Annotated in this window: 42 protein-coding genes and 1 tRNA gene; 28 read left to right on the top strand and 15 right to left on the bottom strand. The window is 62.9% G+C overall.

From position 1 onward, the window contains the following. Positions 1-249: 249 nt before the first annotated feature. On the bottom strand, positions 250-576 hold the full coding sequence (locus tag LDN95_RS19230; protein WP_226019190.1) for a GIY-YIG nuclease family protein: 327 nt from the start codon (positions 574-576) through the stop codon (positions 250-252). 160 nt (positions 577-736) lie between these two features. On the opposite strand from LDN95_RS19230, the gene LDN95_RS19235 reads away from it, so the two are divergent. Further along, positions 737-946, top strand: coding sequence for a hypothetical protein (locus LDN95_RS19235; RefSeq protein WP_226019191.1), 210 nt, complete (start codon positions 737-739; stop codon positions 944-946). A 169-nt stretch (positions 947-1,115) separates the two neighbouring features. On the opposite strand, the gene LDN95_RS19240 is transcribed toward LDN95_RS19235, so the two are convergent. Further along, positions 1,116-1,197 (bottom strand) — tRNA-Lys (locus LDN95_RS19240). Positions 1,198-1,291: 94 nt separating this feature from the next. Between LDN95_RS19240 and LDN95_RS19245 the strand changes: the two genes are divergently transcribed. Then, positions 1,292-2,566, top strand: a complete 1,275-nt coding sequence (locus LDN95_RS19245; RefSeq protein ID WP_226019192.1) for a site-specific integrase — start codon at positions 1,292-1,294, stop codon at positions 2,564-2,566. Here the strand turns inward: LDN95_RS19245 and LDN95_RS19250 are convergent. Both LDN95_RS19250 and LDN95_RS19255 read right to left on the bottom strand, forming a co-directional pair. Next, on the bottom strand, positions 2,554-2,775 hold the full coding sequence (locus tag LDN95_RS19250; RefSeq protein ID WP_226019193.1) for a DUF5818 domain-containing protein: 222 nt from the start codon (positions 2,773-2,775) through the stop codon (positions 2,554-2,556). The two genes, LDN95_RS19245 and LDN95_RS19250, sit on opposite strands and share 13 nt — an antisense overlap. Then, complete coding sequence (locus LDN95_RS19255; RefSeq protein WP_226019194.1) at positions 2,776-3,423, bottom strand: lytic transglycosylase domain-containing protein; 648 nt, start codon at positions 3,421-3,423, stop codon at positions 2,776-2,778. A gap of 124 nt (positions 3,424-3,547) precedes the next feature. On the opposite strand from LDN95_RS19255, the gene LDN95_RS19260 reads away from it, so the two are divergent. The 6 genes from LDN95_RS19260 (at position 3,548) to LDN95_RS19285 (ending at position 12,484) form a co-directional block, all read left to right on the top strand. Then, a complete protein-coding gene (locus LDN95_RS19260; protein WP_226019195.1) occupies positions 3,548-4,444 on the top strand; it encodes a toprim domain-containing protein in 897 nt (298 codons plus the stop codon). 73 nt (positions 4,445-4,517) lie between these two features. Then, positions 4,518-6,983, top strand: a complete 2,466-nt coding sequence (locus LDN95_RS19265) for a strawberry notch-like NTP hydrolase domain-containing protein (protein WP_370631718.1) — start codon at positions 4,518-4,520, stop codon at positions 6,981-6,983. Between the two features lie 145 nt (positions 6,984-7,128). Next, a complete protein-coding gene (locus tag LDN95_RS19270) occupies positions 7,129-8,676 on the top strand; it encodes a tyrosine-type recombinase/integrase (protein ID WP_226019196.1) in 1,548 nt (515 codons plus the stop codon). Beyond that, positions 8,670-9,584, top strand: a complete 915-nt coding sequence (locus LDN95_RS19275) for a tyrosine-type recombinase/integrase (protein WP_226019197.1) — start codon at positions 8,670-8,672, stop codon at positions 9,582-9,584. Before LDN95_RS19270 ends, LDN95_RS19275 begins: the two co-directional genes overlap by 7 nt. After that, positions 9,581-10,585, top strand: a complete 1,005-nt coding sequence (locus LDN95_RS19280) for a tyrosine-type recombinase/integrase (RefSeq protein ID WP_226019198.1) — start codon at positions 9,581-9,583, stop codon at positions 10,583-10,585. Before LDN95_RS19275 ends, LDN95_RS19280 begins: the two co-directional genes overlap by 4 nt. Positions 10,586-10,786: 201 nt before the next feature. Then, a complete protein-coding gene (locus tag LDN95_RS19285; protein WP_370631719.1) occupies positions 10,787-12,484 on the top strand; it encodes a strawberry notch C-terminal domain-containing protein in 1,698 nt (565 codons plus the stop codon). Here LDN95_RS19285 and LDN95_RS19290 read toward each other — a convergent pair whose 3' ends face one another. Next, the gene (locus LDN95_RS19290) at positions 12,485-13,075 is read right to left on the bottom strand and encodes a PIN domain-containing protein (protein ID WP_226019200.1); all 591 of its coding nucleotides are present in this window, start codon (positions 13,073-13,075) and stop codon (positions 12,485-12,487) included. Between the two features lie 6 nt (positions 13,076-13,081). Beyond that, positions 13,082-13,705: a helix-turn-helix domain-containing protein gene (locus LDN95_RS19295; protein WP_226019201.1), complete on the bottom strand. Its 624-nt coding sequence runs from the start codon at positions 13,703-13,705 to the stop codon at positions 13,082-13,084. 25 nt (positions 13,706-13,730) lie between these two features. Here LDN95_RS19295 and LDN95_RS19300 point away from each other — a divergent pair, with 25 nt between their 5' ends. From LDN95_RS19300 to LDN95_RS19355, 12 genes are all read left to right on the top strand, one after another. Continuing rightward, positions 13,731-15,749: a ParB/RepB/Spo0J family partition protein gene (locus tag LDN95_RS19300; protein ID WP_226019202.1), complete on the top strand. Its 2,019-nt coding sequence runs from the start codon at positions 13,731-13,733 to the stop codon at positions 15,747-15,749. A gap of 159 nt (positions 15,750-15,908) precedes the next feature. Continuing rightward, positions 15,909-16,661 (top strand): ArdC family protein, encoded by a 753-nt coding sequence (locus LDN95_RS19305; RefSeq protein ID WP_226019203.1) that lies wholly within the window; start codon positions 15,909-15,911, stop codon positions 16,659-16,661. A gap of 153 nt (positions 16,662-16,814) precedes the next feature. Next, complete coding sequence (locus LDN95_RS19310) at positions 16,815-18,206, top strand: site-specific integrase (RefSeq protein WP_226019204.1); 1,392 nt, start codon at positions 16,815-16,817, stop codon at positions 18,204-18,206. After that, positions 18,203-19,993, top strand: a complete 1,791-nt coding sequence (locus tag LDN95_RS19315; protein WP_053556576.1) for a hypothetical protein — start codon at positions 18,203-18,205, stop codon at positions 19,991-19,993. Before LDN95_RS19310 ends, LDN95_RS19315 begins: the two co-directional genes overlap by 4 nt. Next, positions 19,990-22,215, top strand: coding sequence for an integrase (locus tag LDN95_RS19320; protein ID WP_053556575.1), 2,226 nt, complete (start codon positions 19,990-19,992; stop codon positions 22,213-22,215). The genes LDN95_RS19315 and LDN95_RS19320 overlap by 4 nt, the downstream gene beginning before the upstream one ends. Positions 22,216-22,259: 44 nt before the next feature. Then, positions 22,260-23,162, top strand: coding sequence for an ArdC family protein (locus LDN95_RS19325; protein ID WP_053556574.1), 903 nt, complete (start codon positions 22,260-22,262; stop codon positions 23,160-23,162). Further along, positions 23,159-23,470: a zincin-like metallopeptidase domain-containing protein gene (locus LDN95_RS19330; RefSeq protein ID WP_226019205.1), complete on the top strand. Its 312-nt coding sequence runs from the start codon at positions 23,159-23,161 to the stop codon at positions 23,468-23,470. Before LDN95_RS19325 ends, LDN95_RS19330 begins: the two co-directional genes overlap by 4 nt. A 13-nt stretch (positions 23,471-23,483) precedes the next feature. Further along, complete coding sequence (locus tag LDN95_RS19335; protein ID WP_226019206.1) at positions 23,484-23,906, top strand: hypothetical protein; 423 nt, start codon at positions 23,484-23,486, stop codon at positions 23,904-23,906. Between the two features lie 282 nt (positions 23,907-24,188). Then, the gene (locus tag LDN95_RS19340; RefSeq protein WP_226019207.1) at positions 24,189-25,145 is read left to right on the top strand and encodes a DUF2493 domain-containing protein; all 957 of its coding nucleotides are present in this window, start codon (positions 24,189-24,191) and stop codon (positions 25,143-25,145) included. A gap of 10 nt (positions 25,146-25,155) precedes the next feature. Then, positions 25,156-25,524 carry an AbrB/MazE/SpoVT family DNA-binding domain-containing protein gene (locus LDN95_RS19345; protein ID WP_226019208.1) on the top strand — a complete coding sequence of 123 codons (369 nt, stop codon included), beginning with the start codon at positions 25,156-25,158 and terminating at the stop codon, positions 25,522-25,524. Continuing rightward, a complete protein-coding gene (locus LDN95_RS19350; protein WP_226019209.1) occupies positions 25,481-25,900 on the top strand; it encodes a type II toxin-antitoxin system VapC family toxin in 420 nt (139 codons plus the stop codon). The genes LDN95_RS19345 and LDN95_RS19350 overlap by 44 nt, the downstream gene beginning before the upstream one ends. A gap of 469 nt (positions 25,901-26,369) precedes the next feature. Further along, the gene (locus tag LDN95_RS19355) at positions 26,370-26,759 is read left to right on the top strand and encodes a single-stranded DNA-binding protein (RefSeq protein ID WP_067914395.1); all 390 of its coding nucleotides are present in this window, start codon (positions 26,370-26,372) and stop codon (positions 26,757-26,759) included. 218 nt (positions 26,760-26,977) lie between these two features. Here LDN95_RS19355 and LDN95_RS19360 read toward each other — a convergent pair whose 3' ends face one another. Then, positions 26,978-27,262 (bottom strand): DUF6437 family protein, encoded by a 285-nt coding sequence (locus LDN95_RS19360; protein ID WP_226019210.1) that lies wholly within the window; start codon positions 27,260-27,262, stop codon positions 26,978-26,980. Positions 27,263-27,536: 274 nt separating this feature from the next. Between LDN95_RS19360 and LDN95_RS19365 the strand changes: the two genes are divergently transcribed. From LDN95_RS19365 to mobF, 4 genes are all read left to right on the top strand, one after another. Further along, positions 27,537-27,770 carry a hypothetical protein gene (locus LDN95_RS19365; RefSeq protein WP_226019211.1) on the top strand — a complete coding sequence of 78 codons (234 nt, stop codon included), beginning with the start codon at positions 27,537-27,539 and terminating at the stop codon, positions 27,768-27,770. 707 nt (positions 27,771-28,477) lie between these two features. Next, entirely contained in the window at positions 28,478-28,810 is a 333-nt protein-coding gene (locus LDN95_RS19370; protein ID WP_226019212.1) for a hypothetical protein, read from the top strand. Then, positions 28,800-31,169 (top strand): type IV secretion system DNA-binding domain-containing protein, encoded by a 2,370-nt coding sequence (locus LDN95_RS19375; RefSeq protein ID WP_226019213.1) that lies wholly within the window; start codon positions 28,800-28,802, stop codon positions 31,167-31,169. Before LDN95_RS19370 ends, LDN95_RS19375 begins: the two co-directional genes overlap by 11 nt. A 33-nt stretch (positions 31,170-31,202) precedes the next feature. Then, positions 31,203-34,148: a MobF family relaxase gene (mobF, locus tag LDN95_RS19380; protein WP_226019214.1), complete on the top strand. Its 2,946-nt coding sequence runs from the start codon at positions 31,203-31,205 to the stop codon at positions 34,146-34,148. A gap of 10 nt (positions 34,149-34,158) precedes the next feature. Here the strand turns inward: mobF and LDN95_RS19385 are convergent, their stop codons facing one another. The 8 genes from LDN95_RS19385 to LDN95_RS19420 all read right to left on the bottom strand — a co-directional run bounded on the left by LDN95_RS19385 (position 34,159) and on the right by LDN95_RS19420 (position 40,338). After that, positions 34,159-34,800, bottom strand: coding sequence for a S24 family peptidase (locus LDN95_RS19385; RefSeq protein ID WP_226019215.1), 642 nt, complete (start codon positions 34,798-34,800; stop codon positions 34,159-34,161). 209 nt (positions 34,801-35,009) lie between these two features. Beyond that, the gene (locus LDN95_RS19390; protein ID WP_226019216.1) at positions 35,010-35,207 is read right to left on the bottom strand and encodes a hypothetical protein; all 198 of its coding nucleotides are present in this window, start codon (positions 35,205-35,207) and stop codon (positions 35,010-35,012) included. Next, the gene (locus LDN95_RS19395) at positions 35,207-35,512 is read right to left on the bottom strand and encodes a DUF5818 domain-containing protein (protein ID WP_226019217.1); all 306 of its coding nucleotides are present in this window, start codon (positions 35,510-35,512) and stop codon (positions 35,207-35,209) included. The genes LDN95_RS19390 and LDN95_RS19395 overlap by 1 nt, the downstream gene beginning before the upstream one ends. Beyond that, a complete protein-coding gene (locus tag LDN95_RS19400) occupies positions 35,509-35,934 on the bottom strand; it encodes a hypothetical protein (protein WP_226019218.1) in 426 nt (141 codons plus the stop codon). Before LDN95_RS19400 ends, LDN95_RS19395 begins: the two co-directional genes overlap by 4 nt. 91 nt (positions 35,935-36,025) lie before the next feature. After that, positions 36,026-36,631 (bottom strand): hypothetical protein, encoded by a 606-nt coding sequence (locus LDN95_RS19405; RefSeq protein WP_226019219.1) that lies wholly within the window; start codon positions 36,629-36,631, stop codon positions 36,026-36,028. 368 nt (positions 36,632-36,999) lie between these two features. Next, positions 37,000-37,728: an IS21-like element helper ATPase IstB gene (gene istB / locus LDN95_RS19410; protein WP_054123598.1), complete on the bottom strand. Its 729-nt coding sequence runs from the start codon at positions 37,726-37,728 to the stop codon at positions 37,000-37,002. After that, the gene (gene istA / locus LDN95_RS19415; protein WP_226019220.1) at positions 37,715-39,229 is read right to left on the bottom strand and encodes an IS21 family transposase; all 1,515 of its coding nucleotides are present in this window, start codon (positions 39,227-39,229) and stop codon (positions 37,715-37,717) included. The genes istB and istA overlap by 14 nt, the downstream gene beginning before the upstream one ends. A gap of 80 nt (positions 39,230-39,309) precedes the next feature. Next, positions 39,310-40,338: a recombinase family protein gene (locus tag LDN95_RS19420; RefSeq protein WP_226019221.1), complete on the bottom strand. Its 1,029-nt coding sequence runs from the start codon at positions 40,336-40,338 to the stop codon at positions 39,310-39,312. Between the two features lie 292 nt (positions 40,339-40,630). Between LDN95_RS19420 and LDN95_RS19425 the strand changes: the two genes are divergently transcribed. Genes LDN95_RS19425 through hxsC form a run of 4 tightly spaced genes read left to right on the top strand, consistent with a single transcriptional unit; the run spans position 40,631 to position 43,831 of the window. Beyond that, complete coding sequence (locus LDN95_RS19425) at positions 40,631-40,897, top strand: hypothetical protein (RefSeq protein WP_226019222.1); 267 nt, start codon at positions 40,631-40,633, stop codon at positions 40,895-40,897. Positions 40,898-40,900: 3 nt separating this feature from the next. Next, positions 40,901-41,224, top strand: a complete 324-nt coding sequence (locus LDN95_RS19430) for a hypothetical protein (protein WP_226019223.1) — start codon at positions 40,901-40,903, stop codon at positions 41,222-41,224. Beyond that, complete coding sequence (gene hxsB / locus LDN95_RS19435; RefSeq protein WP_226019224.1) at positions 41,217-42,683, top strand: His-Xaa-Ser system radical SAM maturase HxsB; 1,467 nt, start codon at positions 41,217-41,219, stop codon at positions 42,681-42,683. Before LDN95_RS19430 ends, hxsB begins: the two co-directional genes overlap by 8 nt. Continuing rightward, complete coding sequence (hxsC, locus tag LDN95_RS19440) at positions 42,680-43,831, top strand: His-Xaa-Ser system radical SAM maturase HxsC (protein ID WP_226019225.1); 1,152 nt, start codon at positions 42,680-42,682, stop codon at positions 43,829-43,831. Before hxsB ends, hxsC begins: the two co-directional genes overlap by 4 nt. Positions 43,832-44,105: the final 274 nt, after the last annotated feature.

The following is a 44,105-nucleotide window of genomic DNA, read 5'->3' on the forward strand; positions in this document are numbered from 1 at the left end:
GTCGGGCTACGCCCTCCCTACGCCGCCAGCAGCGCGAAACCTGCGCCCAGCATCAACCGATCCTCGCAACGCAAAGGGGGTCCCTTTTGCGCGCCGATAGGGGGTCCCGATTGGACGCCGATTGACACGCTGACGGTGAACCAGCGTGGCGGGACAAGCAGAGTCAGTATGTCTGCAAACGCCCGGTTGCGGACGTCAACGCACCAAAACGCAACACCTTCGTCGCCCCGTGCTTGACACGGGGCTTGGCTACTTTTTCACGTCGCCGCGCAGCGCATTCGCCGCCGGATACCACTGGTCCCAAAGGTCCAACCAATCGGGATTGTCGGCTTCGATCAGCGCGAATTTCCATTCCCGCCGCCACTTCTTGACCAGTTTCTCACGAGCGATGGCGGGTTCGATCTCTTCGTGGCGCTCGGCGTAAACCAGCCTCGCCTTGCCAAAGTCGTCTACGTGGCTTGAGCCCATACCTTCACGATGCTGCCACACGCGCCGCATCAGATCGGCGGTGACGCCAACGTACATCCCGCCACGATAGCGGTTCGCCATGATATAGACCCAGCCGCCCTTTTCCATCGGGCAGTCATGCCAAACGCGAGGCCGCAAGGAAAGCCAAGCCCCGTGTCAAGCACGGGGCGACGGGGGTTTGGAGGAGGAAACGTCCGCTTCCCACCAGAACGAGACAGGCAGCCTCCGCCCAGTTGTAGACCTTCCCGCGCCTTGATTAGGGATCGGCATGCCGGTGGTAGAAGCCTTTGACCACGTAGACGCCTTGGAACCGCTGTTTATGGCGGAGTTCGAGTTTTTGCCCCGCATCGGCGAATATCTCTCAATCGATACCCCGCCCGGCTATTTCAGATACTACAAGGTCGTTGAGATTTGGCACCGGCAAGACAAAGAGGGTGGTGCTTTCCGCGCTTGCATACGCCTTGAAGAGGACGATTGAAAAACGTCCGCTTCCCACCCACTTTCGGACATTGCGCAGCGCCTCGCGCCCTCGGGTGCGGGGCGTTGCTGTGAGCCGCTGCCGCTAGAAATGCGCTAGAGCGCAAAACGTAGCGCCGCGTAGGCCTAGCAAAGGTGCTGCGTAAGCGGCTGTTATTGTTATTGAAAAATGGTGGACGCACTTGGGCTCGAACCAAGGACCCGCTGATTAAGAGCCATGATCAGAGGGTCCTAGCACATCCGTACGTGTCCAAGAATGGCGGAATTCTGCGATTCAGAGTCCGCATTGTTCTTGAAATGTTCGCGGGTATCCACTACAAAAAGCTACCTAAGGTAGCAGGTACATATGGCGAACAAAGTAGGTTTGACGGATGCTAAGATCGCAGGGCTGAAGGCGCCGACTGCGGGTCAGATTGAGCTCGCCGATGGCATCGTCTCCGGCCTTAGGCTCCGCATGGGTGCCAGTGGTATCAAGACGTACATTCTGCGCAAGCGGGTGCAGGGCAAATGGTTGAATGTGACGATCGGACGCCATGGCCCGAGCTTTACACTGGCTCATGCCCGCAAGAAGGCCCGCGATCTGCTCGTGGATGTCGAGCAAGGTAAGAGCATCGCCAGAAAAGCGGGTGCAAAGAGGAAGGGGTCAAAAGGCGTCGGGACAGTCGCTGAGCTCTACGAGACGTACCTTGCGCAGCAGATCGAGGGCAAAAAGCGGAGCGCGAGGGAGTTCGATCGGGTATTCCGAAAGTACATCGAGCCTGAAATTGGAGACCGGCTCGCGGACTCCATAACTCGAAGTGACGTGAGCCGCTTCGTTGAGAAAATTGCGTTCGAGCGGGGCAAGGAAACCCTGACGATGGCGCGGATCGTGTATCGCCATCTTTCAACTTTCTACACTTGGGCGCTTACCAGATTGGAGCATATGCCCGCCAATCCTTGCCGGGATGCATGGCGGCCGAAGCGGAATGAGCCTCGGGACCGTGTACTCAGTGACCGTGAGCTTGCTGCGCTGTGGCAATCTGCGGTCGAGGATGGATATCCGTTCGGTCATCTCGTGCAGATGCTTCTCCTTACGGCTCAACGCCGAGGCGAAGTGCTCGATGCGGCGTGCGACGAGTTCGATTTCAAAGCCAAGGTCTGGACTGTCCCAGGTGATCGAGCAAAAAACGGCAAGGCCAATTTGGTGCCATTATCCACGCAGGCTCTTGCAGTGATCACCGAGATATTCCGGGCTGCTGGCATCGATCCCGACGATGCTCACAAGCAATCCCGGATTCTGTTGGCTTCGAAGGTCACAAATACGAACAGTGTCAGCGGATTATCCAAGGCCTGGAAGCGGATCAGAGCGGGCGTGGACGAGAAGCTAGGCTACGAGGCCGGACACTTCACCATGCACGATATTCGCCGGACGGTCGCGACGGGCTTGCAGCGCCTTGGTATCGCTCTGGTCGTTTCGGAGGCTGTACTAAACCACCAGTCCGGAACTGCGATGGCCGGCGTCGCTGGCGTTTATCACCGGCATCAATACACCAACGAAAAGCGGGAGGCGCTTTCGCTTTGGGGTCGTGAGGTGCTGCAGATCGTGGCGAAGTATCCAACGGAGAAGGATCAGGAAATCTGACTATCGGCCCCGATCCAGTCCGCATGAAGACGATCTAGGCCCGTAATCACACCCTCGACGGTCACTTTCATTCCAATCAGGGCCTCGGAAACTTCGTCTCCCTCTACAACCCATACCTCATCGGAGACCGTCGTGATAAGCGCTCCACGCGGTGCCCAGCTTAGCGTTCCTGAAACTCTAATTCGTCCCTGACTCACACGTATTCCCATTCACAAGCGCCAGTAACGCAGCACCTGGCGCACGTAAATTGGCGTCTCTCCGTTCCGTGGAATTCCGCCAGCCCGCGTAACGGCCTTCGGACCAGCGTTGTAGGCGGCGACGGCCAGATGCACCATGCCGAATTGATCGAGCAGCGTCCGAAGGTACAATGCTGCGCCTCCCACGTTTGACAGGGGATCGTAGCGGTTGCGCACTCCAACCTGTCGAGCTGTTCCTGCCATCAGCTGTCCCAAACCGACCGCGCCTGCCTTGCTTAGCGCGAAAGGGTTGTATCGGGATTCCGTCCAAATCAGCGCATCCAGCAGGCCTGGGGGGAGGGCATATTGCCGTTCTGCGGCCATAACGTGTGGAAGATAGATCGCTCGTCTGAAGCTGCCAACTTTGCTGTGCGAGACTAGCGCGGGTTTCGATAGTTCGACGATCGACCGGTCTCGGCTTCGCTGGCGATCAGACTTTTGTGCTGGCCACATCCCAAAACTCAAAAGCGCAAAACCGCCTTCGCCGGTTTGAACCGTTACGCCCGAACTTCCTGTCGCCGCAATGGCCGAAACATTCGGAGCAGTAGCACCAGTTGATGCCCGGGAAGGCCAGGCCGCAGCCAATGCGACTGGCAACGCAATTAGCAGCAGACGGGTCATACCTAACCTTTCTCTAGCCGACTCGAGTTAGAACATATATAGAACATAGGGCGCGATAAAGCGCGTTGTGATGGGCGCAGAGTGGAGGCTGCGCGGGCTGTGGCATCCGTGATGGAGATGCCTGATGTCGAATGCCTTTGTTGCTGATCGCCTTGAAGCCCGAGCTCGCCAGATTGTTGCCGATCTTGACGGTTCCTGGTCAGGCTCGCGCGGCATGTGCCGCTGTCCTGCCCATGATGACCGCACACCCTCGCTCAGCGTGACGCTTGGTTCGCGGGCGATCCTGTTCCACTGCTTTGCCGGCTGTTCCAATGCCGCTGTTCTGGCGGCGCTCGCGCAGCGCGGCGTGAGGTCATCGACGCTGTTCGACGGGCGAGCCGAGCCCGTCCGGACTGCAATGCCAGAAGCTGTGCCGAGCGAGCATGTCCAGCGGCTTTGGCGCGAGGCGACGTGCCTCGTCGACAGCCCTGCCGAGCGCTATCTCACAGGACGAGCCATCCGCACGGGCTCTCCCGATCTGCGCTATCACCCGCGCACGCCGCTCGGACCCAAGGGATCGGTGCGGTTTCACCCATCGCTTCTCGCCGCGGTGCGTACCGATCTCGGCGTCATTGCGCTTCATCGCACGTTTCTTGAGTTTGAGACCTTCCGCGTTGCCCGCTTTGATGGGCCCAAGCGCGCGCTTGGTGCTCTTGGCCGCGGCGCGGTGCGACTTCACGGCCCTCGCGGCGGAACGCTTGGGCTCGCTGAGGGGATCGAGACAGCGCTTTCTGCAAAGGAGCTGTTCAGCATTCCCTGCTGGGCGACGCTCGGAACCGAGCGCTTCGGGCTGGTTGCGATCCCGGAGAGCGTGAGCGAGCTGCATCTCTTCATCGACCACGATGCGGCTGGCGAGCTGGCTGAACGCAAGGCGCGCGCAGCTTATGAGCGGGAAGGGCGCGTGATCTTTACGCATCGCCCCGAACAACCGGGCGCCGACTTCAACGATGTCCTGATGGCCCGGCAGCAGATCGAAGTCTGATCCGGACAAGAGAGGGGAGGAGGCCTGGAGCTTCTTGAGACCCCCATGGCGCGGGTGTCGTCAGGAGGCTTCCATGTCCACTCTCCCCGTTCTTGCCTTGCCCATTTCAGGCCAGCCTGCTGTCTTTCTGGCAGCGCAAGTGCTCGCCGACCGACTTGATCGCGGCGATGCGATTTCGCGATCGATCCTCAATGCCGAACTGGCCGCACATTTCGGCGGCAGTGACGCAGCGGGCCGCTGGTCGGTGCGCGACGCCCACGCAGCTCTCGAACTTGCGCAGGTCCTTTGGCTTCAGTCGAGGTCCGATCTCGATGTCCGATCAACGCCGGGCGAGGCCGCAAGGCACTTCGATCAACTGGAAGCTCTGGTTCCCCGCCAGACTGTCCGCAGCGAGGAGCAGATCGAACTCCAGCAATTCGCAACACCGCCGCGTCTGGCTTGGCTGGCGGCCAGAGCCTGTGCACCTGCACGCGGCGAGCTCCTGCTTGAACCGTCCGCTGGGACCGGCATGCTTGCTGTCTGGGCGGACAAGGCTGGCGCGCGGCTCGCGCTTAACGAGATCTCCGGGCTGCGCTGCGACTGCCTTACTCGTCTGTTCCCCGCAGCCAGCGTTTCCAGCCATGATGGTGAGCTCATCGACGAGCTTCTTGCACGGGCAATCCGTCCGCAGGCCGTCCTGATGAACCCACCATACTCGTGGAGCGCGGAACGCGGGCGGGATGGCCGGACCGCGGCGCGGCATCTGCGCTCGGCATGGAACCGGCTTGCGGCAGGAGGACGCCTTGCCGCGATCCTTCCCGAGTGGTTCGACCTGCCAGGCTTCCTGGCCCGGTCGGCCAAGCCTGCAGCCATCCGCCTCGATCTCATCATCGAGCGCGGGTTCGTTATGCACGGTACCTCCATCACGACCAGGCTGCTGGTGATAGACAAGCTCGATGTGACGAGCGAGCCAGTCACCGGCCGTGCATCTGACTTCCGTGACCTCTGTGCGCTCGTCGATACAGTACCGGCTCGCTCATCGCCGCCATCGCTCACCGCGACGCCGCCCCGGCCGCTAAAGGCTATCCCGCTCCTTCGGCCCTCTGCACGGCCGATGCCACTCGCGGCAAATCCAGGATCGCGGTCTGGGGCAACTGCGCCGGTTGCGTTTTCTGCGCTCGAAGTCCCGGCCGCGACGCCAGAGCAGGTCGGCCACTATCTGCCCTACCGCCCGAGCCGCATCGCGATACCAGGTGCAGCCGATCATCCGACACCGCTTGTGGAATCGGTCGCCATGGGATCGATCACTGCGCCCGTCCCTTCCGTCGTTCCCAGGCTCCCCGGTCACGTCGTTGCCAAAGGACTCTTGTCTGCCGCACAGATCGAGACCCTCATTTACGCAGCAAGCGCCCATGCGCGCGATCTGCCGGGTCTCTTCATGCCCGAGGACAAGGGCTGCATTCTGGTGCCGAGCGCCGAGGGCAAGGCCTATCGCATGGGTTACTTCCTCGGTGACGGCACCGGTGCCGGCAAAGGCCGCCAGGTTGCCAGCGTCATTCTCGACCGGTGGGTGCAGGGCGAGCGTCGGCATATCTGGATTTCCAAGAACGAGGCCTTGCTCGAAGATGCGCGTCGCGATTGGGCCGCGCTCGGAGGCCTCCCCATCGACATCCAGCCCCTGGCGACCTGGAAGCTCGGCTGTCCCGTGATGATGCCGGAAGGCATCCTCTTCGTGACCTATCCGACGCTTCGCTCGGGCCGCTCAGATGCGACCCGGCTCGATCAGATCCTCGCCTGGGCCGGCGAGGACTTCGACGGTGTCATCGTCTTCGATGAGGCGCACGCAATGGCCAATGCCGCTGGCGGTGAAGGCTCGCGCGGCAAGGTGAAGGGGTCTGAGCAGGGCGTGGCCGGCGTGCGGCTCCAGAACATGCTGCCGCGCGCTCGTGTACTCTATGCTTCAGCGACCGGTGCGTCGGACGTCAACAATCTCGCCTATGCCACCCGCCTCGGTCTCTGGGGACCCGAGACCGCGTTCGCGACCCGCGAGGAGTTCGTCACCGACATTCGCGCTGGTGGTATCGCGGCTATGGAGCTCGTGGCTCGTGACCTGAAGGCACTGGGGCTCTACACCGCGCGGGCGTTGTCGTTCGCCGGTGTCGAGTACGAAATCCTCGAGCACACCCTGAGCGCCGACCAGATCGCGGTCTACGACGCCTACGCCGATGCCTGGGCGATCATCCACGCCAATCTGCGCGATGCCCTCGAGGCAACGCGGATAGTCGATGCCGATACCGGCAGCACGCTCAACAGCAGCGCCAAGTCTGCCGCGTTCTCGGTCTTCGAAGGCACCAAGCAGCGCTTCTTCGCGCAGCTGCTCCTCTCGATGAAGCTGCCAAGCCTGCTGCCTGCCATCGATACCGCGGTCGCCGAGGGCAATGCCGTGGTGGTCCAGCTCGTCTCGACGGCGGAAGCCATGCTCGACCGCCGCCTTGCCGACTTGTCCGACGAGGAACGCGAAGCGCTCGAGATCGATCTCAGCCCGCGCGAGTATGTCTAATGTTGAGCTCAACATTAAACGTATTCTTTGCAGTCGCAGTTTATGTCGAGCGTGGCAGCGGGAGGCGCGGGTTTCCTTCGGTTTTCCATGATTTCACTCCAGATAACTACGGTTCCGTCGACCTCAGCAAGTCGAAGGAACCAACATGCGAACAAGATCACCATTGCCGTTTCGAGCGGCCCCGCTCCGGGTCGAAGACCCGACCAGTCACAGCACCCTTTTCACCGCATTCCTCTCCTCTCTGTCGCTCGACGAGAGGTCAGGCTGCGCGGTTCTGTTTGGCGCGGCGGTCCGCCATTTCCTGCATTGGCTGGACCTGCACGGGATCGCGATCCGCACGATCGACGACCGGACTGTTCGGCGGTTCGAGAAGCATCGGTGCCGGTGCCACCGGTATTCGGCACAGCAAGCGCACTACAAGGCTGACCAAGCAGCAAGGGTCAGGCGGTTCGTCCGGTTCCTGGAGGATCAAGGCTACGTCGAAGTCGACGACGGGATCGACGATTTGCCACGGCACCTCGCTGACTATTCCGATGCGATCGATTGCCTGCAACTCGCCGAGGGCCCGGCGCAGTCCTATCGATCCGAGGCCGAGCATGTCGTGGCCTGGCTTCGTGTTACGCGACGCCAATGGATCGATATCGACGACACGATCATCGACGAGTACGCCGCGCATGATTGCCGATGCCCGGTCTGGCGCAAGAGGGGCCAGTTGGTCGCAACAGGCACCAAGCGGCGGGGGCGATGCGCACGGCACTTCGTTGTGTTCCTGCGAGGCCGAGACGCCATCCCATTGGTTGAACCGGTGGCGGACGATAACCCGCACATGTCGGCTTACCTGGCATGGCTCAAGCAACACCGCGGCGCCACGGACGAGACGATCCGGCGCTACCGGACCGATATCAGACGGCTGATGCCAATGCTTGGCGAGCCTTCGCTATGGGATGCCGCCGGACTCAGGAGCGCATTCCAGCGACGAAGCAAGGAGACGCCGGGCTCGGCATCGCTGCTCGTCACGATAATGAGGAGCTACATCCGGTTTCTGGTCGTGCGTGGTGAGTGCCGGCCTGCATTGTTGCATGCAGTTCCATCGGTGCAGCGCTACCGCCTTTCGAAGCTGCCGCGCCACGTCGACCCGGCAACGATCGAGAGGATCATTGCGGCCTGTCCAACAGATCGTCCGGTGGAGGTCCGGGACAAGGCCATCATACTCTTGCTCGCCAGACTTGGGCTGCGCGCCGGTGATATTCAGGACATGCGCCTTGAGGATATCGACTGGCGATCCGGCCACCTGACGGTCAAGGGCAAGGCGCGTCGGCCGGACCGACTGCCGTTGCCGCAGGATGTCGGTGACGCGATCCTGGCATATCTCGCGACAGCCCGCCCGAAGGCCGCCGAAGAGCATTTGTTTCTGCGCGCACAAGCCCCGTTTCGGCCATTCCGCTCGTCCGCCGAGATCGCCGGCATCGTCGCCCGTACGCGCGACCGCGGTGGGATCGATGGGGTGCCGACCGGGTCACACATATTCCGGCATTCGCTTGCCACCAACCTGCTGCGAGCGGGCGCAGGCCTGGAGTCCGTCGGGACCATCCTGCGTCACAGCTCGCCCGAGACCACTGCCATCTACGCCAAGGTCGATCTGCCGATGCTCATGAAGATCGCGCAGCCCTGGCCGGGAGAACAGTCATGCTGAACATCCACATTTCCAGATACGTCACGCTCCATCGCAGCTTGGGACGGAAGTTCTCCGAACAGGAACGCTTGCTGCGCCTGTACGCCGCCTACGCCGGAGGGTTCGGCGACCGGCACATCCAAGTCCAGCGGGTCTACGACTGGTGCCACACGGCGAGTTCGCAAAATGTGGCCCGCCGGAGGTTCGATACCGTTCGCAACTTCAGCCGCTTTATCCAAGCTGATGATCCAGTTCACGAGGTTCCCCCCGCGGGTGTCTTCGGTCGAGGCAAGAGACCTCGTCCGACGCCTACCATCATCGAACCGGATCAGGTGCGGGCGATCATGACGGCGGCGTTGGACGTTCCGCCGCAGGACATGATCAGCCCCCACACTTACCATTACCTGTTCGGCTTGCTCGCAGCGACGGGCCTGCGGATATCCGAAGCTCTGGCGTTACAATGCACAGACCTTGTCGAGGATGGCCTGATCGTCCGCAATGGCAAATTCGGCAAGCAGCGGCTGATCGCATTGCAGCCATCGACCCGCCAAGCACTCGAAGCCTACCTCGCCATGCGCAAGAAGCTCGGGGCCACGGGCAGCGATCTATTCGTTTCCATCCGGGGACGAGCGCCGACTAAGACGAGAGCGCACGTTGTCTTCGTAAGGCTTGCGCGTCACCTCGGATATCGAGGACCGACGGGCAAGTCAGGCATGAGACTCCATGACCTCAGGCACACATTTGCGGTGCGTTCCCTTGAGGCCTGCCCGCCCGACCGGGAAGCTATCGCACACCACATGGCAGGACTCAGCGTCTATCTGGGGCACGCGTCGGTCGCCAACACGTACTGGTATCTCGAGGCCACCCCGGTGCTGCTGCGCGACATCGCGGCTGCGAGCGAGCAGCTTTACCGGGGAGAAGCGGCATGACGGCGCTCGCTCCGCATCTCTCGGCATACCTGCGTGAGCATCTGCCGCGCGAACGCGCCGTCAGCCCACACACGGTAAAGACCTACGCCAACTGCTTCGTCCTCCTCGTCCAGTTCGCTGCCGATCGGCTGAAGCGCCGGCCGACCGACCTCGCGATCGAGGATCTCGGCACCGACATGATCATGGCCTTCCTGGACTATGTCGAGACCGGCCGAGGCAGCTGCGTGCGGACCCGCAATGGCAGGCTCGCCGCGATCCGATCCTTCTTCCGGTACATCGAATATCGGATTCCGGCCTGCCTCGACCAGGCTCTCCGCGTCAGATCGATCCCGACCAAGAAGACTGACCAGGCGCTGATCGACTATCTCGACCGGGCAGAGATCAAGGCTTTGCTCGATGCCCCAGATCCGCGGACACGCCTTGGCACCCGCGATCGCGCAATGTTGCATCTGGCCTATGCTGGCGGGCTGAGGGTGTCGGAACTCGTAACGCTGCAACTGCGCGATTTCCCGGACCGCTCCCTGTCCACCGTGCACATCATGGGCAAGGGTCGGCGTGAACGGGTCCTGCCGCTCTGGAAGGAGACCCAGTTCGCATTACGCGCATGGCTTGCGATCCGCCCCGAAGCCGAGGTCACCGAGATATTCCTCAATGCCAGCGGGCAACCCATGACCCGCGACGGATTTGCGTTCCGTTTGGCCCAGCACGTCAAGGCCGCAGCAGAGAAGCAGCCGTCGATCCTTGGCAAGCGCGTAACACCGCACGTGCTGCGACATTCCTGCGCAATGCACACGCTTGCGGCGACCGGGGACATTCGCAAGGTCGCATTGTGGCTCGGCCATGCCAGCATCCAAAGCACCGAGACGTATTTGCGCGCCGATCCCGAGGAGAAGCTGCAGATTCTCGCGGCGCACGGCGCTCCTGCCATCAAACCCGGGCGATTCAAGCCGCCATCCGATGCCCTGATCACCATGCTCACCGACGTTCGAAGGCGGGCCTAGCCCGTCTCCGGACAACCCCTTGGCACTCATATTATCTGGAGTGAAATCATGGAAAACCGAAGGAAACCCGCGCCTCCCGCTGCCACGCTCGACATAAACTGCGACTGCAAAGAATATGTCGTCGATTACCTCGTGAAGAGCTTTCCGGTGCGGCTCATGGCCGTCTTCACCGACGAGAACGGCAATCCCCGCTCTGAACCGATGAGCGATGCCGATGGCGCGCCGGTCCTCTGCCAGACCGCGCTCGCGGCGCGCGACCGGATGGTCGAGCAGCTTTGCGCCCTGCCGCCGATTGCCACGGCACTCGATGCGATCCTTGAGCGCTTCGGCACGGACAACGTGGCCGAGGTCACGGGTCGGACACGCCGTCTCGTTGTCGGCTCCGATGGGCGGCAGCGGCTGCAATCACGGACACCGCGGGCCAACATCGCCGAGACACAGGCCTTCATGAATGGCGACAAGCGCATTCTCGTGTTCTCTGACGCAGGCGGTACCGGCCGCAGTTATCATGCGGACCTCGCGGCGAAGAACCAGGCTCGGCGCGTCCATTTCCTGCTTGAGCCGGGCTGGCGGGCCGACGCGGCGATCCAGGGGCTTGGCCGTACCAACCGTACCAATCAGGCCTCAGCCCCGCTGTTCCGGCCAGTGACGACCGATGTTCGCGGCGAGCGCCGCTTCATCTCGACGATTGCGCGACGTCTCGACAGCCTCGGTGCCCTGACACGCGGCCAGCGCCAGACTGGCGGGCAGAACCTGTTCGATCCGGCCGACAACCTCGAAAGTGTCTATGCCAAGGATGCTCTGCAGCGCTGGTTCGGGCTTCTGTTCACCGGAAAGCTGGAAGCCGTAAGCCTTGGACGCTTTCAGGATCTGACCGGGCTCAGGATCGAAGGTCCCGATGGCGGTATGGTCGACGACCTGCCCACGATCCAGCGTTGGCTCAATCGCATCCTTGCCCTGCCCATCGCCCTGCAGAACGGGATCTTTGACGAGTTTCTGGGCTTGGTCGAGGCCCGCATCGATGCGGCCCGAGCTGCGGGCACGCTCGACCTCGGGCTCGAGACCATCGCGGTCGAAAGCTTCGAGGTTCTCTCCGATACCTTGCTGCGCACCGACAGTGTCTCCGGGGCAACAACGCATCTCCTCGAATTGGAGATCGCCCGCGCGCTCAAACCGCTCACGCTGGAGCGTCTCAACCAACTGGAAGGCGCGCGGGGCAGCAAGCATTTCCTTCGCAATGTGCGCTCAGGAAGGGCCGCGCTGCTGGTTCCGGCCCGAAGTCTCCTTGGCGATGACGGCACACGCATCACCCGCTACGAACTGGTCCGTCCATTGAAGCGCGGTCATCTGACTGCTGACCAACTTGCGGAAAGCCGCTGGGAACCTGTTGATGACGTTGCTTTCCGCACTGCATGGCAAGCCGAGGTTGACGAAGCGCTGTCATCGCTGAAGCGCGAGCGCCTGCATCTCGCGACGGGCTTGCTGCTTCCCGTTTGGGATAAGCTCCCGGCGGACCATGTCCGGGTCTGTCGGATATCGGCCAGCGACGGTCAGTCGTTGCTCGGGAGGGAGGTGCCGCTCCATGCCGTCGCAGACATTTGCGGCGCGCTGGGACTTGATGCTGCGCCGTCAATCGCACCGGATGACCTCGTGCGGGCTGTGCTCGCCGGCGGCCGGCCGATAGCGGTCAAAGCTCGCGAAGCGCTCATGCTCCAGCGCCGTCTCGTCAATGGTTCGCAGCGACTGGAGCTCACGGGTTGGTCTGCGAGCCGCCTGGACTGGTACAAGGCCCAAGGCTGCTTCACGGAAATCATCCGCTTCCAGACCCGGCTATTCGTGCCGCTGGAGGGGGCAGCACAGGTGTTGGAGCGGCTTGCTGAAGGAAACCCGCTGCGCTGATCAAAGGGCTCCGAGATGCGGCGCGAGGATCGAAGCGGTCTCCAAAAGACCGTGCGCTTCGAGTGAGCGCAGCAGATCCTCCGGCTGCATCTCGGGCCGCTGCAGTCGTTGACGCAATCTGCGAATGGCCGAGATCGCGAGCCCTTCTTCAAGCGCGATCGTGTCAGCGATGAACTCGTCCGCGCTGCGCGCTTCGAGGTTGAGCGAGCCCAGAACGCTTGCCGGAAAATCGGGAAGGTTTTCGGTCACGATGGCCTGAGCCTGCGTTTTGAGCGCTGCGGCAACGACATGCTCGTCATTCGGATCGGGAAGGCCAACAGGATTGCCGAGCAGCCGGTCGAAATCTTCGACGAGTGCTTCCGGAAAGGCGCGGGTCATGCTCGCGATGGCGCGCGCAGCGCGTTCGCGCGCGTCGGCGAACCCCCGGTCGGCTTGTAGCCGCGCTAATGTTCGCTCGGTTTCCGCAAGGATCCGAGGTGACCACCTGACGCGAAAGAACTCTGCCTCGGCAAGGCTGAGGAGGAGATTGCGCCGCCAAACGCTGACGAGCGAGCAGGCGTCAATGAGCGCGGTGTAGCGATTTGCGAACATCGCCTTTCAGATCAGATGCGCATCGTCAGCCATCAGGGCGTCGAGCGCCTGCGTTCGCTCCTCGTCGCGCTTTGCCTTGTAGTCGAAGACATCCTGAGCCCTGACCCGCCTGTGGCGACCAACGAGTGAATAGGGCATCGCGCCTTGCTCGAGTAGCTTGATCAGGTGGGGCCTAGAGACGTTGAGCAGGTCGGCAGCCTGCTGCGTCGTGAGCAGTTCCTGAATCGGCACCAGCGTGACTGCGTGACCGCTGCCGACATGTCGCAAGAGCTCCAGAAACAGGTCCGACATGGCGGGCGTCAAGGTAACGTCGACCGGGCTCGGATCTCCGGGCGCACGAAGCCGCAGCGCGGCTTCGCCTGCCTTCTGTGCCGCCAGAATCCGACGCAACTGGTTTGCCATCTGGCGATCATCGGCCGAAGGCATCCGTCCGCCGAAAGGCTCGGCATGGGCTGGAAGGGTCATGGCATCCTCGAAAAAGCTGGGAATAATAGATCGCATATATTCGAAATATTCGCAACGAATTTTCCCACCACGGATAGGCCGCAATACCGCCTTTCTGGGATGGAGAGAGGGGAGGGGGCTTTGCCCTGATGAGCCTGTCAGGCGTCGATGGTCGGCGTCGGGCATGGGTTCACAGTCAGGAGTGAAGCCGATGTTTCAGACAATCCCTTTGAACAAGCTTGTTGCCTCGCCGCGCAATGTTCGCCGCCACACCGATGCCGCTGCGGATGCAGAGCTCAAGGCCAGCATTGCCGCGCATGGGCTGCTGCAGAACCTTGTGGTGCGTGCGGGCGCCAAGGGCAAGTTCGAGGTCGAAGCCGGCGAGCGCCGCCGCCGGGCGATGCTGGCGCTTGCCGAAGACAAGGTGCTGCCCCGCGATCATGCGGTCACGTGCCTCGTGCTCAGTGCGGACAATGAAGCTGCGCCGGAAGCAAGTCTCGCGGAAAACTTCCACCGTCTCGCCATGAACCCTGCCGACGAAGCGCAGGCGTTTGCCGCACTCATTGAAGGCGGAGCAACGACCGAACTGGTCGCGCGCCGTTTCGGGCTGACGGTCCGCTTCGTCGAAGGGCGGCTTCGGCTTGCCACGCTGGCGCCGGTGGTTTTCGACGCCCTCGCGGCAGGCGAGATCACGCTCGATATGGCCAAGGCCTATGGCGCGACCTCGGACCAGCAGATCCAGGCGCGGGTCTTCACCGAGATCTCCGGGGCATACTATTCGCCGACCCCGGACAGCATCCGCCGCATGGTCCTCACCGGCACGGTCCGTGGCAGCGATCCGCGGGCGAGGCTGGTCGGCCGCGACGCCTACGTCGCCGCAGGCGGTCGGATCGAGCGCGAGCTCTTCGACAATGCCGATACCGAGAGCTGGGTCGACGTGGCGCTGCTGGAATCGCTCGCGGCCGAGAAGATGGCGGAAGAAGCCCGAACGCTCGCCGAGCAGAATGGTCTCGCGTGGGTCAAGCCGACGCTCGATCCCTATGCGAGCCACGACCTTGTTGAAGGCCTCGTACGGCTTCCGGCAGAGCCGGCGCCGCTGAGTGAGGCCGAAACCGCCCGGCTCGAGGAACTCGATGCGTCGTGGGACGAGCATGCCGCTGTCCTCGAGGACGAGGACAGCGCGCCCGAAGCCATCGAGGCGGCCGAAGCCGCCATCGCGGCGATCGAGCGAGAGACGCAGGACATCCGCAACCGTCCGCCGGTCCTGCCCGACGACCATAAGGGCTCTGCCGGCATGATCCTCACGCTGTCGCGCGAAGGCAAGCCGGTCCTGCAGCCGGTCTTCTACGGGGAGCGCAACGTTGCCGCTGCAGAAGGTGAAGACAGCATCGAGGTGGTGAGCTCGGATGGCGAGGCAGGCCCCCGTCGCGCCACGCTGTCGCGGCGCCTGGTCGACGAGCTCGCCATGCAGCGGCGCGATGTCCTCGCACTGCACCTCGCGTCCGATCCCGCGCTGGCGCTCGATGTGATGGTCTTCACGCTGGCCGATGCCGACAGCCATGACTGGCAGGCCCGCACGGCCTCCACGATCCGGGGCGGCCTGCCCAGTGGCCCGCTGGTCGGTTTCGAGCCTGCCGATGCAGCGGCGACGCGGGCGCTGGTCGAGCTCAGGGCCGGTCTCGATGAGACCTGGCGGAGTGGGCGCGACCAGTGCGAACGGTTCGACCGGTTCCGCGCGCTCCCGGACGAAGCCCGCGCGGCATGGCTCGGCCATGTCGTTGCCCGCTCGCTCGAAGCCAGCCTCAACATGAGCGGCGAGCGCCGGGTCCCGTTCCAGGATCACCTCGGCGCGCTGATTGGCATCGACATCGCGCAGTGGTGGCGGCCGACGGCGGCGAACTACTTCGACCGTGTGCCCAAGCAGGTCATCCTCGAAGCGCTGGGCGACGTCGGCGGCGCGGAACTCGCGTCCCGCTACATGTCGGTCAAGAAGTCGGACCTTGCGGCCAGCGCCGAGCGGATCTTCGCCGGAGCGACGATCGCGGAGGTCGCCGAACGCGAGCGCGCGCTGGCGTGGGTGCCTGATGTGATGCGGTTCGGCGGCGCTGCGGCGGTCGACGATCAGAGCGACGTCGACAAGGCACTGGCCGAAGACCAGCAGCCTGATCCATCGGATGGCATGGCGAACGCCGGCCCATCCGAAGCCTCCCCTTGCGATCTGGCAGCCTGACCTCCTCCTGACAGGCTGACAGTCGCGGACCCTCGAAGCCGTCCCTCGGGCAATCCCCGAGGGGCGGCTTCGTTCGTTCAGCAAGAGGAGAGGAGGCGCCCCTGGGGGCGGAAGCCGTGGGCAGGAGCGCCCACGGGTGACCGATCAGGAGACGCACCCATGACCAAGTTCCGTTCGCGCGTGAGCAATGCCCTCTCGCCCGCTGCCCGCATCACCCAGGAGATCATCGCCCGGCTTGAGGCAGGGACCAAGCCCTGGGTCCAGCCCTGGCGCGGCGTGCCCGTCTCGCGGCCCCTGCGGGCCTGCGGGATTCCCTACAAGGGCATGAATTGCTTCTGGCTCTGGATGGTCGCCGACATGTGCGGCTACGCCTCACCGTTCTGGATGACCTATCGGCAGGCCCAGGAACTCGGCGGGCAGGTCCGCAAGGGCGAGAAGTCGACGATCGCGATCTTCTACAAGAGCTACACCAAGGAGGTCGAGGCCCCGGATACCGGCGAGCGCAGCGAGGAGGCACGCCGCGTGCTCAAGTCCTACCCGGTGTTCAATGCCGATCAGGTCGAAGGGCTACCGTCGCACTTCCGTCCAGCCGCGACCCTCGATCTCGTCGAACCCGAAGGCCGCGAGGCGGAGCTTGATGCCTTTTTTGCGTCGATCCCGGCGCAGCTGCGGACACACGGTGCAGAAGCCTACTACGAGCCCGGCATCGACCGGATCACGATGCCACCAGTGAGCCTGTTCACGGGCTTCGATCACTACTACGCGACGCTCGCGCACGAGCTGTCGCACTGGACCGGGCATGCGAGCCGGCTCGGGCGCAATCTCAAGAACCGCTTCGGCTCTGCGGCCTATGCTGCCGAAGAACTTGTCGCCTTATCTGGACAGTCTGCACCGTGCCTGACGCTTCATTGAACGGTATGTTCTGGCGCAACGCAGGGGGTCATCAGGCCGGATGAAGCGCTATCCATAAGCTGGCGTAGTCCGGCCTGATGACCACCGTCCCGCAGGCGCGCAATGGGTGCGTTCTGGATTCGGGAGGGGGTCCGGGGGAGGGACTGGCAAGCTGTGGATATTTCAGAAGAACCGATCTCCATCCAGGAACGCCGCGAAGCAGATGGACTGGACGCCCACATTCCGATCATCCTGCGCGATGGTACGATCTATGATCCTGATCTCGATCGCTACTTCCTCGATCTGCCGCTCAACGGCGCGCGTTCGCGCCACTCGCTGCGGGCACACGGCTACGATGTCCTGGTTTGGTTGCGGTTTCTGGGTTCGGCTCGCCGCAAGACAGTCTGGCAAGCCGATACCGATGATGTCGGTGCGTATCATCGGGCACGCCGGCGTAGTGACGCCGAGTTCCGGATATCAGCCTCGTCGTGGAACCGGGCGGTTGCATCGCTGGACAAGCTCTATCGATGGGCCGAGCGCGAGGGCCTGGTCGAGCGTACGCCATTCACCCATCGGCAGATCTGGCGAAGATCGCACGGCGGTCGGCGCGCTGCCATCGCCGAGCATAACGAAGCTTATGAGCGGGCTGCGCGCCGGTCCGATGTGCGCTTCGTCGATCTTCCCGCCTACCATGTATTCCGAGACGTCGGCCTGCGCGGCCTGACCGTCGAGGGAGCTGAGCGCCCGGGAGCGCGCGACCGCAATGGTGCACGCAACGCGCTGTTCGCTGACCTGCTGGTCACCACCGGTTTGCGTCTCGAGGAAGCATCCTTCCTTCTCGCAGCGGAGATTCCCGGCAGCGATGTTCGTGTAGAGCGCCAACGCCGGGTAGAACTGCCGGCGGCCCTGACCAAGGGCGACCGGGGCCGGACCATGCTGCTACCGCGTCGCCTGCTGCCCGCATTCGATGCATACATTGCGGTCGAGCGCGCATCGGCGGTGGCCAAGTTCGCCTCACGTCGAGGTTGGGAGGCCATCGACCGCCCGATCTTCATACACCGCCCACCCACCGCACCGACCGCTTTGCACCTCGTGGGCGGCGGCATGATGGATATGGAAGTCGTCACACCGGATGAACGGGCCAGGCTCGTGATTTGCGCCGACGATGGCACGCCAGGTGAGGCGGCAGTCCTCTGGCTCACCGAGGTCGGGCAACCGGTGCTGCCCAACTCGTGGGAAGCGATCTTTGCCCGGGCGAGCCGTCGATGCACGGATGCCGGTATTTCCGTTCGCGTCAGCCCCCATCAGCTCAGGCATTCGTTCGCCGTGCACATGCTGGCGATGCTGATCCAGCGGCGCCTCGGCGAAGTTGCTGCACCGGCAGGCGCCATGGACGGCTATCGCCAGTTGCTCGGTGATCCGCTGCAGCAGGTGCAACGCCTGCTCGGCCATTCCAGCCTTGCCACCACGTCGATCTATCTCGATCACATTGCCACTCGTGCCGATACCGTCGATGCGGCGGTGGAAGAGTTGCTTGCGCGTGTGCCGGGCTATCTCCGGCCATGACCGCCGCTCCTCGTAAAGGCCGTAAGGTCGGGTTCGAGGGCCAGACCACAGAGCCCGAGGCCGACCCATGGCTGCAGATCAGCACGCTGCGCTTCACGATCGCCCCGCCGTATGGGGGCGAGGTTCTTGTCGATTTCACCAGACTGCACCCACGGGGACTGGCACTCGCCTTTGCCCGAGGCCTGTTCATGCTGGTCGCTCCACGCGGGCCCGTAGCGGTTCGCTCCTCCATCAAGACATACATGACCCAGCTGCCGAGCTTCTTTGCCTATCTTGCCAGGACTGGTGATCGGATCTCCGGGCCGGCCGACCTGCGAGCCAGCCACGTCGATGGATACGAAGCGTGGCTCGAAGCTCAGGGCAAGTCGCGGGGCCACGCGCCGACCTTTGTCGCCAAGGTCGTTTCCGTGCTTCGCCGGATCGCTTCCGATCAGCCGGATGTCATCGAGGCGGGCTTGCGTGAGCGGCTTCGCTACGTCAGCTCGCAACCTTACGCCCCGCCCCGCCCACGCGACGCCTACAGCCCGTTCGTTGCCCGCCAGCTCCGCGACGCGGCCCGCATCGATCTGGTCGCGATCGAGGCCAGATTGCGGGCTGGCCCATGCTTTGGCGAGATTCGGGAGATCGAGGCAACTGCCCGCAAGGCGCACGCCGCGATAGAGGCGCGTGGGGTCCTCAGGCATCGCGACCCTGAGTGGATGGCACTCTATGCCAGGCGTTGGAAGCGCGGCCTCTGGAACGCGGATTTCAGCATGACGCTGCACAGCGCTCATTACCTGACGTCCGTCGATATCGTGCCGCTGCTGGTCCTGCTTTCGCTGGAGACCGGGCTTGAGCTCGAGTGCTGCAAAACGCTGACCGTCGATTGTTTGCGCAACGCCTCGGGCGGTACGGTGGAGATCGCTTACACCAAGCTTCGCGCACATGGCGCCGAACACAAGACCATCAGGGTGCGAGACGGTGCCTCGTCGACGCCGGGAGGGCTGATCCGGCGCATCATCGCACTCTCGGCAAGCGCGCGGGCCCATAATTCCAGCGATTGCCTGTGGGTCTATTACCAGACCGGTGAGATCGTCCACGGCATTCGCCATCCGCGCTCGACCATCGATGCATGGACCACGCGCCACGCCATTGCCGATGACACGGGCAGACCGCTGTATCTGCGCCTGTCCCGGCTCCGTAAAACGCACAAGGCGCTCTGGTATCTCAAGACCGAAGGGCACATGGCACGGTTCGCCGTCGGCCACACGATCGAGATCGCAGCGCGGCACTATGCCGATGTTCCCTCGCTCAGACCCCTGCATGAGCAGACCGTCGCCGACGCCCTCGAGGAGGCAGTCGCCGGTCCCCGAGTCATTCCTCCCTCCGAGGAAGATCATCTGCGCAGTCGAGCCGCAAGCGCGGACCAGATTGCCGATGCGCCATCGGTTGCCGTGCTCGACGGAGAACAGGACGTATGGCTGGCGAGCTGCGGCGGCTTCTACGCAAGCCCTTTTGCCGCAGCTGTCGGCTCTCCATGTCCCACGCCGTTCTGGGGCTGCCTCGATTGCAAAAACGCGGTGATCACTGCGCGCAAGTTGCCAGCGATCCTCGCGTTTCTCACCTTTATCGATGAGCAGCGCGCAGGCATGAACACGAACGAGTGGGCGGCCAAGTTTGGTCACGCCCGTGAACGCATCGTCCGCCAGATCCTGCCTGCCTTCGGCGATGACGCTGTGGCTCAGGCTCGCGCGCGGCTCGCCGCCCAGCATCCCATTGTCTATCTGCCGCCCGAGGCCCGGGCATGACTGCCGCATCCTTGCCGGCCCATGACGGCAGGGCGCGTGAGACGCTTCCCGTACTCATGTCGGTCCCGTTGCGGCCTGGCTGCAACCGCGCCGATCTCTCGCGTTACGGCGATCCGACCTGGGACCTGTCGCCGGGCGTCTTTCGCGATAACGCCCGGCGCTGCCATGTCACCGTGCATTTTAGCAGCATCGAAGACCCAGCCATTGCCGATGCCCTGCGCCAGTTTCTCCATGCGCGGCTCAATGTCGATCTGCCGGGCCATCGCCCCCGGCTTCAGCCAGCAGCCGTGCGGGGTGAGGCCAACCGGGCCCTGCTTTTCTTCAACTTCGTGAAGGCCGACCTTGGGCGCTTCGATCTTGCGCGGGTCGATCAGTCTCTGCTTGACCGCTTTGCCCGTTCGAAGCGCCGTGAGGGGCTACGTCCGGTTGCGGTCGCAGTATTGCTGCGCGTCATCTTCGACCTTCACGAGTTGCGCCGCCACCTTCCAACGGCCCGTCTTCGTATCGATCCGTGGCCCGGGCGCAGCCCGTTCTCGGTCGCCGGTGCCCGGTACATCCCCGGTGAGAACCGGACGCCACGCATTCCCGAAGAGATCATGACGCCGCTGCTGGCATGGTCGCTGCGCTATGTGACCCACTTCGCGCCCGACATTTTCGCTGCGCGCCGGGAGCTTGAGCGTCTCGAAGCCAGGCGCAGCCGATTGATTGCGCGCGAGGCTCATCTCGATCAGGCCGAACGCCGCGCGCGGCAACGGCAACGGCTAACCGCATACCTCACGGGCTTGCGGCGGCAGGGCCGCGGCGTTCCCATCTGGACCGGCTTGTACAACGCTGCTGTCCGCACCGATCCGTTGACCGGCGAACACCTGCCACCGATCAACTACCATCTCCTTCATCTCCACGCCGGCGTCGATGCGCAGGCAGAGCCCGCCATGCACCTCAGTCTGACGACCGGTGCACCAGACCTGATCGCCGCCGCCATCACGGAACTCGGCACCGAAGTCGGGGGGATGGATGCACCGATCGCCGTGGATCCCGGGACCCGTCAGCCCTGGCGCAGCCGATTCGATGTCAAGGCATTGGCTCTGGAAGAGGTCATGCTACAGTCCGCAGCCTATATTGTTTGCGCCTATCTGTCGGGTATGCGCGACAGCGAGATCCAGGCAATGAAGCGTGGATGCCTATCCATCGTCAGAGACGAAGACGGCGTTATATTGCGTCACCGCATCAAGTCGGTCGCGTACAAGGGCAAGCGCGGAGGCGGAGAACAAGCGGAGTGGGTTACGATCGCGCCCGTTGCCGACGCGGTCGCTGTGCTCGAGCAGTTGTCCGAGCGGGCCGGACGAGCGCGGGGCACTACGACGCTTTGGCCTGTGCTGTCACTTCGCGCCAACACCAAGACTCATGTCTCTGCCGAGATCGTCCGCCAGCTCAACCGATTTCGTGACCATCTCAACCAGCAGTTTGGATCGCCTGATGCGCCGGTGATTCCTCCACGACCCAATGGCACACCCTGGCGGCTGACCACCCGTCAGTTCCGCCGCACGATTGCCTGGCATATCGCCAACCGGCCCTTCGGGACGATCGCCGGCATGATTCAGTACAAGCACGCCAGTGTTGCCGCCTTCGAAGGCTATGCTGGAAGCAGCCGGTCGGGATTTCGCGGCGAGATTGAAGCCCAGCGTGCGCTCGGCCAGATCGACGACATCCTGGCCTATTTCGACGAGCGGCAAGGTGGTGCCCGCTTGGGTGGCCCTGCCGCGAACCGCGTCGGGACCGGGCTCGATGTCGTCGCAAGCGAGCTGGCGCCGCTGCCCGCCATGATCGCCGATCGGCAGCGCTTGCGCACCATGCTCGCCAGTCTCGCGCGAACACTGCATGTCGGCCCGCTGGCCGACTGCTTCTTCGATCCCGCAACGGCCCTGTGCCTCAACCGGATCACACAGCCCGGCCCGCCAGCACCGATGATTTCGATGTGCGAACCGCTCCGCTGCCCCAACGCCTGCCTCACCGCGCGGCATCGCGCGTCCTGGCAGCGCGGGGCCGACGAAGCGCGCATGCTGCTGCGCGAGAAGCGGCTTCCTGAGCCGCAGCGGGTCACGCTTCAGGCCGAAGTCGCAAGGATCGAGACAGTTCTCGCTCAGATCGTGCCCGGTACCGCCACACCGCATGCCGGTGTGGCGGGAGAGGAAGAGGATGCCGGTTTTGGGGTGACGGACTGAAGGAGCGGGAGAGAGTTTCCCTCCGACCGTCGCGGAGACCTGCCATGACCCGATCCCACCCAGCATCGGCGCGCGCCGACGTCTATTCACGCATCACCGCCGAGATCGTTGATGCCATCGAAGCCGGTGCCGGTGACTGGCGCATGCCGTGGCATCACGACGGCGCGGCCACCACCCGGCCGCAGAATGTCACCTCTCGTCGGCGCTATCGGGGCGTCAACGTGCTGGCGCTCTGGATTGCTGCCGAAGCGGCTGCTTATTCCAGCGGTCTGTGGGGCACCTACCGTCAGTGGGCGGCTCTCGGTGCGCAGGTTCGCAAAGGGGAGCACGGCACCACGGTCGTATTCTGGAAGCAGGCTACATCGCGCGCCGACGATGATCATGATGAGGGCGAAGCCGGCCCCGGGCGCATGTTCGCCCGCGCGTTCACCGTGTTCAACCTCGCTCAGGTGGAAGGCTACGAGCCTGCACCGGTCGCGGTCTTGCCCGAGAGCGAACGGTTCGCGCACGCCGAGGCGTTCGTTTCTGCATTGAAGATTCCGGTCATCGAGGGGGCATACGACGCGCATTACCGGATCGATCTCGACCAGATTTTCATGCCGACCTTTGCCACATTCCGCGACGCGTCGGCCCACATGGGCACATTGCTGCACGAATGTGGTCACGCCACTGGCGCAAAGCACCGGCTCGACCGCAACTTCGCCGAACGGTTCAAGCGCGACAGCCTCGCGATCGAGGAGATTTGCGCCGAACTTACCGCATCGTTCGTCCTCGCGGATCTCGGTATCGCCCATCACCCACGGCCCGATCACGCCGCCTACGTCGCGTCCTGGCTGCGCGTGTTCAAGGATGACCCACGTGCGATTTTCACAGCTGCCAGCAAGGCCCAGGCCGCAGCCGACTGGATGCATGCCCAGCAGCCTCAGGCCGAGGAGATGGCGGCGTGAAACAGGTTCGAAAAAATGGCGCTGGAATTCACATTAGCGCTGGACTGTCAGGATATGTCGCGGAACTGTCGAGCGCGATGCTCGGTGCCGAGCTCGGCCTCCCGGTGGCGCATCTCCACAGTCATGCCAGCTATATCGAGCACTGGCTCAAACTGCTGAAGGACAATGACCGTGCGATCCTGACTGCGGCGGCGCGCGCCGAGGAAGCTGCAGGGCTTCTGCTCAAGCTCGGCGGTCGAGCGGTTCCTGGTGACACTGAAGATGACGCAGAGCCCGGCAGCGATGCTGCCGATGCACTCGCAGCCTGACGGGAGAACGACGATGGGACGTTCTGTCAGCTATCCATCCGGCGCGGCCGTGGCGTTCCAGGTTCTGGATGTCGATGACGATGGCGACTGGGATTTCGAGCTTGAATGGCTGCGCGAAGACCTGATCGAGCGGGCGAGGGCTGCTTTCCCCTCGCTCGAGCCGCAGCAGGGCTGGCGCGGCCGTGAGGACCGGATTCTTCTGCGCAACGCCTATGCCGATTTCGGTATGTCGGTCTATGGCAGCCTCGTCGCCGTCTGGATCGCCGAGCGCCAAGACGGCCCCTACTGGGAGTGCGACTGGCGCCATCCCCGAACCGGCCGAGCACGCCGCTGGCTGGCCCAGATCGCACCGCGCTTCGAGGACCTGTTCGGCGAGTACGAATGCCTCGGGCACATGTCGAACGGGGAGGGCGTCTATCGCAAGCGGGCAGCCTGATCGGCTGCCCGTTCCTTGGGTATCCTGACGGATTCGCGCGCTAACGCATCAGCTCTCCGGTGCCGCGAGAGAGGCCCTGGGCCGGTCGCCCCCGCCCCGCAACCCGGCTTGGCACGGCCCGTGTTGGCGCGCCTGCAGCGCGCCTGCCCGCACCAGCTGCGCCAAGCGGGTTTCCGCCCTTCGGGCGTGCAGGACGCGGGGCTTGACCGACCCTGACGGGCTCTCGCCGGCACCGGGGAGCACGACGCTCCTTGCCGGTCTCACACCGTCAGGAGGTACCCCATGCACACGTCCTTTGCCGACCAGCTTTCCGGTCTCGATCTCTCCGGTTTCTCGATCGGTCCTGCGCCGCTCACAGAGACCGATTTTCCGCCTCGGGAGGCCGCCACTCAGACGCTTGAAGCGGTCTGGTCCGATCTCTTCGCCCTTGTGACCGGCACCGCGCTGGAAGCCGATGCCGAGGATCTGGGCTGGGCTTTCGTGAACCTGTTTCACCGTGCCGCCGAGCGCAAGGGAGTGGCTCTGGACCGGGCAACCGACGAGGTCCGCGCGCTGGTGGCAACCGCCGACGGCTCGGAGGTTCACACGCATGATCTCGAAACGCAGGTCGAGCGCGCGCAATGCGCTGAGAGCGCCATGCTCGCCTTCGAAGAAATGCGCGAGATCGCCGCTTCCCTTTATCTCAACGAGTTCGGCTCGTCCTGGAAACCGGTTTCCAGCTCTCGTCTCAACCACGGCGCGACCCTCACTTCGGCGCTCGTTCAGGGCCGGGATTTCCTCCGCGCACGTGCTGAAGCCAAGCGACGGGCTGCCAAGCCTGAGGGCACGCCGGTTGTCTTTGCCGGTGGCCGGATGGGCCGCAGCAGCGAAGCCGATGCGCTCGCCTTTGCCGACAACATCTGGGCGACGCTCGACAAGGTCCGTGCCCGCGTTCCCGACATGGTGCTGGTCCATGGCGGGGATACCAAGGGCATCGACCGCCTCGCATCGTCCTGGGCCGAACGGCACAAGGTGCCGCAGGTCGTCTTTGCACTCGACATGCGGCTTGGGAGCCGCGCCGGTTTCCAGCGCAACGAGCGGATGCTCAGCCTTGATCCCCGCTACGTCGTCGCATTCCCCGGCAACGGCGTGCTCGAACGGCTTGTGATCGAGGCGAAGGCACGGCGGATCACTGTCGTTGATCGCCGCGGGCCGCTGGGAACTTGCCCCAAGGCTCAGGGCGGAGCAGCGGCGACCTGACGATGGTGGTTTGATCGCCAGCGTCCCGCCGGACGCTGGCGATCAGCACTTGCCGATTGTCGCATCAGAGGTTATCTTACCTCTGTCTTACCTGAGGAAAAGTTTTGTGGGTGTTCATGACCGACTGACGACTGTCGTCTCGACCAAGGGCCAGGTTATCTTGCCCAAGGCAATCCGCGACCAGCTGCACTGGGGCGCCGGAACGCGTCTCACGGTTGAGAACACGCTCGATGGTGTACTTCTCAAATCCACACCGGTTTTCCCCCCATCCAGCATCGATACGCTGTTCGGATCTATGCGGCATGAGGGACCAGCTTTGTCGATCGACGACATGAATGCAGCCGTTGCGCAGGAGGCCGAGCGGCGTGCGCGCGATTGATACCAATGTGATCGTCCGCTTCCTGACGGCGGACGATACCGCTCAGGCGGCAGTGGCGCGCCGGACCATCGAGGCTGGCGACATCTTCATTCCAACGACCGTTCTTCTCGAAACCGAATGGGTTCTGCGCAGCGGGTACGGGTTCTCCAGTGAAGCCATCGGCACTGCTCTTGCCGGTCTGGCCGGGCTGCCTGGCGTTGCCGTTGAAGATCCGCTTGCGCTGGCATTTGCTCTTGATGGTATGGCGGGCGGCATGGACTTCGCGGACGCGCTGCATCTTGCCAAGGCTGATGGTTGCATTGCCTTTCTGAGCTTCGATCTCAAGCTGGCCAAAGCCGCCAAGGGACGGTCTTCAGTTCCTGTCATGGTGCCCTGAACCGGGGCCAGCGCCAGGGGCCTGTGCTGACAGGCACCGCTTGGGCAGAGCCATTCTAAAGATCTGGATACACCAGCTTCGGCGGCGTCCTCCTCTTTGCAGATCTGACGTCGTGGGCGGCACGAAAGCGCTCCACCGAGGTCAGGTGCGCGGCCTGGAAGTGTGGCAAGTTCAGGGCCAGGCATAACCGCGAAATGCCACGAAATGGCGGCCTATCTCACCGGCACAGGCCCGCGGCCATCCGGCTCTTCGCGAACCGTTCCCTGAAGGCGGCGCCTGACCCTCGCAACCCCGATCCGGCCGGCCGAGTTGCCGCGCGCTACGCGCGCGTCTGCCCGCACCACCCGTCCTGTTCGAGGTTCCCCTCCCGTCGCCCTTGGCGCCGTCCGGTGCGAGCGTCTGCCGCCCCCTTCTGACGGTCAGTTCGCAGCCGGGATGGTCCCGGACCTGCAGCCTCAGGAGAAGACCCATGACCAATCTCGTTATCCTCGTCGGCCGCATCGCCCGCGATCCCGAAACCCGCACCACCACTGGCGGAACCAGCATCACCAGCCTCTCGGTCGTGACCGACCGGCCCGCCCGCAAGGACGGCAAGACCTACAAGGACGAGAACGGCTACACCGCCAAGGACAGCGAGTTCCACCGGATCACCTGCTTCAATGGCCTGGGCCAGAACGTCGCGAAGTTCTGCAGCAAGGGCCAGCTGGTGACGGTCGAGGGCCGCATCCACTACACCCAGTGGGAAGACCAGGACGGCACCAAGCGCTACGGCTGCGAGATCATCGCCGACAAGGTCGATTTCCTCACCAAGGGCCGCGGCACCTCCGGCGAAAGCGCCCCCGACATCGACGAAGACTGAGGGGCTTGTCCCCTCTCCAACAAGGCCCCGGCAGAGCGATCTGCCGGGGCCTTCTTTGTGCTTTGGCCGCGATCGGGGGGGGGGGGGGGGGCGGCCCCCCCCCCCCCCCGCCCGGCACAGGAGACCAACGCAAAACCCCGAGCGGGGGCCTTATTTGTGCTTTGGCCGCTATCGGCGGCGGGGGGGCATCGCGCCCCACGCGCCGCCGGGACTACCTGCTAAGCTGCAGACAACCGCTTGATGGCGGTGTCGATGCCAAGTGTCATCGAGAACCGCAGCAGCTGCTTGAGCTGCGCCGGTTCGAGCACTTCAGCACCGCATTCGAGGAGCACTGTGCCGAGTTCGGCTGCAGCCTCTTCGCGCAGCCTCGTTTCGCGAGTTGCAAGTTCTTCGCGCTCTGCCCTCAGCTTGATGAGGGCATCACGTGCACTGGGCTTTGACCTGGCCATAATCAGGGTCCTTTCGATCTGGCCGTTGGACCCCTCCGCTTTCAATCTTGCCATGCCGGCGCGGTGTTTCAAGAGGGCAGACCGCTATTCCGATCGTCGCGGCTCCCTGAGAGGTTGGAAGGTTCTCTCGCAGAGTTGCCAAGCATGATGGTGCCTTTGGGGCCGCGTCAAGGACGACGGGGCCCCACCATTTTGCCGGGACGAGCCCGACAAAATCGTTGCCCCCATCACCGCTACGCGGCCGCGCATTCGCGCGGTCCCTGACCCGGCCCGTCGGCACCATCGCGAGCTTCCTGATGCGACGCATCGTAATCAGGAGGATACGATCATGATCATTTCAGCACACGCCGAGCAAGCCGTATTCGACAACAACAGCGCCTGGATCGCGGCTCTCGATCAGGCTCACGCGCGGGCCCAGCACAGCTACTTTACGCAGTACATCCTGATCGATGGACAGAGGGGCTATCTGGTCATCGACGAGGGCGACTACGGCGCACTACCGGCGGAGCTTGAGGGACGGGTCATCGATGCTGTCTGCGGCAAGCTGAGCGACGAGTTCTAGGCACTTTGGCACCATTAGAGGGAGGGCGTCCGTCAGGGCGCTCTCTCTTTTTTATGCTCGTTCACCGGACCGCTTACTGGGAGCGTATTCGGCAGGTGCGGAGCGATTTGGCTCGCCTGACGAAAAAGCCCCGCCGAACCGCTTGGGCTCGGCGGGGTTGAGGTCGAGAGCACCAGAATGGCACCCTTCGGGTCGCAGACACGGTCTAGCATCGCTTTGATGAAATCAAAGTGACGATCGTCACTCGCGACGGATCGCCACGCGCATCCAGGCCACCCAGGCAGGTCAGCTCGGCACCCGGCCTCGAGGTTGACCTCGAGCCGTTCGACGGCACTGACGGGAGCAGATCAGGCCAGCGCCTGAGGGCAGCCGAGGCCCCTCCAGTCCGGTACTCCTTGACCCGATTGTCCTTCCAACCGACCACCTGGAACGCCTCTGCAAAGGAAGGGAAGTGGGCACACCGTACGCGACATGTCGCAGGTAGGAAGTATCAGAAATAGATGCTAAAATCTGTGATTTCGATCCCTTTGGTGCTTTTCCGTCACTTTGACCTACAGGGCCGCGTAGCACGTCAGTCTACCGTGGGGGGAGGCAAAGACGGCAGGGTTCCCTGCCTTCAATGTTCTTGACATGTTCCAAATGCCAACGTAGTCTGCTCATCACTTTCGCAGAGTGACCAGGCTCCTTCAGTTGAAGGAATCTGTCGAATGTCACGTCCCAAATGTCTCCAAGCCTACGTCTCTGACGAGCTTGCTATCCGTGCCCGCGCAGCAGCTTCTGCCAACGGGCTCGCGCTCAGCGAATGGCTGCGCACAGTCATCGTCCGCGCCTGCGATAGCGACCTCTCGGTCGCCAGTGATCGCAGCGTCATGCTCCGGCTCTACCGCCAGTCGCTCTTCGCCATGGTTGGGGTTGATGCCCTCCTCGCGGGCCATAGCGATCATGCTTTGCGCGAGCGGGTGCATACCGCTTTCGCTGCCCGCTGCCGCGCCGCCGGTGTCGCTGAAACCACCGACGAGGGAGGCGGCCATGAAGCGTGACCTCGGCAATTTCACTCGCGGCAGCCAGCTCATCGAGCACTTCGGCTTCATGTTCGCAGCGGGCCTCAAAGGCCCGCTAATCATTTCCCTCATCGTTATGTGCTGGATGACATGGTGGACCGTCTCGCAAGGCATGTCCGACCACGAAGTCTACCTCGCGTGGATGCATGTCTACGGCGTCGGCTACCGCTTCATGGAGTTCGATCCGGCGCACGATGTGACGGTCCGGACAGCGTGGGGAAGGGCCGTGACCTTTCCCATATCCCTGCTCGATATCTACCCGCCCGTGGTGCACGCGTGGCATCATCTGCTGAAGCTGGTCGGCATCGCTCTGGCCTGGTCGACCGTGATCCTTGTGCCGGTGTTTGTGGTGTGGGTCTGGTTCGCCTCGCGGTTTGGCGGCAAGGCCAAGGAGCGCCAACATGAGCGCGGCGCCAAGCTGACCAGTCTCCGCGATCTCGAAACCCGGATCCGGAGGCATAACAAGACGGAGCAACGCAAGGAGTGGAGCGCGAAGCTTGGCAACGAGTGGCGCTTTTGCAGTGCTGCACAACTCGCACGCGCGTTTCCCTATCGGCCTTCGAGCATTGCCGGGGTGACCTATCCCTGGCGGCTGGAACAGAGCCACGCCATGCTCATCGGCACCACCGGTATGGGCAAGACCGTTGCGCTCTCGGACATGATCGAGGAGGCCCGGGAGCGCGGACACCGCGCGGTGATCTTTGACCTCACCGGACACTTCATTGAGCACTTCTACGATGCCTCGCGTGACGTAATCCTCAATCCGCTCGATGCGCGCTGCCCGCGCTGGAGTGTGTTCGACGAATGCCGCGACGAGGCTGAGTTCACGGCCGCTGCCGAGGCGCTGGTGCCCCACGATGGGGGCGGCTCGGAACAGTTCTGGGTGCTCGCCGCGCGCCTGCTGTTCGTCGAGATGTGCCTCAAGCTCCGCGCCCGCGGCGCCGATAGCAACGACGCTCTGGCGAGGGAGCTGATGACGGCAGACCTCGCCCAAGTGCACAAGCTCATGCGTGGCACAATCGCCGATCCGCTGACCGCACCCGAGGCCGCGCGCATGGCTGAATCCATCCGCGCGGTGTTCAATGCGAATGCCAAGGCTCTCAAGATGCTCCCCCGAAAGGGGAAGCCTTTCTCGATGCGCAAATGGATCGAGAGCACCGATGACGGTGGTGGGTTCGTCTTCATTTCGGCTCGCTACGTCGATCTCAGCGTGTGCTCGCAGCTCCTCACCGTCTGGCTGGACCTGGCGATGAACACGCTGATGACCCTCGATCGCACCCGCGACCTGCGCATCTGGTTCTTCATCGACGAACTGGGGGCGCTCCACCGCCTCCCTGCGCTCGAGAAGGGCCTCCAGACCGCGCGCAATTTTGGCGGCGCGATCGTCACAGGCATCCACGCCTATGCCAAGCTGAAGGAAGTCTACGGCGACAACATGGCAATGACCTTGTCCTCGCTTGCCCGAACCAAACTCGTTCTCGGGACCGGCGATGCCGACACCGCCACATGGTGCTCCGACTTCATCGGCCAGAGAGAGGTGCGGGACATGGACGAGGGCTACACCTACGGTTTCAACAATGCCCGTGATGCCGTCAGCCTGACCACGCGGCGGCATATTCAGCGTCTGCTCCTTCCCGACGACATCAAGGACCTGCCTCGCCTTGTCGGGTACCTCAAGTTTCCCGATGGCTTTCCCGCAGCGGAGGTCAGACTCACGCCGGTCGACCGTCCGATGCGTTCGAAAGCGTTCATTCGCAGGCCAGCTGATCCCTTCCCGAATCGGCCGATTGCGCGAGAATTGGCGGATGGAAGCACCGGCGAGGACTGGACGGGATCCTCGGCTCAGGAGCACCCGTCATCCAATGATGATGGCGCGGGCAGAAGGCTCGATCCGCGCCAGGGTCTGCTGCCGCTTGTTCCCCGCGAGCCGGAGAACGGTGGGGGTGACGAGCGCGTCCAGCATCGCGGCAGTCTGACAGATCAGGCCGCTGATATCGGTCTGGCGAAGGGGGATGCTACCAGCCCAGGTGTGCCGCGCGAGGGTCAATCCGCAGACGAGATGGCGGGCGTTCAAGGTGCAGGGTCTGTGCCGACCCGCGGTACCAGCCCGGAAGCTGCGAAGGCCAGTGGCGACGGTGAAGTGCCTGACATGTCGGCGCCAATCTATGGCAGGTCGTCGGCAACTGACACCAATCCGGCACATTCAGATCAGCCTCTGGCAGAGGCACCCTTGGCGCTGACCGACCCCCGCCGGATGGCACTCGAAGGGGACGCATCTGAGGTGCGTCATGCACCTCGCGAGCCTCGCGATGTCGGAGAGTTCGACATCGAGATCTGAAGCATCAGCTTCCTCTGATCGGGGGCCTTGCCCATGCTCTCCGTTGCCAATGTCCGCACCGCCGGCGGGGCCGCCCGCTACTTCGCCGCCGACAACTACTACACCCGCGCTGATGCCGATCGTTCGGGTGAATGGTTGGGCAAAGGCGCGGACAAGCTGGGGCTTTCCGGCGAAGTCGATGCCAAGACCTTCGAGGAAATCCTCAAGGGGTTTCTGCCCAATGGGACCCGCCTTGGCACCGACAGGCGCGAACACCGGGCAGGAACCGACCTTACGTTCTCGATGCCCAAGAGCTGGTCGCTGCTTGCCCTGGTGGGCGGCGACCGGCGTATCCTTGAGGCCTATACCGAGGCGGTCAAAGAGACGCTCGCGTGGGCCGAACGCAACCTTGCCGAGACCCGGATCGAGGTGAGGGGCAAGGACAAGGCCGTCGCCACCGGCAACCTCACCGTCGCCCTCTTCATGCACGACACCAACCGCAATCAGGAGCCCAACGCGCATATCCATGCGGTGGTCGCCAATGCGACGCAGGGGCCGGACGGCAAGTGGCGTGCCCTTCGCAATGACAAGCTGTGGGAGCACAATACCCTGCTCAACGCCATGACGATGGCCCGCTTCCGCATCTCGGTCGAGCGCCTCGGCTATGAGGTTGGCGAAGTCGGCAAGCACGGCAACTTCGAAGCGGTCGGTGTCCCGAAATCCGTACGCGATGCCTTCAGCTCGCGCCGCGCAGAAATCCTCGGCCAACTGGAGGGGATGGCCTCGCGCAGCCTCGCCGCGCGCAGCGCCGCGAACCTCATCACCCGCTCGGAAAAGAGTACGGTGGAGGACCGTTCCGCGCTGGTGAGCGCTTGGAAGGAAAAGGCAAAATCCATCGGCTTCGATCCATCTGCTGTCATGGCGAGGGCGAATGCGCGCGCGGCGCAGGGCCTTGGCGAGGTCGGCAAGCTGACCTCGATCGTGCGCGGGACCGTGACCAGGGCGCAGGACCTTGCGGCCGCGCTCGCCGAGCGCTTTGGGCTCAGGGAAGGCGATCCGCTGATGCCTCGGGATCTCGCCAAGCGGTCGCCCGAACAGGTCGCGGCTGCCCACGCCGTGGCGTCCGCCGTGCGGCATCTCGCCGAGCGCGAAGCGGCGTTCTCGAAAGTCGATCTCTACCGCGCAGCGCTGGGTTTTGGCCTTCCCGCAGCCTTGCCGGCGATCGAGCAGCGGGTGCAGCAGCTGGTCCGGCAGGGCGCGCTGCAGCGGGGTGCCGGGGTCAGCCAGGGCATGCTGACCACGAAAGACGCGGTCGCATCCGAACAGCGCATCGTGGCAGCCGTGGAGGAGGGCAGGGGTAAGGTCTCGCCGATCGTCGCGGTGGAAGCCGCTGGTGTGCGGCTGCAGGGCCTCTCACTGATGCGATACGGCATCACGCTCAATGCCGGGCAGGAGGCTGCCGGACGTCTACTGCTGGGTTCGACCAACCGGATTGTTGCGATTCAGGGCGTCGCCGGCGCCGGCAAGAGTACGGTGCTCAAGCCTGTGGCCGACATCCTGCGCGAGGAGGGCAGGGTGGTGCTGGGCCTAGCCGTGCAGAACACTCTGGTGCAGATGCTCGAGCGCGACACCGGCATCCCGTCGATGACCGTCGCGCGGTTTCTGCGCCGCCATCAGGATTTGCTCGAAGGCGGCAATCCGGCCCGGCTTGCCGAAGCGCGGGCAGAGATGAAGGGCGCGGTGATCCTGCTCGACGAGGCTTCCATGGTCGGCAATGCCGACAAGGAAAAGCTGGTCCTTCTCGCCAATCTTCTCGGTGTCGACCGCTTCGCCAGCATCGGTGATCGCAAGCAGCTGGGCGCGGTCGACGCAGGCAAGCCTTTCGATGTCATGCAGCGCTCCGGCATCGAAACAGCGACGATGGATGCCAACATCCGCGCCCGCACCAAGGCCTTGCGTGCTGCGCAGCAGGCGGCGCAGGGCGGGCGGATCGATGACGCGCTACGGCACCTCGGCAAGAATGTCGTCGAGGTCGGTGAAGGGGCAGCGATCGAGGCGGCGGCGGCGTGGCTCTCGCTTGCGCCTGTCGAGCGCGAGCGAACTGCGATCTATGCCTCTGGCCGTGCTCTGCGCAGCGAGGTCAATGCCGCTGTTCAGACCGGGCTAAAGGCCAATGGCGAACTGGGTCAGACGGCACTGAGGCTGCACGTGCTCTCACGCGTCAACACAACGCGCGAGGAGCTGCGCTATGCATCCAGCTATCGCCCGGGGATGGTCGCCGTATTCGACCGCGACAATCGGGCGCAAAAGGTGGGCAAGGGCTCGTACACGGTTATCGATAGCGACAGGCAGCGCGGGTCGGTGACCTTGGAGGGGGCAGGCGGGAAGCGCACAGTGCTGAAAGTTGATCGCCTTCGTCCCAATGGTGACTACGATCCGCTAAGGCTGTTCGAAGTCAAGCGCCTGGACCTCCATGCAGGAGACCGCATTCGCTGGACCGAAACCGACCACAAGCGCGGGCTCGTCAATGCCGACCAGGCGCGCATCACTGCGATTGGCCGGGATACGGTTTCGCTGGTGACCTCGACGGGCATTGCGCATGATCTGCCGGCCAGCGATCCGATGCTGAAGCGGCTTGATCTGGCTTATGCGCTCAATGCCCATATGGCGCAGGGGCTCACGTCAGACCGCGGCATCGCGGTGATGGACAGCCGCGAACGCAATCTCTCGAACCAGCAGACCTTCCTCGTGACCGTCACCCGCCTGCGCGATGGGCTAACCCTCTTCGTCAACGATGCCTCGCGGCTTGGCGCGGCCATCGCTCGCAACACGGGCATGAAGCGTTCTGCCCTCGAAACCGTGGGCCTGCTGCGCGAGGCAGCCGCTTCCGGTCTTGCGAGAGGGAAGTCCGAGGCAGCGCTGCAGAGCGAGCCTCCCGTGCTCAAGGAACCGCCTGAGCGCGAGAAAGCGATGGTCAAGCCGTTCGAGATGGGGATCTGAACGGGCGGGATCAGACTTTGCGGCCGAACCAGAGCACACGGCCAACGATGTTCACCGAGCGGCGGTCCAGCCCTTGCCAGCTGGGATAGGCCGCATTGTCGCTGACCACCGAAATCTTCCGCCCCTGAGGCTCGATCGCGATCCGCTTGACGTTGAGTGCGCCGTCCATGCGAAGGACATAAATCCCGTCGCGCAGCTTGGACTGATCGTCCGCAACGTCGACCAGCACCTCGTCGCCATCATGCAGAGTTGGCTCCATCGAATCTCCGACCACCTTGATGATCGAGAGGCTAGCGGGCTTTGCCTGCGTCAGCTTGCGCAACCACTTCTCGTCAAACCCGAACTGGCCGGCCTGGCTTTCCGCGCCGGCCAAGGCACCGTGGCCCGCAGAAGCCTCGACATCGAGTACTGGAATCTGAACGAGCTGGATCACTGGGGTGTGCCGCGCGACTGGACCGCCGAGGACAGTTTCATCGACACCGAAAAACTGCGCCAGGATCTGGCGGTCCCGCTCGTCGAGGTGGCGAGGGCTGCCTTTGCGGAGGAACTGTTGGATATAGGAAACGTTTCGGCCAAGCAGCCGCGAGATTGACGAGTAGTTTACGCCGCGCTGGCGGATCAAGTCGTCGAGCACTGCGCGTGGATCGTTCATGGTTTGCGTTCCTGCGATTCTAGGACTTTATCCTAGAGCTAGGAAGGATCCATAAACGGAACAAAATGTGAACTCAAGATGGTTTCGACGCTCAGCAGTGTACCCTGCGACCCTCGGGCGCAATCGACCCAGCGCGTTCGCGTGAGACCTAGGGTGGGCCGAGGGAGGTGCCGCTGGACGACTGAGGTATCTTGTGGGCGCAAGTGCGATCACTGTTTCGTTGGTGATCCTTGAACATTAGAGAGTTCGGTTATCCTTCGTGCAATCGCTTGCCAGATTGTGATGCTGTTTTGATCACCAGCAAGAACGAGCGCGCCGATCTGTTCAGCAACAAAGAGGGCTGCCCCGTCGCCGTGTGCTTTGAGGACCTCGTTGGCACAGGCCAAGAGTTCCCAGTCGCTCAGCATCAGCCGAGCGTCGTGATTAAAGCGATCGCGATCGCGTATAACCCGTAGGCAACGAGCGCAGCTGCAATCAGAAACTCGAGGCGCAGTTTCAAACCCTCCCGGCGGATCTCACCCGGAACCCGGATCTCGTCGCAAACCAGTCCGTTGAACCCACAGCGCTGCCCGACAATCTCGACGTGTGAACCGACGAGCTTGCGCGCTGCACTGGCGTTCTCGAGCTGCCAAGTGCCACCGCCATCTGACTTGAGGACGAGACCACCCGGTCCTATTTCGATGATGCCTGCGAGGCGTTGCGTGCTGCTCACTTGCAAGCTGGGCCCTTCCAAAAGCGATCCCAGCGAAGCACAGTGCCGGTCCTGATCATGGCACATGAGAGGTCAGCACCAGACGGAAAGCGGCACCACGCGGCTGTTCTGTTGCCACCTGCCGAACCCACAGATTCGCAGACAAGTCTTGGTCCCGCGACGATAACATGACCAGTCTCTAGTGTTCCGCGCGGTCCGCCGAGCAACTGGACCAAGGCATCGCGCGCCTCGATTGCCGTTGCGGCGGGGCAGGGCTGGTTCGACCGGCAAGTTCCATCCATCTCACGCGCCGCGATCCCGCCGATACGCAAATGGGGGCCCTCAGCGCACCAAACGGGTCCGTCACCATCGTAGACATGCGTGGGGGTGCAAGTGAAGGTCTGGCCCGCGGAGACAACCACTGCTGCGAGGACTAGAAGCATGGCGTCACTATCTCATCCATGTACCTGATCCTGTCAGTGTCGAACGGGAAAGTCATCCCGAACTGCGCACTTGTTGGCTGGAGTGCGGAATTCAGCTGCGTGCGGGCTCAGAGAGCGGCCACATGCCGCGACCGAACAGGTTGCGTGGCGTGACAGGGCGGGTTGGTTCAGGAAAGCCGAACATGCGGCGCTGGACGGTCCAATCGAGTGGAATGTGCGCCGACGCCAAGGTTTTCCGAGTTAGGCTTGGTGGCTGTGTCCCGTCGGCGATTGCCGCAACGATATCGGGTGCGAGGTAGTTCAACCGTATGAGGCGGGAGAAATAGCCCGGAGACCGGCCAAAGCGCAGAGCCAAGCCAGGCAAATCAAGATCTCGATTGCCATCGAACAGCGCCTGAGCTGCTCGGGCATCTCGGAGCAGGATCTTGAGCTGCTTGTCCGGTTTGGCGTTGGCATTTGGGTCGCGAGGGCCAACAGTAAATGATGGCCAGCGCTCCGCCGAGATCACACTTACAGGGACTTCCAGTGCGTAGCGTGCGTTGCTGGTCGGCCATTCCGATGGCCGTCCGACAAAAGTCCCTTGGCCGTCCCATTCGAGAAGCCTCCTGATCTCGATCGGGCGAAGCTCGATCGCGACGCTCTCCGGTGCAACCTCAACTCGGACAAACAAGGCGGCGACGAACGCTGAGATCTGCATCGGTGTGGCGCCGCTAAGCCGTGAAGCAGCTATCGGCCCCAAGCCAGTCAACCGATCAAGCTCAGCGCCAATAATGCCATGTGCACGAAGCGCTGCGCGAAGCCTGCTGCGATCACCGAAAAATGCACTGACAGCTGCCAGGACGACAGCATCGAGCCGATCAGCTCGCGACCGATAAGCGCGCAGAAATTGAGCCTGTGACTGTCAATCGGCGTCCAATCGGGACCCCCTATCGGCGCGCAAAAGGGCCCCCCTTGCGGTTGCGTGGATCGGCTGATGCTGGGCGCAGGTTTCGCGCTGCTGGCGGCGTAGGGAGGGCGTAGCCCGACCGGAGGCGGCAGCAGCGCGAAGGCGTTCTCTGGGGTGTCTCAGCTGCGGTGTTTGAAGCGCCAGCTGTCGTTGCCGGTCTCGACGATGTCGCAATGGTGCGTGATGCGGTCGAGCAGCGCGGTGGTCATCTTGGGATCGCCGAAGACGGTAGGCCACTCGCCGAAGGCCAGGTTGGTGGTGATGATGACCGAGGTCTTCTCGTAGAGCTTGCTGATGAGGTGGAACAGCAGTTGGCCGCCTGATCTGGCGAACGGCAGGTAGCCCAGCTCATCGAGGACTACGACGTCGAGCCGGCTTAGCTGGGCGGCCATGGCGCCGGCCTTGCCGATGCGAGCCTCCTCCTCGAGCCGGGTGACGAGGTCAACCGTATTGAAGTAGCGCCCGCGGGCTCCGGCGCAGACGACGCTGGCGGTGATCGCGGTGGCGAGGTGAGTCTTGCCGGTGCCCGTGCCGCCGATGAGCACGATATTGCGCCGTGCGGGCACGAATGAGCCAGCGTGGAGGGAGCGCACCAGGCCCTCGTTGATCGGCGTGCCCTCGAACACGAAGGCATCGAGGTCTTTGACCACCGGCAGCTTGGCTGCGGTCATGCGGTAGCGGATCGAGGCGGCATGACGATGCGCCGCTTCCGCCCGCAGCAGGTCAGTCAGGATCTCGTGGGTCGTGCGCTTGCGCAGCAGCCCCGTGGTGACAGCCTCGTCGAACGCCCCGGCCATGCCCCTGAGGCCGAGCCCGCGCATCGCCTCGATCATCTCATGCCGCTGCATCGAGGCCTCGCACCGTGTCGTAGCGGGCGCAGTCCGCGATCGGCGGATGGCTGAGCTTGAGGTCGACGACCACGTCGAGAGGCCGGTCAGTCGCTGGTTCGCGGTATCGCGCCAGAATGTTGAGGATCACCTCGTCGCTGGCGGCGCCGGCATCAAGCGCTTCGCGGATCGCGGCCTCGACCGCGTCCAGGCCATCGGTCTGCACGGCCGCCAGCACCCGCACGAAGCGCCGATCGGCCTCATCACCGCTCCCCAGCTTGCGGCGCAGCCGCGCCAGTGCCGGCGGAAGGTCCCAGCCCTGGAAGGGGGCGCCGTTGCGCCAGGCGCCGGGCTTGTTGGCCAGAACGGGGAGATAATGCCAGGGATCGTAGATCGTCCGGTCACGGCCGAAGTGCCGGGCATGTTCGGCGATAACCTCGTCACCGAGGCGCACGACGATCCGGTCGGCATAGGCGCGGACCTGGACCGCCCGCCGCGCGGCCTTGGCCATGACGGAATAGCGGTTGCGGTCGAAGCTGATCAGGCAAGTGCCAGTCACGGCATGCGTGGTCTCGTGGAAGCCGTCGAACGGCGCCAGCATGGGCTGCAGGGCTGGCCGCTCGAGGTCCAGTGCCTCAGCCACGGTCAGTTCCTTCCGTTCGGGATGGGGATGCAACGAGGCCCAGCGCAGACACTCGGCCTCCAGCCATCCGTTGAGCTCCTCGATGCTGGTAAAGCGCAGGCGGGGCTGGAAGAAGCGCCCACGGATGGTCTGGACCTGGTTCTCGACCTGACCTTTCTCCCACCCCGCTGCCGGCGAGCAGGCCGTGGGCTCGACCATGTAATGGTCGGCCATGACCAAAAACCGGCGGTTGAACACACGTTCCTTGCCGACGAAGACCGCGGCGACAGCCGTCTTCATGTTATCGTAGATCCCCCGCAACGGAACGCCGCCGAAGAAGGCGAAGCCCCGGGCATGGGCATCGAACACCATCTCCTGCGTCTCGCGCGGATAGGCCCGGACATAGATCGCCCGCGACGCGCACAGCCGCATGTGCGCCACCTTCACCCGCATCGGCTTGCCGGCGATCTCCACATCCTCGTGGCTCCAGTCGAACTGGTATGCCTCGCCGGGTTGGAACAGCAGCGGAATGAACGCCGGGGCGCCGTCACCGGCATCCTTGCGCCGCGCTTCCGCCCAGCGCCGGGCGTAGCGCCGGACCGCATCGTAGGATCCCTCGAACCCCTCCCGGCACAGCAGATCATGGATCCGCGTCATGCGCAGCCGGTCGCGCCGGTGCCGCGCCTCGTTCTCCGTCAGCAGCGTATCGAGGCGTTCCTGGAACGGCCCAAGCCGGGGCAGCGGTTGGACCGTGCGATGGTAATCGAACGCGCCTTCCGGCGCCCGGATCGCCTTGCGCACCACTTTGCGCGACAACCGCAAATCCCGCGCAATCGCCTTGATCGCCTTCCCACCCGCGTGCTCGCGCCGGATCCGAACGACTGTCTCCACCACCAACATCCCGATCTCGCCACCTGGAATACCAGGCGGCCCGCTACACCATCGGAATGAGGGGTCCCTTTTAGACGCCGATCACCCCGCTAACGGGGTCCCTTTTGCACGCCGGTCCACACCTGTGACCACTGCGCGTTGCTCGACACGTAGAAGTGGTAGGGCTGTCCGTCGACCCAGTTGGCATCGAGCAACATGTGGCGCCCGTGATCGTCCCACAGAACTCCCGCCAAGACGTGGTCAGTACCAAGAGCTGATGGGCTCTTGCGAGTACGGCTGGCCACTAAGGAGCTCGCTTCCTCCCAGGTGCTCCGATCGATGATTGCTGCGTGCCGGCCTGGCCATGTGCGGTCATGACCTCGGATCTCGCCGACGTAGATGGGATTGCGGAGAATGTTGTAGACCGACCCTGGGCTGATAGGATTTCCACCTCTCGTTCCTCCCTTTCCTGATGCCTTGCGCGAGCTACAGAGTCCGGCCTCCCGCACAGCCGTCATTGCGGCAGTGTAGGTTCCATGCTTGAGGAATGCCGCGTAAATGAAGCGGACGATCTCAGCTTCGGCCTCGACGATCTCAAGTTCCCCCTCTCGGTATTCATATCCGAACGGTGCGAGCCCGCCATGGATGCGGCCATGGCGTTTGCGAGTCCGTATGCTGTCCCGAACACGCTCGGCGATCAGTTCCCGTTCAAATTGGGAAAATGTCAGCAGGACGTTCAAGATCATGCGGCCCATGCTGTCGGCCGTATCGAACGCTTGCGACACAGATACGAGTCCAACTGACCGCCTGTCGAAAATTTCGATCAACCTTACGAAGTCGAGCAGGCTGCGGGTCAGGCGATCAATCTTGTAGATGACGACGGTGTCGATCTCGCCGGCTTCGATGTCTTTCATGAGAGAAGCAAGCGCTGGCCGCTCGAGACCACTGCCTGAGTGACCACCGTCATCGTAGCGCTGTGCCAGTTCAGTCCAGCCGCGATACCGCTGGCTGGCAATATAGGCCGAGCAGATCTCGTGCTGTGTGGTCAGCGAATTGACATCGTGATCTAGGCGACTGTTGGTGCTTTTGCGTGTGTAGATGGCGCAGCGGTGGGGTGGGCTTGTGACAATCTCCGACATCGTCATCCTCCTGAAAGGGGAAGACAAGTCTGCTTGCTCCAGCGGCTCAAAAACAGCGGCAACGTTAGGCGCCATCTCGCTAGGTGAATAGCCGGTAATAGTCAGATCGGGGAAGTAAGGGTCGATCGCTCGACTTGTATTCCGATGCGAGCCAATAGGCGAACTACAAACGATTGTTTCTGTGTCCGGGTACCTCTCTGCAATTTTTTGTTATGAAATTGGAGGTATCCACTCTTGACCCGTCAACTCTGGTAGATGATGGTCGTCGCGCTGTGTACATATGGGGACCACCATGTCGAGCAAGAATTTTCTAAAGCCGTTTGCGCTGACCGTCAGTACTTTGCTCGTATCCACGCAGGCGCAGGCGGCCCATGATCCTCAGCTGGTCAATGCAGTTGAGCAGGTCTCGCAAGCTGCGATGGCTACCAATATGTCGGAACTGATCCTTGGCGTTTCGACTGACGTAATGACAGCTGATGCGCAGCACGCCAGTCATTCGAGTCACGCGAGCCATTCGAGCCATTCGAGCCACAGCTCTCACTCTTCCAGCTCATTTTGAGTTGTGAAATCCGAAACGGTCACGACGCCTGATCCGCAGGCTGCGCAACGCGTTTCGCTGTGCGGTTCTGCATATTCGGTCGAAGCCGTGCACCGAGCAGCCTATGCCATGATGGCTACAATCGACGTGCGAATTCTGGCGACCGAACCAGAGATTGTCTGCGAACTGCACGTGCTCGGTAAAGCGAGCGCTGCCGATGCAGAACTTACCTTTCGCCGAGAAGTTACAGATCACCAGCTCCGCCTCGTGATTGAAGAACGAACCAGCGCCTATCGCGATCTGATTCTGGGCCTGGCATTCTCGCGGACGGGCTTACAGGGTGGCTAAGTTTCGTCCAGCTGATGCGTTCGATGCTTCAGCCAATGCACCCTACACCATGCTGCCCTGGCGCTTCACCGCGTTGGATGAAAATGAGCGCTATGTCGCGACAAACCTGGTCGGCGAACATCTCGTCCTCGACAGGGAAACAATCGGCAAGTTTGCGCGCCAAGAGTTGACGCCCCAGGATCCGGCCTACGATGCTTTGAAAGCGCGCCACTTTCTGATCGATGCCGACACAGGTGTAGGGGTTGATCTGCTTGCGCTCAAGCTCAGGACCAAGCTTGCCCCGCTCGCGAATTTCACCGCGTTGCACATCTTTGTTGTGACGCTGCGCTGCGAGCACAGTTGCCCGTACTGTCAGGTCTCGAGGGCGAACAATGACCGCGGCGAGTTCGACATGTCGCTCGATACCGCGATGAAGTCTCTCGATCTTGTCTTTCGGTCCCCCTCGCCAGCGCTCAAGATTGAGTTCCAAGGCGGAGAATCCCTCCTCAATCTGCCCTTGATCAAGGCGATTGTCGAAGAGGCGAAACGCCGCAACGAAACAGCCAGACGCGAACTCGCGTTTGTCGTTGCCACCAATCTCGCCGTTTTGAGCGATGAGGCACTTGCCTTCTTTAAGGCAGAGAACATTCTCGTTTCAACATCACTCGATGGTCCCGCAGATCTCCATAATGCCAATCGTCCCCGACCAGGGCGCGACTCACATCAGCGGGCAGTAGACGGTATTCACCGAGCGCGCCGCGCACTTGGACATTACAATGTAGGCGCACTGATGACGACGACTTCGGCCAGCTTGGACCGGGTCAAAGCGATCATTGACGAGTATCTGCGCCTAGACTTTGGCGGGATTTTTCTTCGTCCGTTGTCGCCCTATGGGTTCGCCATCAAAACCAAGTCGTACGCTGCCTACAGCCGTGAGCGCTGGCTGGAGTTCTACTTCGAGGGTCTCGATTACATTATCGCCCTGAACCGGCAGGGATTTGACTTCATTGAGCACTATGCCGCGATGGTGCTCAAGAAAATGTTGACCCCGCTTCAGACCAGCTACGTGGATCTGATGAGCCCCGCCGGAATCGGAATTGCTGCCATCGTCTACAACTATGATGGCACCGTCTACGCATCCGATGAAAGCCGCATGCTGGCGGAGATGGGCGATCCGACGTTCGCGCTAGGAAACGTCCATCAGAACTCGTTTGAGGAGATCATGCTTGGCGATGCCTTGATTGAGCCCCTGATGCAGTCATTTGCCGGGTCGGTACCCGGCTGTTCCTCTTGCGCATTTGAGCCGTGGTGCGGGGCGGACCCGGTGTTCCATCACGCCACACAGGGCGATGCAGTAGGCAAGAAGCCGCTGTCAGCATTCTGTACGCGAAACATGGCGCTCTTCCGCGGCCTGATAACCCGGATGGAAGCGGATGATGACGTCAGAGCACTTTTTCAGAAGTGGGCGAACAGGGTATGATTCCCCTTCGTGCTCGTGCGCTCGAGTTCCACAACGCTCCAGTCGGGCAAGCTGATGTTGTTCGGGTTTCGTTATCGCCTGAGAGGCCTGAAGTTGTCAGAGCACAGGAAGGATATGTCGTCGGCGCCGAGGCAGTTCCGAACGGCTTTGCCTGGTACCTGCTTGCATCCGCTGATGACTTGGTGCGCCTACCCGGCAATGCGCAGGCCGTAGTCGCGCCGGACCAAACGAAGTTCTTGGGCCAAGGCGACGTCATCGCGGTCGACCCCAAGCGCAAAGCACTGAGAGTGCTCTATCGCCGTTGCTCGCCGTACAATCATTTTCTCCTGACAGAGCGCTGTAACAACTATTGCTTGATGTGCTCGCAACCGCCGCGAGATGTTGAAGACGGCTGGATTGTTGACGAGATATTGCGGGCAATCCCGCTCGTCAGCCGAGATGCAATTGAGATCGGATTCACGGGAGGCGAGCCGACCCTGTTGGGTGAGCGCTTCCTTGAGCTCGTTCAGGCAGCAGCCTCACATTTGCCGCGCACCGCGCTTCATATCCTCTCGAACGGCCGCCAGTTTGCTGATGGCAGGCTGGCGGCAAAGCTCGCTTCAATCGGCCATCATGATCTGATGTTGGGGATACCGCTCTACTCTGACTTAGCCCACCTCCACGACCATGTTGTCCAAGCGGATGGCGCGTATGACGAGACGGTCAGGGGAATACTGGCGCTGAAGGCCAGCAGCGTCAGGGTTGAAATCAGGGTGGTATTGCAGGCGCAGACAGTGGGACGATTGCCGAATCTCGCTCGGTTCATTTCGCGGAACCTGCTGTTCGTGGACCACGTCGCGCTGATGGGGCTTGAACCGACGGGCTTCGCGCGGGCGAATCTCGAAGCGATCTGGGCCGACCCAGTTGACTACGCCAACGAGCTCAGTGCAGCGGTTCGAATTCTAGCTGGTGCAGGTATCAGGACGTCCGTCTATAACAGCCAGCTTTGCGTTATGCCAACGGAGGTTAGGCCTTACGCACGCCGATCGATCAGCGATTGGAAGCAGACCTACCTGCCTGAATGCGAGAACTGTACTTCAAAGCAAGAATGCGCAGGTTTCTTTGCGAGCGTTACCCATGCTCGAAGCCGAGGGATACGCCCGATCTAGAACCAGCATTGGAAGTTGCCTTTTCGGATTGCCATCAGGGCTGCACGCTTATCTTACTCGATCTTATCGCGCTCCGCACGACGTGCCGAAACCTAAAGTTCGATTATCTGAGTGGCCACTTGCAGTTGGCCATATCCGACCAACTCAGTAAGCGTGGCCTGAGGGCCGCCTTGCTTATCGAGCCATGTTGATGGTGTGGGCGGCTTTGCCGGAGGCGCGGCGTTTGGCGAGCTTGGCCATGCGTGCGCGGATTTCGTGGGAACCAATATCTTCT

The sequence above is a fragment of the Novosphingobium sp. FKTRR1 genome (genome assembly GCF_020404405.1).
GTDB lineage: Bacteria > Pseudomonadota > Alphaproteobacteria > Sphingomonadales > Sphingomonadaceae > Novosphingobium.

Coding starts and splice junctions, on each gene's coding strand:
- LDN95_RS19315 (WP_053556576.1), top strand. CDS start 18,203: ATGACCGCCGCTCCTCGTAAAGGCCGTAAGGTCGGGTTCGAGGGCCAG.
- LDN95_RS19295 (WP_226019201.1), bottom strand. CDS start 13,705: ATGCCCGACGCCGACCATCGACGCCTGACAGGCTCATCAGGGCAAAGC.
- LDN95_RS19390 (WP_226019216.1), bottom strand. CDS start 35,207: ATGCTGAGCGACTGGGAACTCTTGGCCTGTGCCAACGAGGTCCTCAAA.
- LDN95_RS19270 (WP_226019196.1), top strand. CDS start 7,129: ATGCGAACAAGATCACCATTGCCGTTTCGAGCGGCCCCGCTCCGGGTC.
- LDN95_RS19275 (WP_226019197.1), top strand. CDS start 8,670: ATGCTGAACATCCACATTTCCAGATACGTCACGCTCCATCGCAGCTTG.
- LDN95_RS19405 (WP_226019219.1), bottom strand. CDS start 36,631: ATGCAGATCTCAGCGTTCGTCGCCGCCTTGTTTGTCCGAGTTGAGGTT.
- hxsC (WP_226019225.1), top strand. CDS start 42,680: ATGATTCCCCTTCGTGCTCGTGCGCTCGAGTTCCACAACGCTCCAGTC.
- LDN95_RS19260 (WP_226019195.1), top strand. CDS start 3,548: ATGTCGAATGCCTTTGTTGCTGATCGCCTTGAAGCCCGAGCTCGCCAG.
- LDN95_RS19305 (WP_226019203.1), top strand. CDS start 15,909: ATGACCAAGTTCCGTTCGCGCGTGAGCAATGCCCTCTCGCCCGCTGCC.
- LDN95_RS19425 (WP_226019222.1), top strand. CDS start 40,631: ATGTCGAGCAAGAATTTTCTAAAGCCGTTTGCGCTGACCGTCAGTACT.
- mobF (WP_226019214.1), top strand. CDS start 31,203: ATGCTCTCCGTTGCCAATGTCCGCACCGCCGGCGGGGCCGCCCGCTAC.
- LDN95_RS19335 (WP_226019206.1), top strand. CDS start 23,484: ATGGGACGTTCTGTCAGCTATCCATCCGGCGCGGCCGTGGCGTTCCAG.
- LDN95_RS19340 (WP_226019207.1), top strand. CDS start 24,189: ATGCACACGTCCTTTGCCGACCAGCTTTCCGGTCTCGATCTCTCCGGT.
- LDN95_RS19320 (WP_053556575.1), top strand. CDS start 19,990: ATGACTGCCGCATCCTTGCCGGCCCATGACGGCAGGGCGCGTGAGACG.
- istA (WP_226019220.1), bottom strand. CDS start 39,229: ATGTTGGTGGTGGAGACAGTCGTTCGGATCCGGCGCGAGCACGCGGGT.
- LDN95_RS19280 (WP_226019198.1), top strand. CDS start 9,581: ATGACGGCGCTCGCTCCGCATCTCTCGGCATACCTGCGTGAGCATCTG.
- LDN95_RS19325 (WP_053556574.1), top strand. CDS start 22,260: ATGACCCGATCCCACCCAGCATCGGCGCGCGCCGACGTCTATTCACGC.
- LDN95_RS19365 (WP_226019211.1), top strand. CDS start 27,537: ATGATCATTTCAGCACACGCCGAGCAAGCCGTATTCGACAACAACAGC.
- istB (WP_054123598.1), bottom strand. CDS start 37,728: ATGCAGCGGCATGAGATGATCGAGGCGATGCGCGGGCTCGGCCTCAGG.
- LDN95_RS19255 (WP_226019194.1), bottom strand. CDS start 3,423: ATGACCCGTCTGCTGCTAATTGCGTTGCCAGTCGCATTGGCTGCGGCC.
- LDN95_RS19385 (WP_226019215.1), bottom strand. CDS start 34,800: ATGAACGATCCACGCGCAGTGCTCGACGACTTGATCCGCCAGCGCGGC.
- LDN95_RS19235 (WP_226019191.1), top strand. CDS start 737: ATGCCGGTGGTAGAAGCCTTTGACCACGTAGACGCCTTGGAACCGCTG.
- LDN95_RS19285 (WP_370631719.1), top strand. CDS start 10,787: ATGAGCGATGCCGATGGCGCGCCGGTCCTCTGCCAGACCGCGCTCGCG.
- LDN95_RS19370 (WP_226019212.1), top strand. CDS start 28,478: ATGTCACGTCCCAAATGTCTCCAAGCCTACGTCTCTGACGAGCTTGCT.
- LDN95_RS19300 (WP_226019202.1), top strand. CDS start 13,731: ATGTTTCAGACAATCCCTTTGAACAAGCTTGTTGCCTCGCCGCGCAAT.
- LDN95_RS19420 (WP_226019221.1), bottom strand. CDS start 40,338: ATGTCGGAGATTGTCACAAGCCCACCCCACCGCTGCGCCATCTACACA.
- LDN95_RS19350 (WP_226019209.1), top strand. CDS start 25,481: ATGCAGCCGTTGCGCAGGAGGCCGAGCGGCGTGCGCGCGATTGATACC.
- LDN95_RS19265 (WP_370631718.1), top strand. CDS start 4,518: ATGTCCACTCTCCCCGTTCTTGCCTTGCCCATTTCAGGCCAGCCTGCT.
- LDN95_RS19245 (WP_226019192.1), top strand. CDS start 1,292: ATGGCGAACAAAGTAGGTTTGACGGATGCTAAGATCGCAGGGCTGAAG.
- LDN95_RS19250 (WP_226019193.1), bottom strand. CDS start 2,775: ATGGGAATACGTGTGAGTCAGGGACGAATTAGAGTTTCAGGAACGCTA.
- LDN95_RS19360 (WP_226019210.1), bottom strand. CDS start 27,262: ATGGCAAGATTGAAAGCGGAGGGGTCCAACGGCCAGATCGAAAGGACC.
- LDN95_RS19375 (WP_226019213.1), top strand. CDS start 28,800: ATGAAGCGTGACCTCGGCAATTTCACTCGCGGCAGCCAGCTCATCGAG.
- LDN95_RS19290 (WP_226019200.1), bottom strand. CDS start 13,075: ATGTTCGCAAATCGCTACACCGCGCTCATTGACGCCTGCTCGCTCGTC.
- LDN95_RS19230 (WP_226019190.1), bottom strand. CDS start 576: ATGGAAAAGGGCGGCTGGGTCTATATCATGGCGAACCGCTATCGTGGC.
- LDN95_RS19355 (WP_067914395.1), top strand. CDS start 26,370: ATGACCAATCTCGTTATCCTCGTCGGCCGCATCGCCCGCGATCCCGAA.
- LDN95_RS19400 (WP_226019218.1), bottom strand. CDS start 35,934: ATGCTTCTAGTCCTCGCAGCAGTGGTTGTCTCCGCGGGCCAGACCTTC.